A 56344-nucleotide genomic window follows, 5' to 3' on the forward strand; every position below is an offset into this window, starting at 1 on the left:
CCAGCCGGCGCCGCAACCAGATCGATCCGCTCGAGCTGCGCCCCGGCGACTACGTGGTGCACGAGCAGCACGGCATCGGGCGGTACGTGGAGATGGTGCAGCGCACCGTCAACGGCGCCCAGCGCGAGTACCTGGTCATCGAGTACGCGCCGAGCAAGCGCAACCAGCCCGGCGACCGGCTGTTCGCCCCGACCGACCAGCTCGACCAGCTCTCCCGGTACGTCGGCGGGGAGACGCCCACGCTGCACAAGATGGGCGGCGCCGACTGGCAGAAGTCCAAGGCGCGCGCCCGCAAGGCGGTGCGCGAGATCGCCGCGCAGCTCATCCAGCTGTACGCGGCCCGGCAGAGCGCCAAGGGGCACGCGTTCGCACCCGACACGCCGTGGCAGCGTGAGCTGGAGGACGCCTTCCCGTACACCGAGACCGCCGATCAGCTCGCGGCGATCGAGGAGGTCAAGGGCGACATGGAGAAGTCGGTCCCGATGGACCGGCTGATCTGCGGCGACGTGGGGTACGGCAAGACCGAGATCGCCGTCCGCGCGGCGTTCAAGGCGGTACAGGACGGCAGGCAGGTCGCCGTGCTCGTACCGACGACGCTGCTGGCCCAGCAGCACTTCAACACGTTCTCCGAGCGGATGGCCCAGTTCCCGATCGACATCCGGCAGCTGTCGCGCTTCGTCACGCCGAGCCAGGCGCAGGAGACCATCGAGCGGATGGCCGACGGCACCGTCGACATCGTCATCGGTACCCACCGGCTGCTGCAGTCGTCGGCCCGGTTCAAGAACCTCGGCCTGATCATCGTCGACGAGGAGCAGCGCTTCGGCGTCGAGCACAAGGAGCACCTCAAGACGATGCGTGCGTCGGTCGACGTGCTGGCCATGTCCGCCACCCCGATCCCGCGCACCCTGGAGATGGCGATCACCGGCATCCGGGAGATGTCCACGATCGCCACCCCGCCGGAGGAGCGCCACCCGGTCCTGACCTACGTCGGCGCGTACGACGACAAGCAGGTCGCCGCGTCCATCCACCGCGAGCTGCTGCGCGACGGGCAGGTGTTCTACCTGCACAACCGGGTCGAGTCGATCGAGCGCGCGGCGCGGCGGCTGCGCGAGCTGGCACCCGAGGCGCGGGTCGCGGTAGCGCACGGCCAGATGGGCGAGGAGGCCCTGGAGAAGATCATGGTGGGCTTCTGGGAGAAGGAGTACGACGTCCTCGTCTCCACCACGATCGTGGAGAGCGGCATCGACATCCCCAACGCCAACACGCTCATCGTGGAGCGCGCCGACCTGCTCGGCCTGGCCCAGCTGCACCAGATCCGGGGCCGGGTCGGCCGGGGGCGGGAACGGGCGTACGCCTACTTCCTGTACCCGCCGGACAAGCCGCTCACCGAGCACGCCCACGAGCGGTTGGCCACCATCGCCCAGCACACCGAGCTGGGCGCGGGCATGTACGTGGCGATGAAGGACCTCGAGATCCGGGGCGCGGGCAACCTGCTCGGCGGCGAGCAGTCCGGCCACATCGAGGGGGTCGGCTTCGACCTGTACGTGCGGATGGTCGGTGAGGCGGTGCAGGCGTTCAAGGGGGAGGCACCCGCGGAGGAGGCCGAGGTCAAGGTCGACCTGCCGGTCGACGCGCATCTGCCGCACGACTACATCGCGGTGGAGCGGCTGCGCCTGGAGATGTACCGCAAGCTCGCCGGCGTGCGGGACGCGGCCGCGCTCGACGAGGTCGTCGCCGAGATGCGCGACCGGTACGGCGAGCCGCCCGCCCCGGTCGCCAACCTCATCGCGGTGGCCCGGTTCCGGTTGCTGGCGCGCGCGTACGGGCTGACCGACGTGTCGCTGCAGGGCAAGCACGTCCGGTTCGGGCCGTTGAGCCTGCCCGACTCCAAGCAGCTTCGACTCAAGCGGTTCTACCCGGACGCGGTGTACAAGGCGGCGGCCGACACGGTGTCGCTGCCCCGGCCGATGACCAGGCGGGTCGGTGGGGAGCCGCTGCGCGACACCGCGCTGCTGGACTGGGCCGCCGAACTGCTCACGACCCTGCTCGGCGACCCCGTCCCGGCCCAGCCGGCCACCGTCTGATGCCAGCCGGCCACCGTCTGATGATCGCGGAAACTTCCCCGTGCCGGGACACGGGAAAGTTTCCGCGATCATGGACCGGGGGAGGGGTGTCGCGGAGGGGGCGTGCGTCACACTTCCGGGTCGGCGTGAGAGCATGTGGACCATGCAGCGTGCTCGTCGACTGGCACTCATCGCCGTCCCGGCCCTCGTAGGATCCCTCGCGCTCACCGGCTGCCGGTCGCAGCCGGGCACCGCGCTGTACGTCGGTTCGGCGCAGTACAGCGAGAAGTACGTGGATCAGCTCGCCGACCAGCTCGGCAAGGTATCCGCCCTCAACCGCGGTGACGGGCGCCGCACCATCACCCAGTGGCTCGTGGAGCGCGACCTGGGCAAGCGGCTGGTGGCCGACAAGCACTGGCCGAAGCCCACGGTCGACGAGCAGGCGGCGGCGTCCGAGATCGAGAACGCCCTGCCGGCCAGCAACCGGTCCGTCGAGCCGCTCCGGCCGCTGATCAGGCTGTACGCGGAGTACGGGGCGTACCGCAGCGCCGTGCAGGAGCACGTCGCGCCGGCACAGCCGACCGACGCCGACTACACCGAGCTGTACCAGCGGTACAAGGACGCGGGCCTGCTGCCGGCGGGCATGGATGAGGCGACGTTCCGCAGCAGCCTGCCCGATCGCGACCAGCAGCTGATCCGGCCCAACCTGGCGATACGGGAGCTCTACCGGGAGGCGATCCGCAAGACCAACGTCACGGTCAACCCGAAGTACGCGCTGACCGAGCTGCCGCTGCTGGAGACCAACAGCAAGCGCTCGATCGTCGCGGTCCCGCTCAACAGCAAGGCCGGCGAGCCGGCCGTGGTCCCCGCCGCGACCGAGCAGAGCCAGGTTCCGACCAACGGCTGACGGCGCACCATGGCTGGTCGCATCGTTCTACTGGTCACCTCGCCCCGGCTGCCGGCCGGACTGCTGACCGCGGCGGCCTGGGACGCCGTACGGGCCCTGCCGGTCCTGGCCGGCGCCGAGGGTGAACAGGTCGACGCGCTGCGGGCGGCCGGCGTCGACGTGCGGATCGTGGCGCCGAGGGCCGACGAGGTGCTCGCCGCGGCAGCGCCCGACGTGGTCTGGCTGGCCGGGCCGACCGGCGACCAGGACCTGGCCCGGGAGTTGGGTATGCGGCTGGCGCGCGAGCCGGGGCTGGCGGAACTGGAGCTGATGTACGGCTCCTGGGACCCGCCGGGTGCCCGGCTGCTCGACGCCGTCGCCGTGATGGACCGGCTGCTGTCGCCCGGCGGCGACCCGTGGAAGCGCGCGCAGACGCACCGTACGCTCGCCCCGTACCTGCTGGAGGAGGCGTACGAGGCGTACGACGCTATCGTCGCCGACGAGCCCGACCACGTCCGTGAGGAGTTGGGCGACGTCCTGCTGCAGGTCGTCCTGCACGCCCGGCTGGGCGAGGAGGCCGAGGAGCCGTTCGGCATCGACGACGTCGCCGGTGACCTGGTCGACAAGCTGATCCGGCGCAACCCGCACGTGTTCGCCGACACCGCCGTGCACAGCATCGACGAGATAACCGAGAACTGGGAGCGCATCAAGAAGGCCGAGAAGGCGCGCGGCTCGTCGATGGACGGCATCGCGCTGGCCCAGCCGGCGCTGTCGCTGGCGACCAAGGTACTCGGCCGGGCCGAACGGGCCGGCGTCGACGTCCCGCTGCCCGGCGGTGACGGCGGCCCGCCCGGCGGTGACGCCTCTCCGGCGGGCGGTGGCGCTGCCGGATCCGACGCCGACACTGCCGCGCTCGGCGGTGACCTGGGTGCCCGGCTGCTCGCGGTGGTGGCCGCGGCCCGGGCCCGGGGGGTCGACGCCGAGGGTGAGCTGCGCCGGGCCGCGCTGGCGTACGCGGACGCCGTCCGCCGCGCCGAGGCACGGTCTTCTCCCCGTGATCCTGGACAGTCCGCAGGGTAATAGCACCGCGAACTGTCCAGGATCATGGGACTGAGCGCGGGGCAGGGGGTAGGTTGCTCGGCATGCCGCAGGACTTCGTACCGCTTGCCGAACACATCGTCGATGCCGTCCTCGAAACCAGCCCGGGGCTGGCCGCCTTCGCCGGTGATCACCGCTTCGACGATCGGCTGCCCGACTACTCGCCGGACGCGGTCGCGGGCGACGTCGGCATGTTGCGTGACGCCTCGGCGGCACTGTCCCAGGTGGACATCGACGCGCTCGATCCCCAGGAGCAGGTGGACCACGCCTCGCTGCTGGCGCGGGTGGAGCGGTCGCTGTTCGAGTTGACCGAGGTACGCGAGCACGAGTGGAACCCGCTCGCGCACAATCCCGGTTCCCTGCTGTACGGGCTGATCGCCCGCCCGTTCGCGCCGGCCGAGCAGCGTCTGACCTCGATCGCGGCCCGGCTGTCGGCGGTCCCGGACGCGCTGTCGACGGCCCGCTCGGTGCTCACCGGCTGCCCGCGCATCCACCTGGAGACCGCCGTCGGGCAGTTCTCGGGTACGGCCGCACTGATCCGCGACGAGCTGCCGGCCCTGATGGCCGAGGCGCCGGCGCTGACCGACACCATCGAGCCGATCCGGCAGCAGGCGATCGCCTCGCTCGGCGAGTTCGTGAGCTGGCTGTGCGACCGGGCCGAGGAGGCCGGCGACGGCGGCCGGGATCCGCGCCTGGGCCGGCGGCTGTGGGAGGCGCGGCTGTGGCACGCCCTGGACACCGAGCTGCCCGCCGGGGAGATCCTCGACAGGGCCCGGGCCAACGTGGAGCGGGTGACGGCCGAGCTGCGCGAGGTCGCGAAGGAGCTTGCCGGCTCACCGGACATCCGGGCCGCGCTCGACCGGCTCGCCGCCGATCACCCCGACAACGCCACGATCGTCGGTCTGGCCGAGGTGACGCTGGGGGAGGCGACCGAGTTCGTCAAGCAGCACGAGCTGGTCACGCTCATCGACGACCCCTGCGTGATCATGGAGATGCCGGAGTTCGCCCGGGGCATCGCCGTGGCGTACTGCGACCCGCCGGGGCCGCTGGAGACCGGTGACCTGCCGACGTTCTACTGCATCGCGCCGACGCCGGCCGGCTGGCCCGCCGAGCGGGTGGAGTCGTTCTACCGCGAGTACAACAACCACATGATCCGCAACCTCAGCGTGCACGAGGCGATGCCGGGTCACTTCCTCCAGCTGGCCCACTCGCGCCGGTTCCGCGGCTCGACGCGGGCCCGGGCGCTCGGCTTCTCCGGCCCGTTCGTGGAGGGCTGGGCGGTCTACGTCGAGGAGGTAATGGTCGAGCGGGGATTCGGCGGCCCCGCGGTCCGCGCGCAGCAGCTCAAGATGCAGCTGCGGATGAGCATCAACGCGATCCTCGACCAGCTCGTGCACTGCGAGGGGCTGACCGAGTCCGAGGCGATGACGATGATGCGCGACGAGGGCTTCCAGGAGGAGGGTGAGGCGGCCGGCAAGTGGCGCCGGGCGCTGCTGACCTCGGCGCAGCTGTCGACGTACTTCGTCGGGTACACCGAGGTGTCGGCGATCGGGCGGGCCCGGCCGGGGGACGTGTCGGTGCGGGACTGGCACGACCGGATGCTCGCGCACGGCTCGCCCGCGCCGCGGCACGTCCGTACGCTGCTCGGCGTCTGACGCGGATCGTGGACACCGGGGCCGCCCGCAGCCGGCCCCGGTGCCCACGATCCCTAAGAGGCTTTCGGACGGTTGTCGACGATCGTCGCGCCGGCGGGCGGGTCGAACGCGGTCGCGGTGACCGTGGTGGCGTAGCGGATCAGCGACACGTCGGTGGCCTTGCCGTCGACCACGCCCTTGAACGACCCCAGTACGCCGGCGGACGTGATGCAGGCGTCGAACTCGGTGGCGGCCGCGTTCTCCACCCCGGTGACGCTGGTGCAGGTGGCATGCTCGCCGGCGAGCGTCGTGTCCTGCTGCCTGATCACCGCGTCCGGCGACATCGACGCGGCCGTGAGCAGGCCGACCACCATCGTGGGCGGCATCAGGCCGTGGTCGTGCAGGGCGCGCAGCAGCGCGGTCGTCGCCTCCGTACTGGGTGACGGTGGCCCGGTCAGCGTGCAGGTCGTGGCACCGCCATCGGTGCGGCAGTCGATCGTGGCGTTCGGCGTGGTCACGAACGTGCCGCCGGGGTAGCTGTACGCCGTGCGCAGCGGCTGCTGCGCCTGGGTGATCGTGGCGTGCTGGCCGCCGGGGAGCTGGTACTCGGCCGTGTAGGTCAGTTCGGTCGCGTGATCTAGCCGGCTGGCCAGGTCGTTGACCAGGTGTGCCCGGTCGATCACCTGCTGCGCGTCACCGATCGAGTCGCAGCCGGCGAGGCCGCCGCTGACCGTTACGGCGAGGAGCGCCGTGACGGCGCGCAGGCGGACATTCCGGCCGACCGGCCGGGGACTCGCGGAACGCATGGCCTCTAGCGTGGCCCGTCCGCGCAAGTTCTCGCAAACGCGTTTGTGGTTTGGTCACGGGCCGGCGGGAAAGTGTGACCGACCGCACAACCGGTGCGTTCAGCGAGGCACGCCGACGCCGCCGTTCCGGCCGCCGATAGGCTGCTGGTGTACCGTGCCGCATCGCCGCGGCGCTGGCGTTCTCGAACACGAGTAAGGAGCGCAGGCAGTGGCCACCATCGAGGGAATCGTCGCCCGGGAGATTCTCGACTCGCGGGGCAACCCGACCGTCGAGGTCGAGATCGGGCTCGACGACGGCACGATCGCGCGGGCGGCGGTCCCGTCCGGCGCCTCCACGGGCGCCTTTGAGGCGGTGGAGTTGCGCGACGGCGACCCCAAGCGCTACGGCGGCAAGGGCGTCCAGAAGGCGGTCGACAACGTCACCGAGCGCATCGCGCCCGAACTGGTCGGGTACGAGGCGAGCGAGCAGCGCGCGATCGACCAGCGGATGCTGGAGCTGGACGGCACGCCGGACAAGTCCGACCTGGGTGCCAACGCGATCCTCGGCGTCTCGCTGGCCGTGGCGAAGGCGGCCGCCGACTCGGCCGAGCTGAGCCTGTTCCGGTACCTGGGCGGCCCCAACGCCCACCTGCTGCCGGTACCGATGATGAACATCCTCAACGGCGGCGCGCACGCGGACTCCAACGTGGACATCCAGGAGTTCATGATCGCTCCGATCGGGGCGCCCACATTCTCGGAGGCGCTGCGCTACGGCGCGGAGGTCTACCACGCGCTCAAGTCGGTGCTGAAGAAGAAGGGCCTCGGCACCGGCCTCGGCGACGAGGGCGGCTTCGCGCCCAACCTGCCGGCCAACGCGGCCGCGCTCGACCTGATCGCCGAGGCGGTGCAGGCGGCCGGGTACACGCTCGGCGACGACATCGTCCTCGCGCTCGACGTGGCCGCGACCGAGCTGTACCGGGACGGGGCGTACGTGTTCGAGGGCGCGAACAAGTCGGCCGACGACATGGTCAGCTACTACGCCAAGCTCGTCGACGCCTACCCGATCGTGTCCATCGAGGACCCGCTCGCCGAGGAGGACTGGGCCGGCTGGACCGCGATGACCACCGAACTGGGGCGGCGCATCCAGATCGTCGGTGACGACCTGTTCGTGACCAACCCCGAGCGCATCGCCCGCGGTATCGCCGAGGGTGCGGCCAACGCCGTCCTGGTCAAGGTCAACCAGATCGGCTCGCTGACCGAGACGCTCGACGCGGTCGAGCTGGCCCACCGCAGCGGGTTCCGGACGATGATGAGCCACCGCTCCGGCGAGACCGAGGACACCACGATCGCCGACCTGGCGGTCGCGGTCGGCTCCGGCCAGATCAAGACCGGCGCGCCGGCCCGCTCCGAGCGGGTCGCCAAGTACAACCAGCTCCTGCGGATCGAGGACGAGCTCGACGACGCGGCCCGGTACGCCGGTCGGGGAGCCTTCCCCCGGTACCGTCAGGGCTGAGGGTATTTGAGATCTTGGACGCTTGGCGGGCCGCTGGCACCGCCAACCGACCGGTCCGTGCCGGCTGGCGGAGCCCGCGGCCGGACCGGTCGGAGTCCACGATTGCGGAAGGAACGGGGGAGGGCGCACATGCAGCAGCGGCGTACGCCCGGTGGGGCGAGGCCCGGCGCGCGCGGCGGTCGGGACGCCCGCGGCACCGGCCGGCGAACCGGTGCCCGGTCCGTCGCCCGTGACCCGGCCACCGGGACCGAGCCGACCCGCGGCAGCGGCGCCCGGGGTCCGTTCCGGGCCGGCGCCGGCCGGGCCGGTGCGGCGCGCGCCGGTGCGGCCGAGACGCCCCGGTCGGCCAATCGCCCGGCGGCGGCACGGCGGGCCGCGGCGACCGGCGTGGCCAGGCGCACCCGGGCACCCCAGCCGCGCCGGCTCACCGGCCGGGCGGCGGTGCTGTGCATGCTGCTGATCGGCCTGCTGCTGGCGTACGCGTACCCGGTGCGCGTCTACCTGTCCCAGCAGAACGAGATCGACGAGATGGAAACCCGCCAGGCCGCGCAGCGCGCCCGCATCCAGGAACTCAGCGGTCAGCTGGAGAAGTGGAACGACGACGAGTACGTCAAGGCGCAGGCGCGCGGCCGGCTGCTGTTCACGATGCCCGGCGAGAGCCCGCTGCTGGTGATCGACAAGAGTCAGCCCAAGGCCGATGACCCGGCCGGCGCCATCCCGGCGCCCGGTGGCCGCGCCAGCGACCCGTGGTACGGCCAGCTCTGGTCCAGCATCCGCGCCGCCGACCAGGGGACGGAGCGCTAAATGGCCGATTCCGAAGCGGCCGGCCCCCCGGTGCGGGAGCCGGCGACCGACGCCGACCTCGCCGTGGTGGCCGCCCAGCTGGGCCGGGTGCCCAGGGGCACCCGGTACGTGGCGCACCGCTGCCCGTGTGGCCGGCCGGACGTGGTGGAGACGACGCCGCGGCTGCCCGACGGCACCCCGTTCCCGACGCTGTTCTACCTGACCTGCCCGCGTGCCGTCGCCGAGTGCAGCCGGCTGGAGTCGGCCGGGGTGATGAAGGAGATGACCGCACGCCTGGCCGACGACCCGGAGCTGGCGGCCGGCTACCACGCGGCACACGAGGACTACCTGGCCCGGCGCGAGGCGGTCGGCCACGTGCCGGAGATCGCGGGTACGTCCGCCGGCGGCATGCCCGGCCGGGTGAAGTGCCTGCACGTCCACCTCGGGCACCGGCTGGCGGTCGGGCCGGGGGTCAACCCGATCGGCGACGAGACGCTCGCCCTCACCGCGGAGTGGTGGACCGGCGGTCCCTGCGTGGAGAGTTAGTCTCGGCCGCGTGGACGTCATCATCAGGCGGGCGCGTACCCGTGACGTACGGGAGATCCTTCGTCTGATCGAGACGTACGCCGACGACCGGATCCTGCTGTCGAAGGCGCCCGTCGCGCTCTACGAGGACGTGCCCGAGTTCCTGGTCGCCGAGCGGACGACCGACGGGGCGGTCGTCGGCTGCGGCGCCGTGCACGTGCTGTGGGAGGACCTCGCCGAGCTGCGCACGATCGCCGTCGACCCGTCCTGCCGGGGGCAGAAGATCGGCCACCGGATCGTGTCGGAGCTGCTCACGGTCGCGCGGGAGCTGGGCGTGGCGCGGGTGTTCGTGCTGACGTTCCAGACGCGGTTCTTCGGCTCGTTCGGCTTCCAGCCGCTCGACGGCACGCCGGTGTCCCCGGCGGTGTACGAGGAGCTGCTGCGCTCGTACGACGAGGGTGTGGCCGAGTTCCTCGACCTGGAACGGGTCAAGCCGAACACGCTCGGCAACACGAGGATGCTGCTGCACCTGCGCTGAGCACCCACGGCGGCCCTGATCGTCGCGTTCGTGATCGTCACAACGTCCGGGATGGTGTGGCTATCGGAGCGCCGTGGACCACACCTTCCCGGAAGGCGCGTGGACCATGGGTAGGGTTGGCGGCGTGACAAGGGTGGCTGCGATCGACTGTGGGACGAACTCCATCCGGCTGCTGGTCGCCGACCTGGCCGGCGACTCGCTGACCGACGTCGTCCGCCGGATGGAGATCGTCCGGCTGGGGCAGGGCGTCGACCGTACCGGACGACTGGCCCCCGAGGCGATCGAGCGGACCCGGGTGGCGCTGGCCGACTACGCCGCGCAGATCAAGGACCTCGGCGCGGAGCGCGTCCGCATGGTGGCCACCAGCGCCACCCGGGACGCCGCCAACGCCGCGGACTTCCGGTCGATGGTGCTCGACACGCTCGGCGTCGTGCCGGAGGTGGTCAGCGGTGACGAGGAGGCCCGCCTGTCGTTCACCGGTGCGGTCCGCGGCCTGCCGGCCGACCTGCCCACGCCGTACCTCGTGGTGGACATCGGCGGCGGCTCGACGGAGTTCGTGACCGGGGACGGGGCCGTGGCCGCGGCGCTGAGCGTCGACATCGGCTGCGTCCGGATGACCGAGCGGCACCTGCACGCCGAACCGCCCACGCCGGACCAGGTCGCCGCGGCGGAGGCCGACATCGCCGCCGCCGTCGACCGGGCGCTCGACGCGGTACGGGGCCGCGACGCGGGTACGCTCGTCGGCCTGGCCGGGTCGGTCACCACGGTGGCCGCCATCGCGCTGGGGCTGACCGGGTACGACCCGCAAGCCATCCACCACGCCCGCATCGGCTATGCCGACGTGGCGAAGGTGACCGCCGACCTGCTCGCGGCAACCCCCGACCAGCGACTCGCCAACCCGGCGATGCACCCCGGCCGGGCCGACGTGATCGGTGCCGGGGCGCTCATCCTGCGCGTGATCATGCAGCGCGCGGGCGCCGACGCGGTCATCGCCAGCGAGCACGACATCCTCGACGGGATCGCCTACAGCGTCCTGTAGCGCCGCGTCCCGCGTCCCGGCCCGCGCGTCGCGTCCCGGCCCGCGCGTCGCGTCCCGGCCCGCGCGTCGCGGAAGATCCGCGCAATGTCGCAATCTTTGCTGCTATCCCGTCCCGGATAGCAGCAAAGATTGCTGTCTTGCGTGGACGATTCCCGGGTGACGGGCACTGTCGGGCCTTCGACAGGACCGGTCTCCCGGTGTCGAATGGCGTCGATCGGTGGGCAACCGATATGGTGCCTTGCGGTCGATGCGTACGGGGGCGGGAGGATTCGTCGTGGCGGATGAGGTGACGCTGCCGCAGTCGCCGGCCGGGTCGGAGCCGACGCTCGTCGAACTCGATGTCGGGCGGCTGGGGGAGCGGCCCGCCGAGGCGACGGGTGTCGCACCGCCGGCCGAGGCGACGGGCGCCACGCCGCCGGCCGTATCGTCACCGGACGAATCGCCACAGACCGATTCGTCACCGGCAGGGCTGTCACCGAGCCAGCGCCGGGTACGGTGGCGGCGGATATTCACGACGGTGGCCTGGAGTGTCCTGGTCGCCCTGGTGGCCGCGGCGGTCTGGGCCGGCGTCGACCTCGCGACCGGCCGGCACTCCGACCCGTCCCTGCGGGCCAGGGCGGGCGACTGCCTGTCCGGGGAGAGTGATAGTGATCTCAAGCGGGTCCCCTGCGACGCCCCGGACGTCAGGTGGACGGTCGTCGGGGTGGTGGAGGGCAAGACCCGGCAGGAGGCTGGCCAGAACGCATGCGCTGCCTGGTCTAACGCCGAAGCGTCCTACTGGGAGAGTCGAAACGCGAGTACCGGCTTCGTCCTCTGCCTCGCGCCGGCATTGACGGCGTAGCCCGGCCCGGACCCGGGTGACCGGGCGTAATCCACGTCTCCGCCGGCTTTCGCTGGCGCCCGCGCCATGGTTGGCTACCGAGCACAACCCCCCTGGCTGTAACAGCCAACGACGACTGACTGACAGGAGGCCGACCGGTGGGCAAAATGGTCAGCTACCCGAGTAACGGTGGCACGAGCGATGGTTACCTCGCGCTACCCGCTAGTGGTGCCGGTCCGGCGGTGATCGTCATTCAGGAGTGGTGGGGTCTGGTTCCGCACATCAAGGAACTCGCCGACCGGTTCGCCGAGGCCGGCTTCGTCGCCCTGGCTCCCGATCTCTACCACGGCGTACACACGACCGAGCCGGACGAGGCCGGCAAGCTGGCGATGGGGCTGGCGATGGACCGGGCCGCCAAGGACATCGCCGGCGCCGCCGCGTACCTCGCCGGCCGTGACGAGGTGACCGGCCAGGTCGGCGTGGTCGGCTTCTGCATGGGCGGCAGCCTCGCGCTCTGGTCGGCCACGCTGTCCGAGCACGTGGTCGCCACCGCCGGCTTCTACCCGGCGGTGCCCTGGGAGCGGATGAGCCCGCAGTGGGACAACTACGCCGGCAAGGCCGCGGTGATCCACTGCTCGGAGGAGGACGGTACCTCGGCGGCGCCCGGGATCCAGCAGGCCAAGCGGGCGATCGAGACGGCAGGTGGGGAGGTCATCAGCTACGACTACCCTGGCACCCACCATGCGTTCTTCAACGACGACCGGCCAGAGGTCTACAACCGGGAGGCCTCCGCGCTCGCATGGGCGCGAACTCTCGAGTTCCTCCGTTCCCGGCTCGGCTGAGTCCGTTCCCGGCCCGGCTGAGTCCGTTCCCGGCCCGGCCGGGGCGCCCCGCGGAGCGCAGCGACCGGACCGGGCCGCGCCGGATCCACGGGCCGATCCGGATCCACGGGCCGCGCCGGATCCACGGGTCGCGCCGGATCCACGGGTCGCGCCGGACCATCCGGCGCGGCTCGCCCCCACCATCACCGGGCTGACCGAGCTCGACGCCGCGATCTCCGACTGCCGGGCCTGCCCACGCCTGGTGGCCTGGCGCGAGGAGGTGGCCGCCACCAGGCGGGCCGCCTTCCGCGACCAGGAGTACTGGGGTCGGCCGGTACCCGGCTTCGGGCCGGCCGACGCGTCGATCGCCATTCTCGGGCTCGCGCCGGCCGCGCACGGAGGCAACCGCACCGGCCGCATCTTCACCGGTGACCGTTCGGGCGACGTGCTGTTCGCGGCGCTGCACCGCGCCGGCCTCGCCAACCAGCCCACGAGCGTCAGCAGCGACGACGGACTGACGCTCGCACACACCCGGGTGTTCTCGGCGGTGCGCTGCGCGCCGCCGGACAACAAGCCGACGCCGGCCGAGCGCGACACCTGCGCGCCGTGGCTGCACCGGGAGATGGAGCTGGTCCGCCCGACGGTCCGGGTCGTGGTCGCCCTGGGCGCCTTCGCCTGGGCGGCCTTCTGGCCGGCGATGCGCGCCGTGTACGGGGTGCGGCCGCCCGTACCGCGGCCGGCCTTCGGCCACGATAGGCTCTGGACGGGACCCGAGGGCGTGCCCGCGCTCCTCGGTTGTTACCACGTCAGCCAGCAGAACACCTTTACTGGCCGGCTCACGCCCGCGATGCTGGACGACGTGTTCGCCCGCGCGAAGGATCTCGCCGGGCTCTAGCGACTCGGGGATCCGATGAACCGCCGCCCGCTCGGCCGATGGACGCCGCTGCTCGCCGTCACCGCGCTGCTGGTGGGCGGCGTGCTGGCCGCGGCGTGGGCGTCGCCGGAGGTGACCCAGGTGCCGGTCCCGGCCCCGCGGACGGCACCGCCCGCGGCGCCCGGTCCGACCCGCAGCGCCGCCGCCGCGGTGGACGTCCCGGAGTGGCGGTTGCCGCCCTGGCTGTCGCAGGTGGCGGCGGGGCTGTGCCTGGCCGCCGTCGCGGCCGTCGTCGGGCTGCTGGTCTGGTCAGTGTGCAAGGGCCGGCTCCGGGTCCGGTCCGCTCCGCTGCTGACCGCTCCCGACGCCGGCGACGTGGTCGCGGCGCTGGACGCGGGCCTGCACCGGCTCACCGACTCCGACGACGATCCGCGGCGGGCGGTCATCGCCTGCTGGGTACGGCTGGAGGAGGCCGCGGCGGCCGCCGGTACGCCCCGGCACCCCGGTGACACCTCGACCGACCTGGTCACCCGCCTGCTGGGCACGCACCGGGTCAGCCCTCCGGTGCTCGACGAGTTCGCCGCGGTGTACCGCGAGGCGCGGTACGCCACCCACGTGGTCGACGAGCGGATGCGGGCGGCGGCGGTGGCCGCACTGAGCCACCTGCGCGCCGAGCTGACCGCGAGCGCCGAGCTGACCGCGAGCTCCGAGCTGACCGCGAGCGCCGGGCCGGCCGCGGATGCGCACCCGGCCGACGGCGCGGAGGTGCACTGATGGCGCGCGAACAGGTCGTCGGCATCGACGACCTGCTCGGTACGCCGGCCGAGGACGAGTCGCGCCCGGCCCGGCCGGAGCCGGCCCCGACCGTCGCTTCCAGCCTGTTCTGGTCGACCGCGGTCGCGGCGCTGCTGTCCGCGGCGGCATACCTGGTACTGCGGCCGGTGGGCCTCAGGGTCCCGTACATCCTGCTCTGGGCGGGGTTTTTCGCCCTGCTCGCGCTGCGCCGGGCGGTCCGGGTGGTGCGGCCGCCGAGGTGGGTCGTCGGCGCGCGGCCCGAGCCGCCCGGTACCGTGCGGATCGACCCGACCAGGGTCGCCGACGGCATGCAGCTCGCCCTGGCCCGGTGGGAGACCCGGCTGTCGTGGAGTGACCGCGAGCGGCAGCGGTTCCTGGCGGAGGTGCGGCCGCGGCTGGCCGAGATCGCCGAGGAGCGGCTGCGCCAGCGGCACGGCGTCACCCGGGCCGCCGACCCGCGGCGGGCTCGGGAAATCATGGGTGAACGACTATGGGCGTTCCTGTTCGACCCGCCCGGCCGCGCGCCGAACCCCCGGCAGCTCGCGGCCGTAGTGGACGACATGGAGAAGTTGTGAGTACGGCCGCCGGAACCGGCCGACGAGGAGGAGCAGTGAACACTCCAGCGATACCGCCGCAGGAGGTGGGGCGGCTGGGCCGCGCCGTGCTCGACGCGGTCGGCACGGTCGTCGTCGGCAAGCGGCAGTCGCTGGAGCTGGTGCTCGCGGGCATCCTGGCCGGCGGCCACGTCCTGCTCGAGGACCTGCCCGGCCTGGGCAAGACGCTCGCCGCCCGGTCGTTCGCCCAGGTGCTCGGCATGGAGTTCCGGCGGTTGCAGTTCACCCCAGACCTGCTGCCCGCCGACGTGACCGGCTCCTTCCTGTACGACCAGCGGGCCGCCGAGTTCTCGTTCCGGCCCGGCCCGGTCTTCACCAACCTCCTGCTCGCCGACGAGATCAACCGGACGCCCCCGAAGACGCAGGCGGCGCTGCTGGAGGCCATGCAGGAGAAGCAGGTGTCGGTCGAGGGGGCCACCTACCGGCTGGAAGCGCCGTTCCACGTGCTGGCCACGGCCAACCCCATCGAGTACGAGGGCACGTACCCGCTGCCGGAGGCGCAGCTCGACCGGTTCCTGCTGCGGGTGTCGTTCGGCTACCCCGACCGCGAGGAGGAGTGGGACGTGCTGCGCCGGCGCATCGACCGCCGCCGCGAGGAGGTCGCCCTGAACCCGGTCGTCGACGCCCGGACCCTGCTCGCCATGCAGGCCGGCCTGGAGGACGTCGCGGTCGAGGACTCGATCGGCCGGTACGTCGTCGACCTGGCCGCCGCGACGCGCGAGCACCCGCAGGTACTCGTGGGCGCGTCGCCGCGCGGTTCCCTGGCGCTGCTCCTGCTGGCCCGGGCCCGGGCCGCGCTGGCCGGCCGGGACTACGTCATCCCCGAGGACGTGAAGTACGTGGCCGTCCCGGCGCTGGCCCACCGCATCACGCTGCGGCCGGAGATGTGGCTGCGGCGCATCGACCCGGCGGCGATCGTCACCGAGGTCCTGGCCGAGACGCCCGCACCGGCCAGCGGGGCGGTGCCGACCTACGCCGGCGCCGTGCCGGGGGCCGGTCCGGGCGACGGCCACCGGTACGTCGCGCCGAGAGGCTGACGGCGTGCGCGGCGACACACCGGGTGGCGGCGACACACCGGGTGGCGGCGACCCCGGCGACCTGGGCAGCGGCCCGGACCTACCGGCCGGTCTCGACGGCTGGGTACCGACCCGGGCCCTCGGCCGGGCCGTGCTGGTGGCCGGCGTGCTGGTCTTCCTCGCCGCGCTCACCGGCCGGTACGACCTGGTCGTCCTCGCCGCGCCGTTCGCCCTCGGCACCGCCCTGTCGCTGCGCCGGCGCCCGGAGTCGCTGCCGGCGCCGGAGCTGTCCACGATGGACGCGCGGATCGTCGAGGGTGATGACTTCGCGCTCCGGGTGAGCGTGGCCAACGCCGACCCGGTCCCGCTCGACCTGGTCGTGCTGCGGCTGGCGCTGCCCCGCTGGGTACGGGTGGACCGCGGTGACCACCCGTACGCGGCGGCGGTACCGTCGGGCAGCGTCGCCGAGGTCGACCTCGCCGGCACCGCGCTCCGGTGGGGCCGCCACGACCTGGGCCCGCTCGCGGTGCACGGGGTGGCCTGTGACGGGCTGCTGGCGTCGTTGCGGGTGGAGTGCGAGGCGCTGCCGGTCAAGGCGTACCCGTCGACCGACCCGTTCCGCGCCGACGAGGCGCTGCCGCGCGCCGCCGGCCTGGTCGGCCAGCACCGCTCCCGCCGGTCCGGCGAGGGTGGGGAACTGGCCGGGGTTCGGCAGTTCGCCCCCGGCGACCGGCTGCGCCGCATCGACTGGCGGGTGACGCTGCGCACCCGCCGGGTCCACGTCGTGTCGACGCTGTCCGACCGCGACGCGGAGGTCGTCCTGCTGCTCGACGTCCTGCACGAGGCGGGGGAGTCGGGCGGCACCGGCGGCGCGGCGTCCGTGATGGACACGACCGTACGGGCGGCCGCCGGCATCGCCGAGCACTACCTGCACCGCGGCGACCGGGTGGCGATGCTGGAGTACGGCTCCGCCGCCCGCCGGCTGCGTCCGGCCAGCGGCCACCGCCAGTACCTGACGGTGCTGGAGTGGCTGCTCGACGCGCAGCCGTCCGGCGGGGCGTACGAGCCCGACACGGGAGCGTTCGGCGCCCACCTGCTCAGTACGAACGCACTGGTCATCGTGTTGACGCCGCTGCTGGACCAGCGCTCGGCCGCGATGGTCGCCGGGCTGGCCCGCTCCGGCCGCGTCGTCGTGGCCGTCGACACGCTGCCGCCCGACCTGAGGCCGCCGGCCGACGGCCCCTGGATGCCGCTGGCGCACCGGCTGTGGCGGATGAGCCGGGAGAACGTCGTCGGGCTGCTGCGCGAGCACGGGGTACCGGTGGTGGCCTGGGCCGGCGCCGGCAGTCTCGACCAGGTGCTGCGCGACGTCACCCGGATGGCGACCGCGTCGTCGGCGGGGCGGCGATGAGCCGGCGGACGGGTGCGGCGGGCACCGGCCGTACCGGGCTCGGCGGGTGGCTGGACACGCTGCGGGAGCAGGCCGCCCGGATCACGCCGGGCACCCTGCTGGTACGGGGTGGCGCGTTCGCGTTCACGGTCGGCGCCCTGCTGGTGGCCTGTCCCGCCGCGCTGCTGGCCGCGCCGGGCGTCGCGGTGCCGCTGGTCTGCGGCGCGGCCCTACCGGCACTGGCGCCGCGGAGCTGGCTCACCACGCTGGTCGTCGGGGGCGCGGTCGCCGGCTGGCTGGCCGCGACGACGGTGTACGGCGAGCCGGTGGCGCTGCCTCGGCTGGTGACCCTCGCCTGCCTGCTGTACCTGGGCCACACGACCACGGCGCTGGCGGCGGTGCTGCCCTACGACACGATCGTGGCGCCGGCTGTTCTGCTGCGGTGGCTCGTCCGGGCCGCCGTCGTGCTGGCCCTGACCGGTGGATTCGCGCTGGCCGCGACGTTCGGCGTACGGGCGGTCGGCGGCCGCGCCTATCTGGTCGCGGCGGTGGTCGGGGTGCTGCTGGTGGCCGCCCTGGTGGGGCTGCTGGTCCTGCTGCGCCGGCCGCCTGCCCGGTGAGCCGGGCCGCCTGCCCGGTGGGCCGACCGGCTTCACGGTAACAGTCCGGTGTGGGCCGATCATGAAGGCGGTCCTCAGTGGACCGCCGCCGGTCGCTCGTATGCTTCCTGCCGCACCGCCGCACACTACGGAGGGCACCATGCAGGTGATCAAGGGGGCCGGCGCGTTCACCGCACCGGACGCGGGCTCGTCCCGCCGCTACGACGAGCACCTTCGGGTATCCGACCTGAGCGTCGGCACGTACTCGATCCCCGTCGGCGGGGTGGACGGGCAGCAGCCGCACAACGAGGACGAGATCTACGTGGTGACCGCGGGGCGGGCCCGGCTCGTCGCCGACAGCGGCGAGGTCGAGGTGGGACCGGGGACGGTCGTCTACGTACCGGCGGGGGAGGCGCACCGGTTCGTCGACGTCACCGCGGACCTGGCGGTCCTGGTGCTGTTCGCGCCGGCGGAGGGGGTACGGCTGCGACCGCCGATGACCGAGGCCGAGATCCGGCAGGCGACGGTCGGCCCGGTGGAGCGGTTGACCGGCCGGATCGAGATCAGCGACTACGACCCGGAGTGGCCGGCGATGTTCGCCCGCGAGGCCGAGCGGATCCGCGGCGCGCTCGGTGACCGGGTACTGCTGCTGGAGCACGCCGGCTCGACCTCGGTACCCGGCCTGCCCGCCAAGCCGAGGATCGACATCGTGCTCGCGGTGGCCGACTCGGCAGACGAGCCGGGGTACGCGCCCGACCTGGCGGCGGCCGGGTACCGGCTGCAGATCCGCGAGTCGGACTGGTACGAGCACCGGATGTTCAAGGGCCCGGACACCGACGTCAACCTGCACGTGTTCAGCGTCGGCTGCCCGGAGATCGACCGGATGCTGCTGTTCCGGGACTGGCTGCGGACGCGCGCCGACGACCGGGAACGATACGCGGCGGCCAAGCGGAGGCTGGCCGAGCGGGAGTGGACGTACACGCAGCAGTACGCCGACGCCAAGACCGAGGTGGTCGAGGAGATCATCGCCCGGGCCGTGGCGCACCGGGAGGCATTGGCACGTCCGCAGGCCTGAACGGGGCCGCGCGGATGTGCGGTCTTCGGTATGTTGGCCCTGCCTTGCTGCCACACCCCTCGGAGTTGTACAGCCGTGCGCCGTGTCGCCCCCGCTGTTGTCGTGCTCCTCACCGTCCTCCTGACCGCTACCGGCTGTAGCAGAACCGTCGCCGTCCGGCCCGTCAGCGCGCACCCCGCCGCGTCGTCGAGTACGAACCCGCCCGCCTCCGTATCGCCCCCCGCGGCTTCGTCGCCGTCGCCGTCGCCGTCCGCGCCGGCGCCGGCCTCCCCGGTGGCCGGGCCCACGTCGCCCGCGGCGACGCAGCCGGCACCGCGGGCGCAGGGTGCGCCCGCGGCCGCCCCGCCGCGGACCGTCGGGCACGGGCCGGGTGGGGCGGTGACGACCATGGACTCCGACGCGGTGGCGTTGACCTTCGACGACGGGCCGGACCCGAAGAGCACCAACGACCTGCTCGACCTGCTCAAGGAGCAGGGGGTGAAGGCGACCTTCTGCGTGGTCGGCTTCCGGGCCCGTGACCATCCCGAGGTGATCAGGCGGATCGCCGCCGAGGGGCACACGCTGTGCAACCACTCGTGGCAGCACCTGCAGAACCTGGCCCAGCGCGACGACAGCTACCTCATGTGGGACCTGCAGTCGACCAACGACGCGATCCACGCCGCGGCGCCGAACGCCCAAATCGAGTACTTCCGCGCGCCGTACGGCAACTTCACCCCCCGGCTGGTCGACTTCGCCGCGCGGCTGCACATGACATCGGTCTACTGGAGCGTCGACGACCAGTGTTGGATGTCCGACCGGTACGGCACCGGGCCGGCGATGTCGCAGCACATCACCGCGATGGTGCGCGACGGCACCCGGCCGGGTGGGATCATCCTGTCCCACGAGAACGGCAAGCCGCACACGGTCGCCACGTACCGGTCGCTGATCCCGTGGTTGAAGGAGCGGTTCCCGCTCGTGGCGCTCCCGACGAGCGGCCCGTCGACCCGGCACCCGGAACCTCGGGTGGCACGCTGACCCGATCCGGATAGCCCCTGCCCGGCCAGCGCGGGAAGATGGGATCGTGGCCGCCAAACGGATCCTTGTGGTCGGCGCCGGGCACGTCGGGCTCTACGCCGCCTTCCGATTGTCCAAGAAGATCAGGCCAGATGAGGCCGAGGTCGTCGTCGTCGACCCGCAGCCGCACATGACCTATCAGCCGTTCCTGCCGGAGGCGTCGGCGGGCAACATCTCGCCCCGGCACGCCGTGGTGCCGCTGCGGCAGACGCTGCGGAGGTGCCGCATCCTGTCCGGCGAGGTCACCCGGATCGACCACGCCCACCGGGTCGCGACCGTGCAGCCGATCATCGGCCCGGAGCGCGAGATCCTGTACGACCAGATCGTCGTCGCCCCCGGCAGCGTGTCGCGCACGCTGCCCATCCCCGGCCTGCGGGAGCACGCCGTCGGCTTCAAGACCCTCGGCGAGGCGATCTTCCTGCGAAACCACATCCTGGAGCGGTTGGACGTCGCGGCGACCACGCCCGACCCGGCCGTCCGGGCCTGTGCGCTCACCTTCGTGTTCGTCGGTGCCGGGTACGCCGGCATCGAGGCCATCGCCGAGCTGGAGGACATGGCCCGGGACGCGCTGCGCTACTACCCGGAGCTGGCCGTGGCGGAGATGCGCTGGGTGCTGGTCGAGGCGACCCGGCGGGTGCTGCCCGAGGTCGACCCCGACATGGGTGCGTACACCGTCGAGCGGCTGCGCAGGCGCGGGTTCGACATCCGCCTCGACACCCTGTTGGAGTCGTGCGCCGAGGGCGTGGTGGTGCTCAGCGACGGCGCCCGCTTCAAGGCCGACACGATCGTGTGGACGGCCGGGGTCAAGCCGCACCCGATGCTCGACCGCACCGATCTGCCGCGCGACGAGCGACGGCGGGTGACCTGCCTGCCGACGCTGCAGGTCGTCGACGACGGCCGGGTCGTGGAAGGCGCGTGGAGCGCCGGTGACAGCGCCGCGGTGCCCGACCTGACCGCCGACAAGCCCGGCGCCACCTGCTCGCCGAGCGCGCAGCATGCGGTGCGCCAGGCCAACCTGATGGCAGACAACATCGTCGCGGTACTCCGCGGGCACCGGCCCGCGGAGTACCGGCACCGGCACGTCGGCTCGGTGGCGAGTCTCGGCCTGCACAAGGGCGTCGCCCAGGTGTACGGCATCAAGATGACCGGCTGGCCGGCCTGGTTCATGCACCGGGCGTACCACATGAGCCGCATCCCCACCGTCAACCGCAAGGTCCGGGTGGTCGTGGACTGGACCCTTGCCCTGTTCCTCAAGCGCGAACTGGTCGAGCTCGGCGAGCTGCACCAGCCGAGGGAGCCGTTCACCGACGTGACCCCGCCGGTGCTGCCGAAGGAGGCCGTGGCGGTCAAGGGCTGAGCGGGGCGCGCCCCTACCGGGCCGGGAAGCGCCACACGGTCACGTCGTCGACCGACCGGCCCGGACCGTACAGCGCCTCCAGGACGGTGCGCAGCTCGGCCGCGTGCGGTTGGTGGCGGTCGGCCAGGACCAGGCAGGACGCGTTCCAGTACGCGATGTCGTCGCGGGCGCGGTCCCGCTCGGCGTCGGTGATCGTAGGCGCCGTCCCGGTGCGCTGCACCTCGTTGAGCAGCAGGGAGGTCGGGCGCGAGTAGATGCCGATCGAGGCCTGGCCGCCCGCGGCGTACGGACCGATGAAGAAGCCCTCCGGAATGGCGAACGCGGCGCCGGCCGCGGTCGGCCAGCGCATCTTGTCCGGGTTTGCCGGGCTGGGGAGGGGTACCGGGACGAGCACGCCGCCCGGCCGCACGCACTCCCGCCAGTGCCCTTCGGTGAAGAACCGGGGCACCGGCGCCCGCTCGGCGACCGGCAGCGGCTTCGACGCGACCGACAGCAGTGCCAGGCTGACCAGGACCGGTACGCCCACGCGCACCGCCCGGCGGGGGTCATGCAGTGCCCGGTCGACCGCGGTGGCGAGCACGATCGCGAAGACCGGGACAAGGGCGAGCGCGAACCGGGTCGGCAGTGCCCCGTCGATCACCGGTACACCGTGCAACAGCCGGTACGGACCGCTCTGCCCGGTCCGGACGCCGTTCACGGCGACGTACGGGCCCAGCGCGAGACCGGCCATCACCAGGCCAGCCACCATGACGGCGAGTACCGCCGGCCGCCGCCACAGCCACACGGCCGCGGCGGCGACCACGACCAGCAGCGGTACGCCGAAGAACGTGTTGTACTCGGCCGGCCCGCTGACCAGCCGGGCCGCGTCCGGCGAGCCGAACCACGACAGTGGCGAGGGGGTCCAGAAGCCGGCCAGGTCGGCGGCGAAGAAGTCCGGCGCGAACGGCCCGTTGGGTACGTGCTGGCGGCCGCTGAACTGCACCGCCAGCGGGTAGGCCAGCGCGGCCAGCGCGACGACGGCGCACACGGTCAGCCCCGCGACGAGCGGACCGGCCGCGCGGGCCGCCCGCCGCGGGGCGAGGAGCAGGTATGCCAGGCAGAACACCGCGAGTGTGCTCGCGGTGAGGAACAGCACCTCCTCGCCGAGGAAGAGCTGCACCGACACGACCGCGCCGAGCAGCAGGCCGGTGCCGGCGACACGGCGGACCCAGCGGCGGGCGGTCAGGCCGCCGGGCGTGCCGGCCAGCCGCAGCACGCCCCACACCAGTACCGGTACCAGCCACTGCGAGGTCACGTGCAGGTGGGCGTTGGCCTGCGACATCATGCCCGGGGCGTACGCGCAGAACGCCGCGCCGACGGCCGCGCCCGCCCGGTGCAGTCGCAGGGTACGGCTGAGCAGCAGGTACCAGGCGATGCCGGTCGCCGCGAGGTTGCCGGCCACCCCGACGGCGAAGCTGACCGGGGCGCCGAACAGGAACGTCACGGGCGCCAGCAGCGCACCGAGGACGAGCATCGACGCGTTGCTGAGCAGGTTGACCCCGTCGGGCGCGTTGAGCAGGCGGGTGACCAGGTCCAGGTCGCCGGTCCAGAAGCGGGCGCCGAGCGCCAGGAACCACTCCACGAGGGCCTGGTCGTGCGGATTGAGGGCGAGCGCCCGGCCCACCGGGTCCGCCAGGAGCCCGTGGGTGAGCACCACCGCGATCACCGTCAGGCCGGTGCACACCGCCGCGTCAGCCCAGCGGCTCCGGCGACGGGCGGCCGCGGCGGCGTCGGGCTGGGCGGCGTCGGTCAGGCCGGCGACGTGGCCGGCCCGGTCGGAGCCCTCGGAGCCCTCGGATGGCGGCGACAGGGTGGTCACCCGGACGACGGTAACCCGGACCGGTAAGCCAATGTGCACCCACTCCCGCAGCCGCTACCGTGAACGCATTCACCTGCTGGCCCGGGTGGTGGAACGGCAGACACGGCCGCCTTAAAAGCGGCTGCCGCAAGGCGTGCGGGTTCGACCCCCGCCCCGGGCACCATGCGCGACCGTGATCTACCCGGACGCGACCTCGGAAAACGACGCCGGGCGCGGTTGCGCGCAGCCGGTAATCTTGAGGCGTCAACATTCGCGCCTTGGAGGCCGCCAGTGCAAAGTTCGAACCCGGTTCTGACCCGGCTCGGTGAGGCCGCGTCGCATGAGCGGGCCGGCGGTTACGGTCCGCTCACCACCGATCGCATGATGTCCCTCGACGACGTCGTCGTCCGTACCGTCGGGCTGGTCCTGCTCACCGCGGTCAGCGCCGCCCTCAGTTGGAACCTGTTGACCGACGGCCCGGTCGTGGCCCTCGCGGCGATCGGTTCGGTGATCGCCGGCCTGGTCCTCGGCCTGGTCATCTCGTTCGCCCGGATCACCAACCCGCTGGTCATCGGCGCCTACGCGGTGATCGAGGGCGTGCTCCTCGGGATGGTCAGCCGCTACTACGAGCACTTCTACGGTGGCATCGTCATCCAGGCGGTGATCGGCACGCTCGGCGTGTTCGTCGGCATGGCCATGCTCTACAAGGCGCGGGTGCTGCGGGCCACGCCCAAGTTCACCCGGTTCGTCGTCGGTGCCATGATCGGCGTCGCCGTGATGGGCCTGGTCAACTGGATCGTGGCGATGGTCAGTGGTCACTCGCTCCTGGTGCAGTACAGCGCCACGGGGCAGGTCGGGCCGATCCCGATCATCTTCAGCCTGGTCGCCATCGGGGTCGGCGCGCTCACGTTCATCCTCGACTTCGACCAGGTCGAGCAGGGTGTGCGCTACGGGCTGCCGGAGAAGTACTCGTGGTACTGCGCCTTCGGCCTGCTGGTCGGCCTCATCTTCCTGTACTGGCAGATCCTGCGGCTGCTGAGCTACCTGCGCCGGTGACCGGGGATCTCGACCGCGCGGTCGGTCGACTGGTCAACCACGTGTCGCACTGGACGCCGCCCCGGTGGGCGGCGTCCAGCGCGTCCGGCGCCGGTACGCGTGCGGACGCGATGTACGACCTGATCCAGTACCTCGCCGACCTCGCGGCCGACGCCGAGGGGCGGCCCCGCCGGCGGGTACCGCGCCTGGACAACGTGTTGGCCCTGCCCGACCAGTTGCGGGTGATGGCGGCCGATCTGGTTGCGGCGGCTCCCGATGAGGCGACCCTCGTGGCGGCGACCGCGCGCGTCACGGCGCTGAACACGTCGATCTAGCTCATGATCACCACAACGTCCGGGACGTGGTGGTCTTGAAGTGCCCCGGAGACGACAACTTCCGGGACGTTGTGTAGATCAAGAGGGCGGCCCGGGGAACGTTCCCCGGGCCGCCCTCTTCGTGTCCGTTCGCCGGTTCAGGACAGGCGCTCGATCACCATTGCCATGCCCTGGCCACCGCCGACGCACATGGTCTCCAGGCCGATCGTCTTGTCGTGCCAGTTCAGCGCGTTGATCAGGGTGCCGGTGATGCGCGCCCCGGTCATGCCGAACGGGTGGCCGACCGCGATCGCCCCGCCCATGACGTTGAGCTTCTCCAGCGGGATGCCCAGCTGCTGGTACGAGGGGATGACCTGGGCGGCGAACGCCTCGTTGATCTCCACGAGGTCCACGTCGTCGATGGTCATCCCGGCGCGGGCGAGGGCCTGCTTCGACGCCTCGACCGGGCCGATACCCATGATCTCGGGCGACATCGCGGTCACGCCGGTGGAGATGATCCGGGCCAGCGGGGTGATGCCCAGCTCGCGGGCCTTCGTGTCGGACATGATCACCAGCGCGGCGGCGCCATCGTTGAGCGGGCAGCAGTTGCCGGCGGTGACCCGTCCGTCGGGCCGGAACACCGGCTTGAGCCCGGCCACCGCGTCGTACGTGACCCCGGCGCGCGGCCCGTCGTCGGCCGACACCACGTCACCGGAGGGGGTGGTCACCGGCGTGATCTCCCGCGCCCAGAAGCCGTCGGCGATCGCCTTCTCGGCCAGGTTCTGGCTGCGGACGCCGAACCGGTCCATCTCCTCGCGGGTCACGTCGCAGACCTGGGCGAGGTTCTCGGCGGTCTGGCCCATCGAGATGTAGATGTCGGGGAGGTCGCCGGACTCACGCGGGTCGGTCCAGGTCGGGGCGCCACCCTGCGAGCGCTTCTCGGTGCGGGCGCCGGCCTCGGCGAACGCCGGGTTCTCCCAACCACCACCCACGGCGGCCTTGGCCTCCGGCGGCAGCGCGTCGGAGTTGCCCCGCGCGTACCGGGAGACCAGCTCCACGCCGGCGGAGACGAACACGTCACCCTCACCGGCCTTGATCGCGTGGAACGCCATCCGGGTGGTCTGCAGCGACGAGGCGCAGTACCGGGTCACGGTGGCACCGGGCAGGTGGTCGTAGCCGGCCAGCACCGACACCACGCGGGCCATGTTGAAGCCCTGCTCACCGCCGGGCAGGCCGCATCCGAGGTAGAGGTCGTCGATGGCCCGCGGGTCGAGCTGGGGCACCTTGCCAAGGGCGGCGTTGACAATCGTGGCGGCGAGGTCGTCGGGGCGGACGTCGCGCAGGGATCCCTTGAACGCGCGGCCGATCGGGGAGCGGGCGGCGGCGACAATGACGGCTTCGGGCATGCCGGTCACGTTACTCGCGCACCCTTACCCGCCGGTAAGTTGAGTTGGTCACTGTACGCGGGGAGCAGAGCGGACGCCGCCCTCGTCACTGCGGTACGCCGGACGCCTCCGTCACCGCGGGTAGCAGCGCGTGCGCCCACACCCGGTACCCATCGGCCGACGGGTGGTAGCCGTCGTGGCAGTACGTCCCGGCATCCGCCCGGAACACCGCGCCGGTCTGTGCGGCCAGGTCGACCGGAACGCCACCGACCGTGGCCACCGCCGCCGCCTGGGCCCGGGCCAGCCGCCGACCGTGCCAGCCCACCAACTGGCGCAGCGGCGGCGGGAACGCGCGCGCCGAGCCGAGATCGGGGCAGGTGCCGACGACGACCGCGACCCCGGCGGCGCGTAGCCGGCGGACGGCCGAGGCCAGGTCGTCGGCTGCCTCGGCGGGCGCGGTGAAGTGGACCGCGTCGTTGCCACCGACGAGGATCACCGCGACGTCGGGCCGGGTGCCGACGAGGGCCCGCGCCACCTGCGTACCCAGGTCGGCCGAGCGTGACCCGGACACCGCGACGCTGGACAGTTCGACCCGCCGCCCGTCCGCCTCCTCGGCCAGCAGCATGGCGAGCTGCCCGCCCACGGTGTCGGTCACCTGCTCCACGCCCACGCCGAGGGCGGTCGAGTCACCGAGCAACACCAGTCGCAGCGGGGCCGCCGAGGTGTCGCCGATCGAGGCGCGCATGGCCAGGCGCAGGTCGGGCTGGGCGTACCGGCGGCTGCGCGCCAGCATCGCCTGCCCGGCGAGGACGGCCGCGCCACCCACCGTCCCGGCGATCGCCGTGACCGCCGCTGCCTGTCCGAGTCGCCGGAGAAAACTCATGTACCACTCCACGGGGCCGCTTGCTGTTCCTGCTGCAAGCGTACGTGCGAGGGATCGGTCGGATGCTCCGTGCGCCGCCACACCCGGCGCCGCAGCTGGGCCCACGCGCCGGCCGGGCCGTGATCGTGCCCGTCCACCCGGGCGGCGCTGACCTCGGTGCCGGCATGTCCGACCGCCTCGACGGCCGCGTCCGCCAGGCTGCGGACACCCTCACCGCGGCGCAGCCGCGAGCCGGTCTGCCGGTCCCGGTCCTCGTCGGTGAGCGCGGCGACCATCGTCGGGAGGAGCGCGGCGGCGGCCACCCCGTACCCGTCGCCGGAGGGGTGGAACCGGTCCCACGCGAACATCCGGTCCGGTTCGGCGGTGAACGCCGGGCTCAGCAGGTCGGCCAGGGAGACGGTACGCCCCCCGGCCTCGACCACGGCCACCGTCTGGGCGGCGGCCAGCTGCCGGCTCCACCGGCGGGCCAGCCAGCGCAGCGGAGGCTGGATCGGCTGGATCGTTCCCAGGTCCGGGCAGGTGCCGACGACCACGTCGGTGCCGGCCTGCCGTAACGACCGGACCGCGGCGACGAGGTGGTCGATGGCCTCGGAGACCGGGCGGCGGTGGGTCACGTCGTTGCCGCCGACCAGGATGACGGCCAGGTCGGGCCCGATCTCGAGGGCCCGCTCGACCTGCGGGTCCAGGCTGCGGGACTCGGCGCCCACGACGGCGAGGCAGCGCAGCGAGACGGGCCGGCGCAACTGCTCGGCCAGGCCGGCCGCGAGCAGGGCACCCGGGGTGTTACGGGCCGAGTCCGCACCGTACCCGGCGGCGGTCGAGTCGCCCAGGACGACGAGCGTGACGGGGTCGCCGTCGTGCTCGGCGCCGTACCGGCCGTCGCCGCGCGGGGGCGGGGCCTCCGCGATGGGGATGACGCGCCGGGCGAGCATGGCCTGACCGACGATCAGGCCGGTGAGCGCCGCGCCAGCCGCGGTGAGGCTGCCGGCGCCGAAGGCACCCGCCGTGGCGATCCGCCGGATGTGGCTGGTCGGTTGCGTCATCGGGCCTCCACTCGGTGGTGCGTCAATGATCTCTTGGTCCCGCAACGTCTGCCGGGTAAACCAAGAGCGTTTTCGACGCATAACACCCCGAAAGTCGGTTCCTTGTCCGTACGAACAAGTTTCCGACAGTAACCGACCGGGAGACGTCATCCGGATCGGTCGGGTCCGGCCCGGTTTGGCTCGATTCTGATGAGGACCCGCCGATCCCGCTCCATCGCCGCCCGGTAGTCGTCCCAGTCCGGGTGCTCGCCGGAGACCCGCCGGTAGTAGTCCACCAGCGGCTCCATCGCCTCCGGCAGGTCGACGACCGTGGCCCGGCCCTCGATCTGGATCCAGCGCCCGAAGAAGGTGTCGGGCAGGACGCAGACGTACGCCTGCGGGTTGCGGCGCAGGTTGCGGACCTTGTACGCGGTCTGCCGGCTGCTGATGACGATGTGTCCGTCGTCGTCGACGGCCACGGTGACCGGGGACATCTGCGGCGTACCGTCGGCGCGCAGCGTGGCGAGGACGGCGTGGTGCTGTTGCGCGACGACCGCGCGGGCGGCATCGAGATCCATACCTCATTGTCCCGTCCCCGGCCGCGTTCCGCCGCCCTCCGCCGCCCTCCGCCGTCCTCCGGCAGTCGAGGTCGGTGGTCGCGGTGGCGGGCACCGGGCACCATGGATGGGCCGGCCCCATCGGGACCGGCAGATACGCACCGGCGGCGATGAGGTGAATGCCATGGCGGGAACGCTGCGACGGCGGATGGCCTGGACGGCACTTCTGCGGGTCTTCCGGCCCGGTACCCCCGGCCTCGGGCGGCGGCTCGCGGCGGTCCCCAGGATGATCGCCGCCACGGTGCGTGGCGAGTACGACGGCGGCTCGCGGCTGGCCATGATGGCCGTCGCCGGGCTCTACATCGTCTCACCGATCGACGCGGTGCCCGAGCTTCCGCTGATGCTGCTCGGCCTGGTCGACGACGCCGCGGTCGCGGCCTGGTTCGCCGGCGCGCTCCTCGACGAGACCGAGCGGTTCCTGGAATGGGAACGGCGGCGTGCGACGGTGATCCCCGGCCAGACCGTTCCCGGACCGCACCCGGGTGTCCACCCCGGAGCCGGGTACTCCCGTCGGGGTCACCGCCGGCCGGCATAGGGGCGGATGACGACGCTAGGCTGGCGCCCGTGCGCTACTACGACAACGTCGTCGAGTTGATCGGCAACACCCCGCTGGTCCGGCTCCGCAACGTCACCGAAGGCATCTCAGCCACCGTGCTGGCCAAGGTCGAGTACTTCAACCCCGGTGGGAGCGTGAAGGACCGCATCGCGCTGCGCATGGTCGTGGAGGCCGAGAAGTCCGGCCTGCTCAAGCCCGGTGGCACGATCGTCGAGCCGACCAGCGGCAACACCGGTGTGGGGCTCGCGCTCGTCGCCCAACTGCGCGGGTACCGGTGCGTCTTCGTCTGCCCGGACAAGGTCAGCGAGGACAAGCAGAACGTGCTGCGGGCGTACGGTGCCGAGGTGGTCGTGTGCCCCACGGCCGTCGCGCCGGAGGACCCCCGCTCGTACTACAACGTCTCCGACCGGCTGGCCCGGGAGATCCCGGACGCGTGGAAGCCCGACCAGTACTCCAACCCGAACAACCCGCTGTCGCACTACGAGCAGACCGGGCCGGAGATCTGGGAGCAGACCGCCGGGCGGATCACCCACTTCGTGGCCGGCGTCGGCACCGGCGGCACCATCTCGGGCATCGGCCGCTACCTGCGCGAAGCCTCCGAGGGACGCGTCAAGATCATCGGTGCCGACCCGGAGGGCTCCGTCTACTCCGGCGGATCCGGCCGGCCGTACCTGGTCGAGGGCGTCGGTGAGGACTTCTGGCCGAAGACGTACGACCGCGACATCTGCGACGAGATCATCGAGGTTTCCGACAAGGACTCGTTCCACCTGACCCGGCGGCTCGCCCGCGAGGAGGGCCTGCTGGTCGGCGGATCCTGCGGCATGGCCGTGGCCGCCGCGCTCGAGGTGGCCCGCCGCGCCGACCCCGACGACGTCGTCGTGGTGCTGCTGCCCGACGGTGGCCGGGGATACCTCTCGAAGATCTTCAACGACGCGTGGATGACCCGGTACGGCTTCCTGAGCAGCCACGAAGCCGGCGCGACCGTCGCCGACGTCCTCGCCCAGAAGGGCGGCCAGATCCCCGAGATGGTGCACGTGCACCCCAGCGAGACCGTGCGCGAGGCCATCGACATCATGCGCGAGTACGGCGTGTCGCAGCTGCCCGTGCTCAAGGCCGAGCCGCCGGTGGTGACCGGTGAGGTCGCCGGCTCGATCGCCGAACGTGACCTGCTCGACGCCCTCTTCACCGGCCAGGCCCACCTGCACGACATGCTCGACAAGCACATGGGCGAGCCGCTCCCGATGATCGGCGGCGGCCAACCGGTGGCCGAAGCCGTCGCGCTGCTGGAGAAGTCCGACGCGGCGATCGTCCTCGTCGACGGCAAGCCCCGAGGCGTCATCACCCGCCAGGACCTGCTGAGCTTCCTGAGCTGACCGTTCACGGGACAGGGCGGCCGCCGTGCCGGCCCTGTCCCGGCGGGGTCACCCGGCCGCCCTTTTTCCCCGGCGGGTCAGCGCAGCGGCTCCGGGACGGCGACCACGTCGACCAGGGCGCCGCGCCGCAGCACGGTGACCGGCAACCGGGTACCGATCGCCGGTCCCAGCATGAGCCGCTGGACGTCCTGGACGCCACGGACCGGACGGCCACCGGCGGTGATCATCACGTCGCCGAGGAACAGTCCGGCCTGCGCTGCCGGACTGCCGGGTACGACCTCGACCAGGCGCAGCCCGCGGCGCTGACCGAGCCGCTCGACCAGGTGCGGCGGTAGCGGGGTGGGCGCACCGGCGACGCCGAGCCAGGCCCGGCGTACCCGACCGTCGCTCATCAGCTCGGAGATGATGTACCTGGTCGTCGAGTTGATCGGGACGGCCAGGCCCAGGCCGAACCCGGCGACCGCGGTGTTGATGCCCACGACCCGACCGGTGGAATCGGCGAGCGCCCCACCGGAGTTGCCGGGGTTGAGGGCGGCGTCGGTCTGGATCACGTCGTCGATGAGGCGGACGTGCCGGCCGCTGCGTACCGGCAGTGACCGGCCCAGCGCACTCACCACGCCGGCCGTCACCGAGCCGGCGAGCCCCATCGGGTTGCCGACCGCGATGACGAGCTGCCCGATCCGCAACGTGTCCGCGTCGCCGAGGGTGGCCGGCGGGACGGACGCCCCGGGTACCCGCAGAACGGCCAGGTCGGCGAGCGGGTCGGCACCGACCACGTCGAAGCGCGCCTCGTCACCGGATGTGAACTCGGCCTCGCCGCCGGTCGCTTCGGCGACTACGTGTGCGCTGGTCAGCATGAACCCGTCGGGGGTGAACAGCACTCCGGAACCGGCCCCCTGGCCACGCGCCGTCACGACGGCGAGGCTCGCGACGCTGGGCAGTACGGTCGCGGCCACCCCGGACACCGCGCGGCTGTAGGCGTCGAGGGCCTCGGTGTCGGCGGCGGGTACGTTCTGTGGCTTCATATCGCTGGCAACTGCCCGGTACCCGTGATTGATGCCCGTCGCCGTTACGCCGTCGGCGAACCGATCGTGGACACCTGCGCCGCCCACAGCCGGCACAGGTGTCCACGATCGGCGAGAGTCAGGCGCCGAGGCACTCGTCGGGCAGGTCGAACCAGCGCAGCTCCTCGAAGCCGGCCGACACCGCCGCGCCGCCGCGCCCGTCGGTCCACGGCCGCTCCGCCAGCTTGAGGCACAGTTCGCGCGCTTCACGCAGGTAGTCGGCCAACGCCTCCTCGCCGGCGCGTTCGTGCCGGGCCGGCCAGCGCAGGTTCCCGTCCGCGTCGTAGCTGAGCTGGTCGAGCCGGAGCGGGGGCTCCACCAGGCCGTCGGAGTGCCGCCACAGTCCGGTGTACGGGTCGAAGCGGTACTCCGGCAGCAGCGCCCAGCCGTACGTGGCGACCAGGTGTACCGCCTCGACGATGTAGTCGAAGACGGCCGGGGAGATGAAGTAGTTGAAGCTGACGCGTACCCAGCCCGGTTTGATGCCCTCGCAGCCGGCCACGATCTCCTGCTCGAAGCGGTGCGAGCGTTCCACGTCGATGCCCAGCAGGCGGTGGCCGTACGGGCCGGCGCACGAGCAGCCGCCGCGGGACTGGATGCCGAACAGGTCGTTGAGCAGCGATACCACGACGTTGTGGTGCAGGTAGCGCCCGCCCGGCCGGCGGACCACGAAGGACACGATGGACAGCCGTTCGGCGTCGAGGTTGCCGAGGATCTCGATCGCCGGGTTGGCGCGCCACGAGGTGATGGCGTGGCGCAGGAAGTGGTCCTCGCGCGCCCGGATGACGTCGACCCCGACCGCCTGTTTGAGCTGGAACACGAGCCCGGCCCGGATCGCCTCCACGATCGCCGGGGTACCGCCCTCCTCGCGGTGGGCCGGGTCGGAGATGTAGTGGTGCTCGGTCGGGTTGACGTAGTCGACGGTGCCGCCGCCGGGGACCGTCGGCACCCGGTTGCGCAGCAGTTCCCGGCGAACGACCAGCACCCCGGGGGTACCGGGACCGCCGACGAACTTGTGTGGCGAGATGAACACGGCGTCCTTGCCACGCATGTTCATCTCGACGTAGGGCGCGGCGGCGGCGTAGTCCCAGAACGACAGTGCGCCGTGGCGGTGCAGCATGCCGGAGACCGCGTCGGTGTCGGTGACGATGCCGGTCACGTTGGAGGCGGCCGAGAACGATCCGATCTTCAACGGGCGGTCGGCGTACCGGAGCAGTTCGGCCTCGAGGCGGGCGACGTCGATGTGCCCGTCGGTGTCCTCGGGGATGACCACCACGTCGGCGATCGATTCCCGCCAGGGCAGCTCGTTGGAGTGGTGCTCGAACGGGCCGATGAACACCACGGGGCGCAGTCCCGTCGGGATCCGTTCGGTGAACGCGTGCCGGTCGTCGAGTTCGGCCGGGATGCGCAGGCCGAGGATGTGCACCATCTTGTCGATCGCGCCGGTGGAGCCGGAGCCGGTGAAGATGACCACCGTCCCGTCGTCGCCGCCGACGGCCTCGTTGATGATCCGCCGGGCGTCCTCGCGCAGCCGGGTCGTCTGCAGGCCGGTACCCGAGGACTCGGTGTGCGTGTTGGCGTAGCGCGGCAGGACCTCGTCGTGGATGAACCGCTCGATGAACTCCAGGGCCCGGCCGGAGGCGGTGTAGTCGGCGTACGTGACCCGGCGGGGGCCGTACGGTCCCCACATGACCTGGTCGTCGCCGATGACCGACTCGCGGATGCGCGCCAGCAGGGGAGTATCGGGTGCCGGGGTCGGCCCGGCAGACAGGTCATCGGCCGCGCTCGTCGCCTGCGGTGGATCGGCCGCGCTCGTCGCCTGCGGTGGATCGGCTGCGCTCATCGCCTCATTATGCGCAGCCGATCGCCCGATCAGGCCGGATCAGCTGTACCGGCGCCAGACGTCGCGGAGCGGCTCCCAGCTCTCACCGATCCCGTCCGTCCAGAAGGCGATGATGTACGCGGCCACTGGCGAATCCGCGTCGTCCCACCACGTACCGCAGACGACGCGGTTGGTCGAGTCGCCGGGATTGCGGAAGGCATACTCGATGTAGTTTCCTTCGACCTTGCCGGACGTCGTCTTCTTCGTACCCGGCTCCGCCACGCCCGGCGTCAGCTGCTTGGCATCGATGTTCTGGGCCAGCACCTTCGTGCGTGCCTTGTCCCGCGCGTCGATCGACTTGTACTCCACGAAGTAGACGCTCGCGTTGGCGTACCGGCAGAAGACCCGGGTGTCCTCGCCTTCGTTGAGGGAGGGCCCGCCCTTGTCTCCGCTCCTGGAACAGTTGGTGAGGTACGGCAGCCACGGCTCGGCGATCGGTACGAGTTCGCCGCTGAACTTCGGCTTGTTGAGGCCGACCTGCGCGCGTTCGAAAGCCGGCAGCGTCGCGGTGGGGGACGCACTGACCTTCGGTGCCGGCGCGGGTGCTGTCCGGTAACCCACGAGAAAACCGGTAGGCCCGAAGATGATCAGGCCCGCGAGCGCTCCCAGTAGGCCGCTGACGACGATGCGCTTTCGCGGCGGCTTCGGCGTCGGCACGATCCGTGGCTGCCACGACGGCGAACCAGGACCTCCGTCCGGGAACAGCGACCAGGAGTCGGCCGCGGGCGCTGCAGACTGCGGCCGTACCGCCGGCTGTGGCTGTGGCGGCGGCGGTGTCTGCGGGTACGCGCCCGGCTGGGCCTGGGGCGGCTCAACGGTAGGGGTGCCCGACGCCGCGTCGCTCTGGGGGGCCGGAGGAAGTGACGCGGCATCCGCCTGGTACGGGTGTCCCGGTTGGACCGGAGGCTGTGTCGACGCGGCTGTGGTGGGGTCGGTCGCGGGCACCGGCTGCTCGCCGGTCCTGTGCTGGAACGGCCCGTAGCCGCCGTAACCCTCGGGGCCCTCGCCGGTGCCCGGAACCTCGTTCACGAGCAGGCAGGGTACCAGTCAATGAAGCCCGTGATGGTGTGTGATCACCGACGGTACGGCTGGTGACGGGGGGGATCGGAGGTACAACGAGCGATGCCCGCGGCGAGCCGGAGGCTCGCCGCGGGCATCCACGGTGGAACTGTCAGGCCGTGACCCGGCGGCGCCGTCCGGCCAGGAACAGCACGATGCCACCGGCGGTCAGCAGGCCGCCCACGGTGGCGACGCTGGTCACGTCGGATCCGGTCACCGGCAGGTTCCCGCCCGCGGTGACGGTGTACCCGGTCGTGACGCTGGTGCCGGTGTGGTCCGTCGTGGAGCCGCCACCACCGTTGCCACCCGGGGGCGTTCCCGTGCTGGGCGAGGGGTCCACGGGGCCGCCGTTGCCAGGGTCCTCGTTGCCGTTGCCGGGGTCTTCGTTCCCGCCGCCGTTGCCGCCGCCGTTGCCGGGGTCTTCGTTCCCGCCGCCGTTGCCGGGGTCTTCGTTGCCCCCGCCGTTGCCCGGGTCTTCGTTGCCGCCGCCGTTGCCCGGGTCTTCGTTGCCGCCGCCGTTGCCGGGGTCTTCGTTGCCGCCGCCGTTGCCGGGGTCTTCGTTGCCGCCGCCGTTGCCGGGGTCTTCGTTGCCGCCGCCGTTGCCGGGGTCTTCGTTCCCGCCGCCGTTCCCGCCGCCGTTGCCGCCGCCGTTGCCGGGGTCTTCGTTGCCGCCGCCGTTGCCGCCGCCGTTGCCGCCGCCGTTGCCGGGGTCTTCGTTGCCGCCGCCGTTGCCGCCGCCGTTGCCGGGGTCGCCGGTGCCGTCGCCCGGGTTACCGGTGCCGTCGCCCGGGTTGCTGCCGCCGTCGCCCGGATCGGAGCCGCCTTCGCCGGGAAGCTCGGCCGTGACCTTGACGCCAGCAGAGCCCACCTGTACGGAGACGCTCGTCTCGGCCTGCGTCGCCGACTCGGTCGACTCCGCGTAAGCGGCGCTGGAAACTGCGGTCGAAATCGCGATCGCGCCGAGCAGGGCGCCGACGCGAGTCGCTATCCGCAGGCTGCGCCCGCGCGCGGTTCGATTGGTACGCACCATGTGCCTCCCCGTGCTTCATGGTTTGGAAAACCGGACGTCTGTCGCCGATCCGACGAATCCGCCGGCCACGTCTACAGTGGAGTGAGCGGTACAGGCGCCCTCATGGCGCAGTGCCGCCGAGGGCAGACTAATCGGCGATTACAAGCCCCGGGGCCCCCGATGCGAAGTGAGCGACATCACGCTACATCAATGTGTTGTAACGCGCAAAACGTTCAAATAACCGGATTCCGTGCGATGTCCCGCGATCGCCACGACTATCGACTTCGGACAGTCCTGGGACAACCGCGCTTCGTCGTCGTTATGCTTCGCATCGTGGTCCATTGATTGCATTGCGTGGTAAGTGTCGTGATGGGTGGCGACGAGCAGCGGCTATCGGACACTGAAATCGCCCATCGGTCCGGTCGGTCGCGGCGTTCGTGCCATTGCGCTGATGCCGGGAATTCGCTAACGCGATCAGGCGGGGATGCCGGGGATCCTTCCGGCGGCGGTCCCGAGCTCTGGCGCAGTGCCGAGTTCTGGCGCAGTGCCGAGTTCTGGCGCAGTGCCGGCTGGCGGTAGCGATCCACGTACGGGGCGCGGGCCAGGGTGCGGGGCGGTTCACGAAGGCGTCAGAGGGAGGCGAGCGCCTTCGCGATGTTCCGCTTGGCCGGGTCCCGCATCCACCGTCGGTCCGGGAAGTCGGTCTGCGCGATCCGCAGCGGTGCCTCGACCGGGGACAACACCTGCGCGTACCGGTAGGCCCCGGGTAGGCCCCGGGCCGATGGGGGTCGGGCGTCACCGGGCGCAATGCCGAGTACGTGGCGCCGGAGTGCATCCGCGACCACGCGTGGGTCCCATGCGACGTCGAAGTACGCCGGGCCTTCGAGGTCCGCGTCGAGGTGACGGCCGCCACGGTCGAGCGCCAGCAGTCGTGGCACATGCACTCCCACGGCGGCGAGCGCCGCGGTTGGCGACGAACGGTACGTGCGGACTGACCGGAGCCTCTCGAACGGAGGGGCTCCGGTCATCCGGCGCGAGGTATTTCCCTGGGCTCACGCCCCGGGGTTGGTCAGGACTGGCGGATCGCCTCGCCGGCGATCTCGATCCGCACGTTCTTTCCGACGAGGACACCGCCGCTTTCGAGGGCCACGTTCCAGAGCAGGCCATAGCTCTCACGGTTGATCTCGGCCGTCGCGCTGAACCCGAAGATGTCCTGCCCGTAGGGATCGCGGCGGGCGCCGCCGAACTCCACCTGCAGGTCCACCGGTCGGGTGATCCCCTTGACCGTCAGCTCCCCGGTGACCAGGAAACGTGCGGCCACGCGGCCGGACGACTGCTGCGGGATGTTGGGGGATTCGCCGCCCCGGTAGCCCGGTCGACTGCTCTTCAGTCGGGCCCAGAAGAAGATCGGGTCGGTGCCTCCCTGCCACTTGACCCCCGTGCTGCGGTACTCCAGCGTGGGGTACCTCTCCACATCCAGGAAGTCGGGGCCTTTCAGGTGCGCGTCCCGGTCGGGGGTCCCGGTGCTGAGGCTCGCCGCCTGGATGGTCGCGGTGACCGAGGAGGCCAATGGGTCCTCGTCCACGACGATGTGCGCGGTCGCCTCGCCGAATTCGCCGCGTACGGGACTGACCATCATGTGACGGGCCAGGAAGCCGATCCGCTTGTGCGCCTGATCGAGAAGATAGGTGCCGGGGGCCGGGATGGTGATGCCTTGCCAGGACCGTGTGGCGGAACCGGTCATTGTTGTGCCTTTCCCTCCCCGAACTGTTCTCGGGTATTGCCGGTGTGCTGCTGCGGATTCGGATTTCGCGGAAATGATCGGGCGTACGCCGCTGCGGGATAAATGCCGTCCAGCATAGTACGTGACGGAGCCGCCACCCCGGGTCGTCGAGTGAGTACCGCGACCGGCTGCGCATGATCGAAGTGGGCGCGTCGCCGCCGTGAGTTCGTGCCCTATCTTGGTTGATTTCGCCGACCAAAGGCTCATCGCGAGGGTGGGTCGGACAAGGGGTCGATGTATATCGATAGGGAGGCGACATCGGGACGTCTGAGGCGGGCCGGCAAGCGTGATAAGGCTCACGTCAGGCGGAGCGGTGAGCGTCATGACAGTCACTCGAAGGCTGTCCGACAGGTATGCCGCGTGCGGCGTGTCGGTGGATGCGGTCGCCCCCGGGTCCGGATTGGCCGTGGTCGCTTTCGGGTATTCATCGTATGGAGAAGCGATGTCGCTAGTCGCGGTGTCACTTGAAGAAATAGCCGAGGGGGCGGGTCTGGAATCCGGCCGTGTTGTCGCGTCGTTTCTTGGCGGTATACCACGTGGCGCTGAATCGTACCGCCAGTGTCAAGAACGCGAGGAGTGTGAGCGTGAAGGTGGAGGCTTTCACCTCTTCTTCCCCACTGACACGACAATCGCACAGAAAATGGTGAACCCGATGGCGACGGTGATTTCAATTCTCCGCCGCGCCTGGTTTTTCGACCTGACCGGTCGGCACGAGGGTGGTCACTGTCATCACCTCCTCGGCCGGGGCTCCTGGCTCACTGACTGCCGGGCGGCGCCGCGGTGGACGCGCTTCGCGACAGCGCCGCGCGCCCGGTACGGGGAGCACCATGCGTCGCGGTCGCGTGGCGCGAGGTCACGACATCGTCGCGGGGCCAGAACTGCTCCGGCGCGCCCAGCGGTTCGAGGTCGCGATTCGACATGTCCCACCCTCGGTCCGCGCGATCCTCCGGCGCCACCGTAGGTGCCACCATCCGTGCACCGTCAGCCTGGCCGGTGGTGCTTGCCGGCCTGGTCGACGCCCTTGTGCACCCGCACGGTGCGGTCGATGAGTTCGCGCAGCGCGCTCTCGTCAACGTCGTCGAGCCGTTTCAGGTAGAGGCATCCCTTCCCGGTCTTGTGTGGACCGAGCCGGGCGAGCACCGACGCGTGCCGCTCCTCGAACCCGCCAACCAGGTAGACGACGAGTTGTTGCCTGCGCGGTGAGAAGCCCACCAGAGGCCAGTCGCCCGTGCGCCCGCTCGAGTAGGTGTAGCGGTAGCTGCCGAAGCCGACGATGCTCGAACCCCACATGACCGCGGACTCGCCGGTCACCTCGCGCAGGATCGCGCAGAGACGCTCCGCATCGGACCGCCGGCGTTCGTCGGGAACCGCGGCCAGGAAGTCGTCGACGCTGGCGTCGGTCGGGACCGTCGCCGGCTGCTTCGATGTCGTCACGGCGTCATGCTTTCAGCTCGGTACGACACAAAATCCGTGGAGCAACCACGGTGGCTTGCTTCCGCGGAGGCGAGCCGTCGGATGTGGCGCACGTCCGTGATCTACATCGCCGGCGACCATCTCTGCGATCGCCCAGGTGATCGGCCGAATCAACGACTATCGGACCGTCATCTCGTCGGCGGTGGAGGAGCAGACCGCCACGACGACCGGCATGGCCGGCGACCTCAGCCAGGCGGCCAACGGGGCCGGGCGGATCAGCGAGGGCATCCAGGGAGTGGCTGTGGTGGCCGAGAGTAACCGCCAGGGCGCTCAGGCGACCAGGACCGCGGCCACCGAGCTGGCGGCCGTCTCCGAGCAGCTCGAGGCGGCGGTGCGGCAGTTCCGGTACTGAAGCGGCCGGTCGGCCGACCACGTGAGCCCTGCCCGGCGGTGCTCGTCGGGCAGGGCTCGACCGTTGCGACCCCGATCGGGCAACTCAGCCCGTTCGGGGCGATCCCGCAGTACCCGCCGGAGTTCTTGTCGAGGTACTGCTGGTGGGCCTTCCCGCGCTGTCACAAGTCGATCGTGTCGGCTATGTCGCTGACCTACTGCACGAGTCGCAGGGTGCCTGGTATCGGCCGGAAGCCGTGGTGCTCGTAGAAGCGGTGGGCCGGGCCATCGGTCGCATCGACAACGACGAACCGTGCGGCAACGATCTCAGTCGCGGCGACGATTCGCCTCAGGGCGTCTGCGAGGAGAGCCCCGCCAATCCCTGACCGTGCAGCGTCTTGTCCAGGGCGAGCCGGGTGAGGAGGACCGCCGTAATCTGCCCGGGATTTCCCCGTCCCCACGCCCGCGGCAGGTCGTCCCGGACGGGGAGATGTGCTGCGATGGCGCCGCCAGCAGGACCGACGCCGGCGCCGGTGGGCGCGGATGGGGCCGGCCAATCGGGTCAGGGTGCGGCTGCGCCGCGGAATCGCGGCAGCCCGACCACGGGCGTATTCCTCTAACCGGCCCGATGGGCATGGCGTCGGCCCCGGACGATCAGCCAGACGCCGACCAGCAGAGTGGACAGCCCGACCGCGCCGGCGATTAGCAGCAGTACTTCGGTCTGATGCACATCCTTGGCCTGCTGCGCCAGCATCTCGGGGGTGGGGTCCTGGAAGGGCAGCATGGCGCTGGAATAGAAGGAAAAAGCCAGGCACGGCATCACCACTGACAGCGCTATCAAGGCCCAGCCAAGCTCTTGCTGCCAACCGGTCCATCCAGCGCGTATCAACCATCGCGGCGTCACCGCGCCATGGTCGCCAGCCCGTACGTGAGCGTCAAGTGGCCGATGTCGCCGCACTGTGGTCGGCAGCCGGGTCGACAACGGCAGGCACCGAGACAGCACGAGCGATGCCTCCGGCGGGTAGGTCGCCGGCCCTACGGCCTGGATCGGGCCTCCGGCGGCCGGGGCCTTGGCGCTGCCGAGAGGGCAGGTCATCCCGTTCGGGCCGATCCCGCAGTACCCGCCGGGGTTCTTGTCCAGGTACTGCTGGTGGCTTTGATGGGCGTGCAGGAAGCTGCGCCGAACTGAGTCGGGCTTATGCCGATCCGATCAGGGTGAGCCCGTGGTGCTGGCTGAACTCCAGGTAGTCCTTGACGTTCAGGGCCGCCAGTGGGAGGCCCTCGGCGAGGCAGCACGCCGCGATCCAGGTGTCGTTGACCGGCGTAGTCCTGCCGCGCCGCTGACCCGCAGCCGCAAGTCGACCCCAGGTTTGAGCTATGGCGAGGTCATAGCCCAACTGCACCTGACCGGACAACCAAAGTTCCAGCCGTTGCCGGTTACGCGGACCCCAGTCACGAAGCTCAGCCCACTTAGTCATCTCGCCGACCGTCACGAATGTGACGCATGTCAGCTTGCCGGCGAGGAGAGCCGACATTGGCGACGTCAACCGACCGCGAAAGCTCAACGACGCAACGTCGGTGTCGAGCACCACATAGTCCGACACCGGCTACGCCATGTCTGAACGGCGAGCGGCGTAGGTAAACGCCAGGAACTCGTCCAGCTCTTCGTCGGTTTCAAAGATGCCCTCGCACACAAGGTCATCCACTGACTTGATCGGCTTCAGACCGCGTCGGCGAACCTGCTCATCCAGAGACGCGTGGGGGCGGCGTCCGACCGGCGGCTGTTCGATGCGTTCTGCTCCGCTCGTCATGTACACCCTCCTCGCATTCAGTCTGTCGGGTTGCGGTCCAGTTCGGTGCCCCGTCAGGCATCGGTCTTGGCGACCCCGACGGGGCAGGTCATCCCGTTAGGTCCGATTCCGCAGTACCCGCTGGGGTTCTTGTCCAGGTACTGCTGGTGGTAGTCCTCGGCGTAGTAGAACGGGCCGGCCTTCGCGATCTCGGTGGTGATCTCGCCGTACCCGGCCTCCCTCGTCACCGGCGCGAACGCCTCGCGCGACGCGAGTGCCTCGGCGAGCTGGTCGTCGGTGGTGGCGTAGATGGCCGAGCGGTACTGGGTGCCGATGTCGTTGCCCTGCCGCATGCCCTGGGTCGGGTCGTGGTTCTCCCAGAACACCTTGAGCAACTGCCGGTAGGAGATCACCGACGGGTCGAAGGCGACCTGTACCGCCTCGGTGTGGCCGGTGAGCCCGGAGCAGGTCTCCTCGTACGTCGGGTTGGGCGTGCTGCCGCCGGCGTAGCCGACCGAGGTGGAGTACACGCCCGGCAGCTTCCAGAACAGCCGCTCGGCACCCCAGAAGCAGCCCATGCCGAAGACGGCGACCTGGTGGCCGGCGGGCCACGGGCCGGTCAGGGGAGTACCGAGGACCGTGTGGCGACCGGCGACCGGCATGGGAGTGTCCCGGCCGGGCAGCGCCTCCTCGGGCGTGGGCAGGTCGAGCTTCTTGTAGCGCAGAAACACGGTGCACTCCCTTCGCCGGCCCGGGCGAGCGGGCCACCCACCAAGCATGCCGCGCCGGAGGGCGCGCCGCGCGGACCGGCCCGGTGATCGTCGTAACTCCTCGATCAGGTCGGCTTCCGATCGAGGCGGCGACGGCCCCGTCGATGCCGCGACCTTCGAGGCGGCACCGCACTTTCAATCTTGGAAATTTGGGCACCACCAGCGGTGCCTGATCCTCCAAGATCTACGAAGGGGGCGGTCCGGCCAGTCGCATGGGGCACGGCCCCCCGGGGCGATCGTGAAGGCCCCCAGCATGATTATTTGCAATCAAAACATAAGAGAAATTTTCACGAATCCTCAATTCCGGCCTGTCGGCGGAGGGTTACCGGCTGGTAGACACATCGCTCATGGTGGATATTCCAGTGGAGCGCCGCACCCTCCTCAAGACCGCAGGCACCGCCGCCGGCGCCGCCGCGCTGCTGGGCCCGCTCGGCCTGGCCGAGCCCGCGCACGCCGCGACCACGACCGTGTTCCGGCACGGGATCGCGTCCGGGGACCCGTTGCCCGACGGGATTCTGCTCTGGACCCGGGTGACCCCGACCGAGGAGGCCCAACCGGGCTCCGGCAAGGGGCCGGTCGTCACCGTCGGCTGGCAGGTCGCCACGGATGCCGGCTTCCGCGCGATCGTGCGGTCGGGTGAGTTCACGACCGGCCCCGACCGCGACCACACTGTCAAGATCGACGTTACCGGCCTGCGGCCGTCGACGACCTACTACTACCGCTTCCAGCTGGGTGCCACGACCTCCCCGGTCGGGCGTACCCACACCGCGCCCGCCTACGACGCCGACCTCGCGCACCTGCGCCTGGGCGTGGTGTCGTGCTCGAACTGGGAGGCCGGGTACTTCTCGGCCTACCGCCACCTGGCCGCCCGGGGCGACCTCGACGCCGTGGTCCACCTGGGCGACTACATCTACGAGTACGGCAGCACCGAGTTCCCGGGTGACGGCGCGGTCGTCCGGCCGCACCAACCCCTGCACGAGTGCATCACGCTCGCCGACTACCGGCTCCGGCACGCCACCTCCAAGACCGACCCCGACCTGCAGACGCTGCACGCGCTCGTACCGTGGATCATCACCTGGGACGACCACGAGATCGCCAACGACGACTGGTCCGGCGGCGCCCAGAACCACGACCCGGCCACCGAGGGCGCCTGGGCCGACCGGGTCGCGGCGGCGCACCGGGCGTACGCGGAGTGGATGCCGGTACGCCTCGGTCCGGACGCGCAGATCTACCGTCGGCTGCGCTTCGGCAACCTGGCCGATCTGTCCATGTTGGACCTGCGCAGCTACCGCTCGCAGCAGGCAGGCGGGGTCGCGGTGGACGACCCCACCCGCACGATCACCGGCCAGGCCCAGATGGACTGGCTGCTGTCGGGGCTGGCGTCGTCGACGGCGCGGTGGAAGCTCGTCGGCAACCCGGTCATGATCTCGCGGCTGGACCTCGGCACCCTGCCGGCGTGGGCGCTCGGCCCGCTGGCGAAGCTGATCGGCATCCCCAGCAACGGGTACGTGCTCAACCCCGACGCCTGGGACGGGTACAACGCCGACCGGGAGCGCCTCGTCGACTTCCTGCGCGCCAACCAGGTGTCGAACGTCGTGTTCATCACCGGCGACATCCACAGTTCCTGGGCCAGCGAGCTGACGACGAAGTCGACGATCCTGTCACCGACCGCGGTCGAGTTCGTCGTCACGTCGGTGACCAGCGACAACGCCGACGACTTCACCGGCGCCCCGCCCGGCACGCTGTCGGTGGCGATCGCCGGCGTGCTACGGGCGGCCAATCCGCACGTCAAGTGGGCCGAACTGGACCAGCACGGGTACGGCGTGCTCGACGTCACCGCCGACCGGTGCCGGATGGACTGGTACTTCGTCACCGACCGGACGAAGCCCGACGCGGGCGCGTACCTGGCCAAGTCCTTCTCCGTGGGCAGCGGCGTGGCCCGGCTGCGGCAGGAGCCGGCGCCCGGGTCCGCGCCCGCGGCGGTTGACACGGTCGCGGCGGTCTGACGCTCTGTCGTGACGGGAAGGGCACCGTGGCGGTGACGGGAAGGGCACCGTGCGGCACGGTGCCCTTCCCGTCACGCGGGCAGTGCCGCCGCGATCCGGGCCGCGTAGTCGGCGGCCTCGTCGTCCGAGGCGTACTTCGTCCGGGGCCAGAAGAACCCGCGCAGCCCGTCGCCCCTGGTCCGGGGTACGACGTGGGTGTGCAGGTGCGGCACCGACTGGGAGACCTTGTTGTTCATCGCGACGAACGTGCCGCCGGCGCCCAGCCCGGCCTCGACCGCGACCGCCAGCCGCTGGACGAAGGAGAAGTACCCGGGCAGCAGCGACGCGGGCAGGTCGGCCAGTGTCGCGACGTGCTCGCGGGGCGCCACCAGCACGTGCCCCTTGAACACCGGCCTGACGTCGAGGAAGGCGACGGCGGTGTCGACCGCCGCGACCCGGACGGCCGGCGTGGAACCGGTCGCGATGGCGCAGAAAAGGCATCCCGTCACGCCGATCACGGTAACGGCGGATACTGTTCATCCCATGACGCACGGCCACCGACAGTCCGGTTTCGACACGCTCGCGATCCACGCCGGGCAGGAGCCTGACCCGCGTACCGGCGCGGTCGTCCCGCCGATCTACCAGACCAGCACGTACGCGCAGGACGCGGTCGGCGACCCGCGGCTGGGCTACGAGTACAGCCGCAGCGGCAACCCGACCCGCGACGCGCTCCAGGAGTGCCTGGCCGCGCTCGAGGGCGGCCGGCGGGGCCTGACGTTCGCCAGCGGCCTCGCCGCCGAGGACACCCTGCTGCGCACGGTCTGCCGGCCGGGCGACCACGTGGTGATCCCCGGCGACGCGTACGGCGGCACGTACCGCCTGTTCGCCCGGGTCGCGCAGCGCTGGGGGCTGGAGTTCACCCCGGCCGACCTGTCGAACATCGACGCAGCGCGAGCCGCGGTCACCCCGCGTACCAAGGTCATCTGGGCGGAGACGCCGACCAACCCGCTGCTGGGCATCGCCGACATCGCCGCGCTGGCCGGCGTCGCGCGCGACGCCGGCGCCCTGCTCGTCGTCGACAACACGTTCGCGTCGCCGTACCTGCAGCAGCCCCTGGCCCACGGCGCCGACGTCGTCGTGCACTCCACCACCAAGTACGTCGGTGGCCACTCCGACGTCGTCGGCGGTGCCCTCGTCGTCGCCGACGCGGCGCTCGGCGAGGAACTGGCCTACCACCAGAACGCGATGGGCGCGGTCAACGGCCCCTTCGACGCCTGGCTCACCCTCCGGGGCGTCAAGACCCTGGGGGTACGCATGGAGCGGCACTGCGACAACGCCGAGCGGATCGCCGAGTTCCTGCTCGGCCACGAGGCCGTCAGCGAGGTGCTCTACCCGGGCCTGCCGGGGCACCCCGGCCATGACGTCGCCGCCAAGCAGATGCGCCGGTTCGGGGGCATGATTAGTTTCCGGGCGGCCGGTGGTGAAGCCGCCGCGCTTGAGATCTGCAACCGGGCGAAGCTGTTCGTTCTCGGAGAGTCGCTGGGCGGCGTCGAGTCGCTCATCGAGCACCCCGGCCGGATGACCCACGCGAGCGCGGCCGGGTCGCCCCTGGAGGTGCCCGCCGACCTGGTGCGGCTGTCCGTCGGGATCGAGACGGTCGAGGACCTGTTGGCCGACCTGGAACAGGCGCTCGCTCGTTAACACAGACAGGTGTCGATGCAGGGAGGGCGCAATGCTCGGCCAGGCCGGTACGTGGGTGGGCGCCAGTGCGCGGCAGATCGCGCGTGCGGTGCGGCGGGGCGACACCTCGGCGACCGCGGTGATCGCCGATCACCTCGACCACATCCGACAGTACGACCGGATCGTGCACGCGTTCCGGCACGTCCGCTCGGAGGAGGCGATGCTCGAGGCCGAAGCGGTCGACGAGCAGCCGGAGCTGGGTAACCTCCCGCTGGCCGGGGTGCCGATCGCGGTCAAGGAGAACACCCCCGTCGTCGGCGTACCGACGTGGAACGGCTCCGCGGCGGCGTCCGGCCCCGTCGCCGAGACCGACCACGAGGTCGTGCGCCGGCTGCGCGGCGCCGGCGCCATCGTGATCGGCACGACCCGTATGCCGGAGTTGGGCCTGTTCGCCTCCACCGACGACGCCAGTGGCACCACCCGCAACCCGTGGCGCACCGACCGTACGCCCGGCGGCTCCTCCGGCGGCGCCGCCGCCGCGGTGGCCGCGGGCATGGTGCCGATCGCGCACGGCAACGACGGCCTCGGCTCGGTCCGCATCCCCGCGGCGTGCTGCGGCCTGGTCGGGATCAAGCCCGGCCGGGGTGTGGTCCCGTCCGGGATCGGCGCCACCGACTGGTTCGGCCTGGCCGAGCACGGCATCCTCGCCACCACGGTCGCCGACGCGGCCATCGGGTTCGCGGTGCTCGCCGGGCGCGCCCCGGAACGGCTCGTCGAGCCCAACCGGCTGCGGATCGCCGTGTCGCTGCGCTCGCCCGTCGCCGGCGTGTTCCCCGACGCCGACGCCGGCCGGGCCACCGGAGCGGCGGCGCGACTGCTGGTACGCCTGGGGCACGACGCGGTGCGCGCCGATCCGGCGTACCCGGTGAGTCTGGGCCTGCGGGGCATAGCGACCTGGTTCGCGGCCGCCTACCGCGACGCCACCGCGACCGGCATCGACCTGTACGCGCTCCAGCCGCGGACCCGCCGCCACGTCGCCCTCGGCGAGCGGGTGCTGCGCACGCGCCTGGTCCGCGAGGACGACCGCGCCGCCTGGCGGGAACGCTGCCAGGACTGGTTCGCCGACGGACACTTCGACGTCCTGATCACCCCGGCGCTCGCCACCGCGCCGCCGGTCGCCGCCGACTGGCACAAGCGGTCGTGGCAGGCCAACGTCATCTCCTGCCTGCGCTACGCACCGTACTCGGCGCCGTGGAACGTCGCCGGCTTCCCCGGCGTGGTCGTACCGACGGGTGTGCGCACCGACGGGCTGCCCGCCGCCGTCCAGCTCATCGGGCGCCCCGGCAGCGAGCTGACCCTGCTCGCGGTGGCGGGGCAGATCGAGGCCGCCGCGCCGTGGCGGCGGCACGCGCCGGGCTGGCCCAGGGCGCGGGAGCGCAGCCGGGTCGCCTGACCGTCCACCGCGGGGTTGGCACGAGCCTCGACGTGCCCACTTTCCGGCCGGATGGCACGATCTACGGCATGACCATGGCGCCCGAACTGGTGACGCTCGCCGACATCGAAGCAGCCCGGGACCTACTCGACGGGGTTATCCGGGTGACCCCGCTCGAGCCGTGCCGGCCGCTGTCGGCGAAGCTCGGCGGCCCCGCGTGGCTCAAGTGCGAGCATCTGCAACGGGCCGGCTCGTTCAAGATCCGGGGTGCGTACGTGCGGATCGCCCGGCTCTCCGACGCCGAGCGGGCGCGCGGCGTGGTGGCGGCGAGCGCCGGCAACCACGCGCAGGGCGTGGCGCTGGCCGCCGGGCTGATGCACACCGAGTCGACGGTGTTCATGCCGATCGGGGCGCCGCTACCGAAGATCGCCGCGACCAAGGGGTACGGCGCCACGGTCCGGCTGGTCGGCAACACCGTCGACGAGTCGCTGGTGGCCGCGCAGGAGTACGCCGAGGCCACCGGCGCGGTGTTCATCCACCCGTTCGACCACCCGGACATCATCGCCGGCCAGGGCACGATCGCGCTGGAGATCCTCGAGCAGTGCCCGGACGTCCGCACGATCCTGGTCGGGATCGGCGGCGGCGGACTGGTCTCGGGCGTGGCGGCCGCGGTCAAGGCGCTGCGGCCGGACGTGCGCGTCATCGGCGTACAGGCGGCCGGGGCGGCGGCCTTCCCACCCTCGCTGGCGTCCGGACGTCCGGTACGGCTGCCGAAGTTCGGCACGATCGCCGACGGCATCGCGGTGGGCTGCCCGGGAGACGTGACCTTCGCCCACGTCAGCAAGCTGGTCGACCAGATCGTGACGGTCACCGAGGAGGACATCTCACGGGCCCTGCTGATGCTGATGGAGCGCGGCAAGCAGGTGGTCGAGCCGGCCGGTGCGGTACCCGTGGCCGCGCTGCTGGCCGGCGTGGTGCCGGTCGTCACGCCGACGGTCGCGGTACTCAGCGGCGGCAACATCGACCCGCTGCTGATGCTGCGCCTCATCGAGCACGGGCTGGCCGCGGCCGGCCGGTACCTGACGTTCACCGTGCGCTGCGGTGACAGCCCCGGTCACCTGGCTCGGCTGCTGGGTCAGATCGCCGAGCAGGGCGCGAACGTCCTCGATGTCGAACACCGCCGGCACGACCCGCGGCTGCGCCTGGGTGAGGTGGAGGTGGCGCTGTCGGTGGAGACGCGCGGCGCTGAGCACTCCGATCGGCTGGTGACGGCGCTGCGCTCGGCCGGCCACACGGTGACGTTCACCGGCTCGCTCGCCTGAACGACGGAGCCGCCCGGAACTGTCCGGCCGGGCCGGCCAACTCCGGACGGGGCGGGCTCTCCCGCCGCGTCCGGCCGGACACGGCGGGAGAGCGGCACGATCACCCGCCGAACGGCTCGAAAGAGACGACGGTGACCTTGACCTCGGTGCCGCTCGGGGCGGTGTAGGTCACGGTGTCACCGGCCTGTGTGCCGAGGATCGCCTTGCCCAGTGCCGACTCGGGGCTGTAAACGGTCAGATCGGTGGTCGAGGCGATCTCCCGGGAGCCGAGCAGGAACGTCTCGGTGTCGTCCTCGTCATCGTCGAACTGGATGGTGACGACCGTGCCGGCGGCAACCGCGTTGCTCTTGGGGGCCTCGCCCACCTTCGCGTTACGCAGCAACTGCTCCAGGTACCGGATCCGCCCCTCCTGCTTCCCCTGCTCCTCGCGGGCGGCGTGATAGCCGCCGTTCTCCTTGAGGTCGCCCTCCTCGCGCCGGGCGTTGATCTCGGCGGCGATGACGGGGCGGTTCGCGATGAGCTCGTCCAGCTCAGCCTTCAGCCGGTCATATGCATCCTGAGACAGCCAGGTGGCGTTTTCTCCACGGTCGTTGATCGACACTGAAGATCTCCTCCGATTGCTGCGGCTGATGGGTCAGACCTACCAACTTACCAGCGGACGTCATTACTGAACGTGTAACGATCTTGAAATGCCGGCGCGCCGGGCCGGGGGCGTCGCCGGCCGGTCAGCCGGTCAGCCGGCACACCGGTACCTCAGCGCTCACCGGGGTCCCGTTGGTGTGCAGCGTGTAGGTGACGGTCACCGGGTTTCCCGCCGGTACCGGCACGTCGGCCGCGCCGATCTCGGCGCCGAGGCGGTCGCGGGACCGGACGTGGCACACCGCCGGGCGGCCGCTCGGCTTGTGCACCTCGAACCGCACCGTGGCCTGGTTGTCGGCGAGGTCGAAGTGCACCACCTGGGGGCGGGCGTCCGGCGTGCCGTACCGCTGGTACAGCACGACCGCGAGGATCAGGCCGACGAACGCGCCGGCGATCGCGACCAGCGTCGCCAGGCTACGCCGGGGGGCGCGCGGCTCCCGGCGCCGGCCGTACCGGCCGGGTGGGAAGGCCGGCGTGTTGAATGTCGCTTCGGTGTCGGACACGGTCCTCGTCAAATCTGTCGGTTCGGACGAGCACAATAGGTCGAGCCGAATCGACGGCCTGCCCTGGCCGGCGATCGGCGTAAGCGGCCCGTCACAATGGGCCGGCTTATTGTCTCAGCAGCGACGGCGAGGAGAGTTCGTGGGCGAGCAGTTGCGGCTCATGGCGGTGCACGCACACCCGGACGACGAGTCGAGCAAGGGCGCCGCGACGATGGCGAAGTACGTCGCGGAGGACGTCGACGTGCTCGTCGTCACATGTACCGGCGGGGAGCGGGGCAGCGTCCTCAACCCCAAGCTGGACCGCCCCGAGATTTGGGAGAACATGGCCACCCTCCGCCGGGAGGAGATGGAGCGGGCCCGCGAGATCCTCGGCGTACGCCAGGATTGGCTGGGCTTCGTCGACTCCGGCTTCCCCGAGGGCGATCCGCTGCCGCCGCTGCCCGAGGGCTGCTTCGGCCTCGAGCCGGTGGAGAAGGCCGCGGCGCCGCTGGTGAGGCTGATGCGCGAGTTCCGCCCGCACGTCGTCACCACTTACGACGAGGACGGCGGCTACCCCCACCCCGACCACGTGATGTGCCACAAGGTGTCGGTCGCGGCGTTCGACGCGGCCGGCGACCCGGAGCGCTACCCGGACGCCGGCGAGCCGTGGCAGCCGCTGAAGCTCTACTACCACATGAGCTTCTCGCTGCCCCGGGTCAAGGCCCTGCACGAGGCGATGCTCGCGGCGGGGCTGGAGTCGCCCTACGGCGACTGGCTGACCAGGTGGGACCCGGCGCGCGACAAGAGCCACCGGATCACCACCCGGGTGCCCTGTGCCGAGTACTTCGAGGTCCGCGACGACGCGCTGCGGGCGCACGCCACCCAGGTCGACCCGGACGGCTCGTGGTTCCACGTGCCGCTGGCCATCCAGAAGGACGTGTGGCCGACCGAGGACTACGAACTGGCCCGCTGCCTGGTCGAGCGCTCCGGTCCCGAGGATGACCTGTTCGCCGGCGTCCGGGAATCCGTCTGCGCGTAGGCGGCCGGCCGCCCGGGCCGGCGCGCGCATAGGCGTACCGTCTAGGGCATGAACGCGTTCACCCTGCTCGCCGACAGCGTCGCGGCGAACAACTTCGGTGATACCAGGTCCGGTGGGCTCGCCGGGCCGATGGGCCTGTTCGTCATCCTCGTGCTGGTGATCGGCACGGTGCTGCTGATCAGGAACATGAACAGCAGGCTGCGCCGGCTGCCGAACAACTTCTCGTCGACCGATACCGCCGGCTCCGCTCCCGAGGAGGAACCCGGAGCGCAGCCGACCGCGCCCAAGGAGTCCACGAAGCGGTAGCCACGACTCCGCGCCGTGCGGGCCGTCCGTGACCGGTGAGCCATCTCACCCGTCCGGCCGGCCCGCCGGTATGTCGTCGCCGCGACCACCGTCCTTGAGGTTCCGGCCGCCGGACAGGTGGGGCCCGTAGCCGGCACGACCGATGTGCTATCGACGGCCGTACAGCTACTCTCCCCGAGGAGGCCTACGCCTGGGCTCCGGGGCGGGAGAGGTACGGCGGATGACGGCACCGCAGCGACGACAGGGCACGGTGGTGCCGCTGCTCGCGTTCGCGCTGGCCGCCGTCTGCTTCGGAGTCGGCGGCCAGTTCGTGCACACCGGCGTGCCGGCGCTGGACCAGCCCGTACCGCATCCCGGCTGGATCGCCGCGGCGATCGGCCTGGTCGCTGCCGCCCAGCTGCCTGTCCTGCGGGTCCGGGTCGGCGCCGGGAGCGTCGGGCTGGCCTGGGGCGAGTCGGCCGTCGTGATCCTCTGTGTGCTGCTGCCGGCGGCGTGGATTCCGCCGGTGACGCTCGCCGGCGTCGGGCTGGCCCGGGCGCTCCAGGCGTTCGGCCCGGAGCGCCGCAGGTCCGGCACGATGGTGTGGGGCGTCGCGGTGCTCACGCTGGCCAGCGCCGCCGCGGCGACCGCCGCCAACCTGGTCACCGTGACCTACCGGCACCCGCTCACCGTGCGGACCGGTGTGGCGCTGCTGCTGGCGGCCGCCGCGTACGCGGTCACCGGCCTGGTCATGGTCTCCTGGCGGGTGGCCCGCCAACACGGCGAACCGGTCCCGCCGGTGATGTGGCGGGCCAACACCACCAAGCTGCCGATGATCGTCGGCAACGTCGTCGTCGGCCTGCTCGTCGTCGCGCTGTACGGGGTGAACGCGCGCTGGCTGGCGCTGCTGCCACCGGCGCTGTGGCTGCTGCAACAGGCGTACGCGTACCGGGTGCGCACCGACGACGACCGGCGCAACTGGCAGACGTTCGCCGAGGCGACCCGCCGGCTCAACCGGCTCGACGGGCACGGTGCGGTGGCCGCCGGTATCGAGGGCGCGCTCCGGCTGTTCGGCGCCGAGTGGGCCCGGCTGACCCTGACCGCGGACGCCGGCCCGGCGCGGGCGTACGCGGGCTCACCCGACGGCGAGGTCGTCGAGTGGCAGCCGAGCGCGGCCGACGAGCCCGACACCGTCGCCCGGGACCTCTCCGTGGGCGGGGTACGCATCGGCGAGCTGCGGCTACGGCGGCGCACGCCGCAGCCGATGAGCGGCAGGGACCGGCTCATGTTCGCCGCGTACGCCGACGCCCTCGCGGCGGCGCTGCACGACGCCACCACCCACGCGGAACTGCGGATGATGGGCGAGCGCAGCACCCGCGACCTGGCCCATGACCCGCTCACCGGGCTGGCCAACCGCGCCGGCTTCCTGGCGGCCGGTGATCGTCTGCTACGCGAACTGCCCGGCGAGGCGCCGGTCGCACTGCTGCTGCTCGACCTCGACCACTTCAAGGACGTCAACGACACCCTCGGGCACGCCGCCGGTGACCTGCTGTTGCAGATCACCGCGTCCCGGCTGGCCGACGGGCTCGGCCCCGGTGAGCTGGCGGCCCGGCTGGGTGGGGACGAGTTCGCGCTCCTGCTGCCCGCGCTGCCCACGGACGGCGCGGCCCAGCCGCCGTACCTGCCGCCGCCCGCTCAGCTTCAGCCCGGCCAGCTTCAGCCGGTCCCGCCGGAGTCACCGCGGCCGCAGCCGTCGGCGGCGGAGTACACCACCCAGTGGGGGCACGCGTTGATCCGCGCCCGGAACCTGGTCACCAGGATCGCCGTGCCGAGCGAGGTAGCGGGTGTCCAACTGTCGGTGGAGGTGTCAGTGGGGGTCGTCGTGGCCGACGCCGGCACGGTCGACCTGGCGGAGCTGCTACGCCGCGCGGACATCGCGATGTACCAGGCCAAACGAGGCGGGGCGAGCGTCGCCCGGTACGAGCCGGACCGCGATCTCGCCAATACCGACCGGCTGTCCCTGCTGGCCGAGGCGCGCGAGGCGCTCGTCGCGGACGACCAGTTCACCCTTGCCATGCAGCCGGCGGTCCGGCTCGACGACGGTGGCGTCACGGGCGTCGAAGCGCTGGTCCGCTGGGAGCACCCGCGCCGGGGCGTACTGCTGCCCGACGACTTCGTCGCCGTCATCGAGCACAGTGAGCTGCTCGGCGACTTCACCCGGTACGTGCTCGACCGGACGCTCGCCGTGGCGGCGCGCTGGGCCGCCGACGGGCTCGACGTACCCGTCGCGGTCAACCTGTCGCCGCGCAGCCTGCTCGACGCCGGCCTGCCCGGCGACGTCGCCGCGCTGCTGGCCCGGCACGGGGTCCGCCCGGAGCGGCTCGTACTGGAGATCACCGAGACGGTGGTGATGAGCGAGCTGGCCGTCATCGACGACGTCCTGTCGGCCCTGCGTGACATGGGCGTTCAGCTCGCTGTCGACGACTTCGGCACCGGGTACTCGTCGCTGACGTTCCTGACCCGGGTGACCGTCGACGAGGTCAAGATCGACCGTAGCTTCGTGCGGCGCATGGTGGAGTCCCCGGAGGCCGGGGCGATCGTGCGGACCACCGTCGACCTCGCCCACCGGCTCGGCCTGCGGGTCATCGCCGAAGGCGTGGAGACCGCCGAGCAGCGCGCCGAACTCGCGGCCATGGGCTGCACCGGCGCGCAGGGCTACCTGTTCCACCCGCCGATGCCGCCGGACCGGGTCACCGCGGTGCTGCACGAGTTGAGTACGGCCGACGTCCTGCCGCTGCGCCAGGACGACGCGGGCTGATCTGTGGTCGCCGTTGATCGTCACAACTTCCCGGACGTTGTGGTCTCAGGACGGCGCCGAGGCCACGACTTCCGGGAAGTTGTGCCGATCTTGCGCCCGCGTAGGGTGGATGTATGGCCAACCGTCTGGCGGATGCGACCTCGCCCTACCTGCAACAACACGCCGACAACCCGGTCGACTGGTGGGAGTGGGGGCCAGAGGCGTTCGCCGAGGCGCGGCGCCGGGACGTGCCGCTGCTAATCTCCGTCGGGTATGCGGCGTGCCACTGGTGCCACGTCATGGCCCACGAGAGCTTCGCGCACGAGGGCGTGGCGGCCGTGGTCAACGAGGCGTGCGTACCGGTGAAGGTCGACCGGGAGGAACGCCCCGACGTCGACGCGGTGTACATGACCGCCACCCAGGCGATGACGGGTCAGGGTGGCTGGCCCATGACGGTCTTCGCCACGCCCGACGGGGAGCCGTTCTTCTGCGGTACCTACTTCCCCCGCCCCAACTTCGTGCGCCTGGTGCAGTCGGTGGCGGAGGCCTGGCGCGACAACCGCGAGGCCGTCCTGCGCCAGAGCGCCGCCGTCGTCGGGGCGATCAGCCGCGCCGGCGGGCGCGACCTGCCGTCGGGGGCGATGACCGACCGCGTGCTCGACGCCGCCGCCGCGTCACTGTGGCGCGAGTACGACCGCGAGTACGGCGGGTTCGGCGGCGCGCCCAAGTTCCCGCCGCACATGAACCTGCTCTTCCTGCTGCGCCACCACCAGCGCACCGGCTCACCGGAGTCACTGGAGATGGCCCGTCGGACCGGCGAGGCGATGGCCCGCGGCGGCATCTACGACCAGCTCGCCGGCGGCTTCGCCCGGTACAGCGTCGACCGCACCTGGACGGTGCCGCACTTCGAGAAGATGCTCTACGACAACGCGCTCCTGCTGCGCGTGTACACCCACCTCTGGCGGCTGACCGGCGACGAACTGGCGCTGCGGGTGGCCCGGGAGACCGTGGACTTCCTGCTCGGCGAGATGCGGACCGGCGAGGGCGGGTTCGCGTCCGCGCTGGACGCCGACACCGACGGGGTCGAGGGACTCACGTACGTGTGGACGCCGCACGGGCTCGCCGAGGTGCTGGGCGACGACGATGCCAACTGGGCGGCCGCGGTCTTCAACGTCACCGCGGAGGGGACGTTCGAGCACGGCACGAGCGTCCTGCAGTTGCCGGCCGACCCGGAGGACCTCGAACGCCTCGAGCGGATCCGGATGCTGCTGCGCGGTGCGCGCGCCGGCCGGCCGCAGCCGGCCCGTGACGACAAGGTCGTCGCGGCGTGGAACGGGCTGGTGGTGACGGCGCTGGCGGAGTACCTGTCGATCGTGCGTGACCGGGAGAGCAACGCCCTGGCGATCGAGGCGGCCATGGTGCAGGCCGGGAACGTACTGGCCGGGCACATCGTCGACGGCCGGCTGCGGCGCGTGTCGCGGGGCGGCGTGGTCGGCGAGCCGGCCGGGGTGCTGGAAGACCACGGCGCGGTCGCCGAGGCGTTCTGTGCGCTGCACCAGTACTGCGGCGAGGGGCGTTGGCTGGACCTCGCCGGGCAGCTGCTCGACACCGCCGTCGCGCACTTCGCCGACGGTACCGGCGGCTTCTACGACACCGCCGACGACGCCGAGCGGCTGGTCACCAGGCCCGCCGACCCGACCGACAACGCCACCCCGTCGGGCCTGTCGGCGCTGGCTGCCGCGCTGACCGCGTACTCCGCGCTGACCGGCGACAAGCGGTACCGCGATACGGCCGAGCTCGCGCTGGCGAAGGTCTCCGCGCTCGCCGCGCAGCACGCCCGGTTCACGGGGTACTCCTGCGCCACGGCCGAGGCGCTGCTGTCCGGCCCGTACGAGGTGGCGATCGCGGGTATGGCCGCCGACACCGAGCCATTGGCCGCCGCCGCGTGGTGGGCCGCCCCGCCCGGTGCGGTCATCGTCGCCGGGGAACCGGACGCTCCCGGCGTGCCGCTGCTGGTGGGCCGGCCGCTGCGGGACGGCCGGGCGACCGCGTACGTGTGTCGCGGCTTCGTCTGCGATGCGCCGGTGACGACGGTGGACGACCTGGTCGCCAAGCTGGCGCAGGCGCCGCAGACGTAGGCGCCGCGCTGTCCGGCCGGGCTCTGCGGCCGGGCCGTGGTCGCCGGTCGGGCTCTGCGGTCGGGCCGTGGTCTCCGGTCGGCCGGTTCCTCCCGTCGGCCGTCGACGGATCGCGCTGTTCACCGACTGCGGGCGCACCATTCGCCGTCGGGGGATGGTTTTCGCCCTACGGCGGTGCAACGATGTAAGCATGTAATCGCTGCACCGGGGAGGTCGTGATGAGGAAGGAACACTGGGCAGGCGCAGGTTGGAGCCGCGGTGGCGGCCGCGTCGAGCCACCGCCCACCGACGACGCCGCCGCCTGGATCAGCGGTGCGGTCCCGGACGGCTGGTTCACCGAGGTGCCGGAGATCACGATCGACCGGGACGAGATCGTCATCGTCGGCCGGCTCCCGGAGCCGACGCTGGCCGAAGGCGCGACCGATGCCGACCGTGCCACGGCAGAGCAGGGCAGGATCGCCTCGTTCCGGGAGTCGACCCGCGACCGGCGGATCGCTATCGCGCGGCAGCTGGAGCACCGGTACCGGCGCAAGGTCGGCTGGGGCGCGGTCGCCGGCGGCACCCGGGAGATGTTCACGACGCTGTCCGCGCCGGTGATGACCCGGCTACGCCAGCCTGACCGGCAGGTGCTGGACACGCTCGTCGCCGCCGGCGTGGCCCGCTCCCGATCGGACGCCCTCGCCTGGTGCGTGAACCTGGTCGGCCAACATGCCGACGCCTGGTTGGGTGAGTTGCGCGACGCGATGGGGGCGGTCGACGAGCTGCGCAGGCGAGGCCCGGCGTTGTAGGCCGGCTTCCGGTGTAGGCCGGCTTCCATACGAGCGGGGCGCCCTGTCGGGAACGCCACGGGCGGGACGCGTCGGGACGTCGCTGGCGGGCCGCCCCGTCGGGTCAGTACTCTTTGCGCCGATGGATTCCCACACCGGACTGCCCGTCGTCGGCATGGTGGGCGGCGGCCAGTTGGCCCGGATGACCCACCAGGCCGCGATCGCGCTCGGCCAGTCGCTCCGGATACTCGCCGCCGCACCCGACGACGGTGCCGCACTGGTGGCCCGCGACGTCGTCATCGGCCACCACACCGACCT

58 protein-coding genes, 1 tRNA gene and 2 pseudogenes (2 of these 61 running past the window's edge) are annotated in these 56344 nt (G+C 71.9%); 37 read left to right on the plus strand and 24 right to left on the minus strand.

The genetic code is table 11. The annotated features are described in order from the left end of the window. The 4 genes from mfd to ACNTMW_RS09285 all read left to right on the plus strand — a co-directional run. On the plus strand, positions 1–2084 hold the 3' portion of the coding sequence (mfd, locus tag ACNTMW_RS09270; protein WP_426633012.1) for a transcription-repair coupling factor. The gene continues 1546 nt to the left of window position 1, outside the view; 2084 of the gene's 3630 nt are visible here — the last part of the coding sequence; the start codon falls outside the window, past its left edge; it ends in the stop codon at positions 2082–2084. Between the two features lie 142 nt (positions 2085–2226). Then, positions 2227–2970, plus strand: a complete 744-nt coding sequence (locus ACNTMW_RS09275) for a hypothetical protein (protein ID WP_426633013.1) — start codon at positions 2227–2229, stop codon at positions 2968–2970. A gap of 9 nt (positions 2971–2979) precedes the next feature. After that, the gene (locus ACNTMW_RS09280; RefSeq protein ID WP_426633014.1) at positions 2980–4029 is read left to right on the plus strand and encodes a nucleoside triphosphate pyrophosphohydrolase; all 1050 of its coding nucleotides are present in this window, start codon (positions 2980–2982) and stop codon (positions 4027–4029) included. A gap of 62 nt (positions 4030–4091) precedes the next feature. Continuing rightward, positions 4092–5702 (plus strand): DUF885 domain-containing protein, encoded by a 1611-nt coding sequence (locus tag ACNTMW_RS09285; protein WP_426633015.1) that lies wholly within the window; start codon positions 4092–4094, stop codon positions 5700–5702. A gap of 53 nt (positions 5703–5755) precedes the next feature. On the opposite strand, the gene ACNTMW_RS09290 is transcribed toward ACNTMW_RS09285, so the two are convergent. Further along, positions 5756–6487, minus strand: coding sequence for a hypothetical protein (locus tag ACNTMW_RS09290; RefSeq protein ID WP_426633016.1), 732 nt, complete (start codon positions 6485–6487; stop codon positions 5756–5758). A 208-nt stretch (positions 6488–6695) separates the two neighbouring features. On the opposite strand from ACNTMW_RS09290, the gene eno reads away from it, so the two are divergent. From eno to ACNTMW_RS09370, 16 genes are all read left to right on the plus strand, one after another. Then, positions 6696–7979 (plus strand): phosphopyruvate hydratase, encoded by a 1284-nt coding sequence (gene eno, locus ACNTMW_RS09295; RefSeq protein WP_426633017.1) that lies wholly within the window; start codon positions 6696–6698, stop codon positions 7977–7979. A 129-nt stretch (positions 7980–8108) separates the two neighbouring features. Further along, positions 8109–8783, plus strand: coding sequence for an FtsB family cell division protein (locus ACNTMW_RS09300; protein ID WP_426633018.1), 675 nt, complete (start codon positions 8109–8111; stop codon positions 8781–8783). Next, positions 8784–9308 carry a DUF501 domain-containing protein gene (locus tag ACNTMW_RS09305; RefSeq protein WP_426633019.1) on the plus strand — a complete coding sequence of 175 codons (525 nt, stop codon included), beginning with the start codon at positions 8784–8786 and terminating at the stop codon, positions 9306–9308. Between the two features lie 10 nt (positions 9309–9318). Next, complete coding sequence (locus ACNTMW_RS09310) at positions 9319–9825, plus strand: amino-acid N-acetyltransferase (protein ID WP_426633020.1); 507 nt, start codon at positions 9319–9321, stop codon at positions 9823–9825. Positions 9826–9958: 133 nt separating this feature from the next. Beyond that, complete coding sequence (locus tag ACNTMW_RS09315; protein ID WP_426633159.1) at positions 9959–10864, plus strand: Ppx/GppA phosphatase family protein; 906 nt, start codon at positions 9959–9961, stop codon at positions 10862–10864. Between the two features lie 274 nt (positions 10865–11138). Then, positions 11139–11705: an LppU/SCO3897 family protein gene (locus ACNTMW_RS09320; RefSeq protein WP_426633021.1), complete on the plus strand. Its 567-nt coding sequence runs from the start codon at positions 11139–11141 to the stop codon at positions 11703–11705. Positions 11706–11842: 137 nt separating this feature from the next. Next, entirely contained in the window at positions 11843–12526 is a 684-nt protein-coding gene (locus tag ACNTMW_RS09325; protein ID WP_426633022.1) for a dienelactone hydrolase family protein, read from the plus strand. A 181-nt stretch (positions 12527–12707) separates the two neighbouring features. Beyond that, positions 12708–13400 carry a uracil-DNA glycosylase gene (locus tag ACNTMW_RS09330; protein ID WP_426633160.1) on the plus strand — a complete coding sequence of 231 codons (693 nt, stop codon included), beginning with the start codon at positions 12708–12710 and terminating at the stop codon, positions 13398–13400. Positions 13401–13415: 15 nt separating this feature from the next. Next, positions 13416–14153, plus strand: coding sequence for a DUF4129 domain-containing protein (locus tag ACNTMW_RS09335; protein WP_426633023.1), 738 nt, complete (start codon positions 13416–13418; stop codon positions 14151–14153). Then, entirely contained in the window at positions 14153–14749 is a 597-nt protein-coding gene (locus tag ACNTMW_RS09340) for a hypothetical protein (RefSeq protein ID WP_426633024.1), read from the plus strand. The genes ACNTMW_RS09335 and ACNTMW_RS09340 overlap by 1 nt, the downstream gene beginning before the upstream one ends. 35 nt (positions 14750–14784) lie before the next feature. Beyond that, complete coding sequence (locus tag ACNTMW_RS09345) at positions 14785–15825, plus strand: AAA family ATPase (RefSeq protein ID WP_426633025.1); 1041 nt, start codon at positions 14785–14787, stop codon at positions 15823–15825. Between the two features lie 61 nt (positions 15826–15886). Continuing rightward, positions 15887–17215, plus strand: coding sequence for a DUF58 domain-containing protein (locus tag ACNTMW_RS09350; RefSeq protein ID WP_426633161.1), 1329 nt, complete (start codon positions 15887–15889; stop codon positions 17213–17215). Beyond that, complete coding sequence (locus ACNTMW_RS09355; RefSeq protein ID WP_426633026.1) at positions 17212–17814, plus strand: hypothetical protein; 603 nt, start codon at positions 17212–17214, stop codon at positions 17812–17814. Before ACNTMW_RS09350 ends, ACNTMW_RS09355 begins: the two co-directional genes overlap by 4 nt. A 139-nt stretch (positions 17815–17953) precedes the next feature. Then, entirely contained in the window at positions 17954–18868 is a 915-nt protein-coding gene (locus ACNTMW_RS09360) for a GrpB family protein (protein WP_426633027.1), read from the plus strand. 387 nt (positions 18869–19255) lie between these two features. Next, a complete protein-coding gene (locus ACNTMW_RS09365) occupies positions 19256–19882 on the plus strand; it encodes a polysaccharide deacetylase family protein (RefSeq protein ID WP_426633162.1) in 627 nt (208 codons plus the stop codon). A 46-nt stretch (positions 19883–19928) separates the two neighbouring features. Further along, positions 19929–21278: an NAD(P)/FAD-dependent oxidoreductase gene (locus ACNTMW_RS09370; protein WP_426633028.1), complete on the plus strand. Its 1350-nt coding sequence runs from the start codon at positions 19929–19931 to the stop codon at positions 21276–21278. A 13-nt stretch (positions 21279–21291) separates the two neighbouring features. Here ACNTMW_RS09370 and ACNTMW_RS09375 read toward each other — a convergent pair whose 3' ends face one another. Continuing rightward, entirely contained in the window at positions 21292–23136 is a 1845-nt protein-coding gene (locus tag ACNTMW_RS09375) for a hypothetical protein (RefSeq protein ID WP_426633029.1), read from the minus strand. 79 nt (positions 23137–23215) lie between these two features. Between ACNTMW_RS09375 and ACNTMW_RS09380 the strand changes: the two genes are divergently transcribed. From ACNTMW_RS09380 to ACNTMW_RS09390, 3 genes are all read left to right on the plus strand, one after another. Next, positions 23216–23299: transfer RNA gene (locus ACNTMW_RS09380), tRNA-Leu, on the plus strand. A 107-nt stretch (positions 23300–23406) separates the two neighbouring features. After that, positions 23407–24171, plus strand: a complete 765-nt coding sequence (locus ACNTMW_RS09385) for a Bax inhibitor-1/YccA family protein (RefSeq protein WP_426633030.1) — start codon at positions 23407–23409, stop codon at positions 24169–24171. Further along, entirely contained in the window at positions 24168–24485 is a 318-nt protein-coding gene (locus ACNTMW_RS09390; protein ID WP_426633031.1) for a hypothetical protein, read from the plus strand. The genes ACNTMW_RS09385 and ACNTMW_RS09390 overlap by 4 nt, the downstream gene beginning before the upstream one ends. A gap of 137 nt (positions 24486–24622) precedes the next feature. On the opposite strand, the gene ACNTMW_RS09395 is transcribed toward ACNTMW_RS09390, so the two are convergent. From ACNTMW_RS09395 to ACNTMW_RS09410, 4 genes are all read right to left on the minus strand, one after another. Next, positions 24623–25870: an acetyl-CoA C-acetyltransferase gene (locus ACNTMW_RS09395; RefSeq protein WP_426633032.1), complete on the minus strand. Its 1248-nt coding sequence runs from the start codon at positions 25868–25870 to the stop codon at positions 24623–24625. 85 nt (positions 25871–25955) lie between these two features. After that, on the minus strand, positions 25956–26732 hold the full coding sequence (locus tag ACNTMW_RS09400; RefSeq protein ID WP_426633033.1) for an SGNH/GDSL hydrolase family protein: 777 nt from the start codon (positions 26730–26732) through the stop codon (positions 25956–25958). Then, on the minus strand, positions 26729–27775 hold the full coding sequence (locus ACNTMW_RS09405; protein WP_426633034.1) for an SGNH/GDSL hydrolase family protein: 1047 nt from the start codon (positions 27773–27775) through the stop codon (positions 26729–26731). Before ACNTMW_RS09405 ends, ACNTMW_RS09400 begins: the two co-directional genes overlap by 4 nt. 146 nt (positions 27776–27921) lie before the next feature. Beyond that, positions 27922–28332 (minus strand): PPOX class F420-dependent oxidoreductase, encoded by a 411-nt coding sequence (locus ACNTMW_RS09410; RefSeq protein ID WP_426633035.1) that lies wholly within the window; start codon positions 28330–28332, stop codon positions 27922–27924. A gap of 163 nt (positions 28333–28495) precedes the next feature. Between ACNTMW_RS09410 and ACNTMW_RS09415 the strand changes: the two genes are divergently transcribed. Together ACNTMW_RS09415 and ACNTMW_RS09420 are read left to right on the plus strand one after the other, a co-directional pair. Then, on the plus strand, positions 28496–28906 hold the full coding sequence (locus ACNTMW_RS09415) for a YkvA family protein (protein ID WP_426633036.1): 411 nt from the start codon (positions 28496–28498) through the stop codon (positions 28904–28906). A gap of 29 nt (positions 28907–28935) precedes the next feature. Then, positions 28936–30300, plus strand: a complete 1365-nt coding sequence (locus ACNTMW_RS09420) for a cystathionine beta-synthase (protein WP_426633037.1) — start codon at positions 28936–28938, stop codon at positions 30298–30300. Between the two features lie 77 nt (positions 30301–30377). Here ACNTMW_RS09420 and ACNTMW_RS09425 read toward each other — a convergent pair whose 3' ends face one another. From ACNTMW_RS09425 to ACNTMW_RS09465, 9 genes are all read right to left on the minus strand, one after another. Next, the gene (locus tag ACNTMW_RS09425; protein ID WP_426633038.1) at positions 30378–31325 is read right to left on the minus strand and encodes a S1C family serine protease; all 948 of its coding nucleotides are present in this window, start codon (positions 31323–31325) and stop codon (positions 30378–30380) included. A 118-nt stretch (positions 31326–31443) separates the two neighbouring features. Next, on the minus strand, positions 31444–33207 hold the full coding sequence (locus ACNTMW_RS09430) for an aminotransferase class V-fold PLP-dependent enzyme (RefSeq protein ID WP_426633039.1): 1764 nt from the start codon (positions 33205–33207) through the stop codon (positions 31444–31446). 39 nt (positions 33208–33246) lie between these two features. Beyond that, positions 33247–33903 carry a hypothetical protein gene (locus tag ACNTMW_RS09435; protein ID WP_426633040.1) on the minus strand — a complete coding sequence of 219 codons (657 nt, stop codon included), beginning with the start codon at positions 33901–33903 and terminating at the stop codon, positions 33247–33249. 514 nt (positions 33904–34417) lie between these two features. Then, a complete protein-coding gene (locus tag ACNTMW_RS09440) occupies positions 34418–35332 on the minus strand; it encodes an LPXTG cell wall anchor domain-containing protein (protein WP_426633041.1) in 915 nt (304 codons plus the stop codon). Positions 35333–35943: 611 nt separating this feature from the next. Next, positions 35944–36252 carry a hypothetical protein gene (locus tag ACNTMW_RS09445; RefSeq protein WP_426633042.1) on the minus strand — a complete coding sequence of 103 codons (309 nt, stop codon included), beginning with the start codon at positions 36250–36252 and terminating at the stop codon, positions 35944–35946. A gap of 131 nt (positions 36253–36383) precedes the next feature. Then, entirely contained in the window at positions 36384–37058 is a 675-nt protein-coding gene (locus ACNTMW_RS09450) for a YceI family protein (protein ID WP_426633043.1), read from the minus strand. Between the two features lie 499 nt (positions 37059–37557). Further along, positions 37558–37701, minus strand: coding sequence for a hypothetical protein (locus ACNTMW_RS09455; protein WP_426633044.1), 144 nt, complete (start codon positions 37699–37701; stop codon positions 37558–37560). Between the two features lie 151 nt (positions 37702–37852). Further along, on the minus strand, positions 37853–38017 hold the full coding sequence (locus ACNTMW_RS09460; RefSeq protein WP_426633045.1) for a hypothetical protein: 165 nt from the start codon (positions 38015–38017) through the stop codon (positions 37853–37855). Between the two features lie 61 nt (positions 38018–38078). After that, entirely contained in the window at positions 38079–38531 is a 453-nt protein-coding gene (locus ACNTMW_RS09465; protein ID WP_426633046.1) for a DUF1801 domain-containing protein, read from the minus strand. A 136-nt stretch (positions 38532–38667) separates the two neighbouring features. Between ACNTMW_RS09465 and ACNTMW_RS09470 the strand changes: the two genes are divergently transcribed. Continuing rightward, the gene (locus tag ACNTMW_RS09470) at positions 38668–38922 is read left to right on the plus strand and encodes a hypothetical protein (RefSeq protein WP_426633047.1); all 255 of its coding nucleotides are present in this window, start codon (positions 38668–38670) and stop codon (positions 38920–38922) included. 64 nt (positions 38923–38986) lie between these two features. Here the strand turns inward: ACNTMW_RS09470 and ACNTMW_RS09475 are convergent. After that, positions 38987–39067, minus strand: a pseudogene (locus ACNTMW_RS09475) (peptide-methionine (S)-S-oxide reductase MsrA); the annotation flags it as partial. Between ACNTMW_RS09475 and ACNTMW_RS09480 the strand changes: the two are divergent. Beyond that, positions 39065–39286 (plus strand): hypothetical protein, encoded by a 222-nt coding sequence (locus ACNTMW_RS09480; protein ID WP_426633048.1) that lies wholly within the window; start codon positions 39065–39067, stop codon positions 39284–39286. The pseudogene ACNTMW_RS09475 and the gene ACNTMW_RS09480 sit on opposite strands and share 3 nt — an antisense overlap. 230 nt (positions 39287–39516) lie before the next feature. Here the strand turns inward: ACNTMW_RS09480 and ACNTMW_RS09485 are convergent, their stop codons facing one another. The 5 genes and pseudogenes from ACNTMW_RS09485 to msrA all read right to left on the minus strand — a co-directional run bounded on the left by ACNTMW_RS09485 (position 39517) and on the right by msrA (position 41421). Next, entirely contained in the window at positions 39517–39804 is a 288-nt protein-coding gene (locus tag ACNTMW_RS09485) for a hypothetical protein (protein ID WP_426633049.1), read from the minus strand. A gap of 165 nt (positions 39805–39969) precedes the next feature. Then, a pseudogene (locus tag ACNTMW_RS09490) lies at positions 39970–40053 on the minus strand (peptide-methionine (S)-S-oxide reductase MsrA); the annotation flags it as partial. A gap of 43 nt (positions 40054–40096) precedes the next feature. Then, on the minus strand, positions 40097–40504 hold the full coding sequence (locus tag ACNTMW_RS09495; RefSeq protein ID WP_426633050.1) for a type II toxin-antitoxin system VapC family toxin: 408 nt from the start codon (positions 40502–40504) through the stop codon (positions 40097–40099). 3 nt (positions 40505–40507) lie between these two features. Next, a complete protein-coding gene (locus tag ACNTMW_RS09500) occupies positions 40508–40711 on the minus strand; it encodes a hypothetical protein (protein ID WP_426633051.1) in 204 nt (67 codons plus the stop codon). A 53-nt stretch (positions 40712–40764) separates the two neighbouring features. Continuing rightward, the gene (gene msrA, locus ACNTMW_RS09505; RefSeq protein WP_426633052.1) at positions 40765–41421 is read right to left on the minus strand and encodes a peptide-methionine (S)-S-oxide reductase MsrA; all 657 of its coding nucleotides are present in this window, start codon (positions 41419–41421) and stop codon (positions 40765–40767) included. Positions 41422–41807: 386 nt separating this feature from the next. On the opposite strand from msrA, the gene ACNTMW_RS09510 reads away from it, so the two are divergent. Continuing rightward, entirely contained in the window at positions 41808–43466 is a 1659-nt protein-coding gene (locus ACNTMW_RS09510) for an alkaline phosphatase D family protein (RefSeq protein WP_426633053.1), read from the plus strand. 71 nt (positions 43467–43537) lie between these two features. On the opposite strand, the gene ACNTMW_RS09515 is transcribed toward ACNTMW_RS09510, so the two are convergent. Beyond that, a complete protein-coding gene (locus tag ACNTMW_RS09515) occupies positions 43538–43954 on the minus strand; it encodes an HIT family protein (RefSeq protein ID WP_426633054.1) in 417 nt (138 codons plus the stop codon). Positions 43955–43988: 34 nt separating this feature from the next. Here ACNTMW_RS09515 and ACNTMW_RS09520 point away from each other — a divergent pair, with 34 nt between their 5' ends. The 3 genes from ACNTMW_RS09520 to ilvA all read left to right on the plus strand — a co-directional run bounded on the left by ACNTMW_RS09520 (position 43989) and on the right by ilvA (position 47879). Continuing rightward, the gene (locus tag ACNTMW_RS09520) at positions 43989–45146 is read left to right on the plus strand and encodes a cystathionine gamma-synthase (protein ID WP_426633055.1); all 1158 of its coding nucleotides are present in this window, start codon (positions 43989–43991) and stop codon (positions 45144–45146) included. A 31-nt stretch (positions 45147–45177) separates the two neighbouring features. Continuing rightward, complete coding sequence (locus ACNTMW_RS09525) at positions 45178–46578, plus strand: amidase (protein WP_426633056.1); 1401 nt, start codon at positions 45178–45180, stop codon at positions 46576–46578. Positions 46579–46652: 74 nt separating this feature from the next. After that, complete coding sequence (gene ilvA / locus ACNTMW_RS09530) at positions 46653–47879, plus strand: threonine ammonia-lyase (RefSeq protein ID WP_426633163.1); 1227 nt, start codon at positions 46653–46655, stop codon at positions 47877–47879. Positions 47880–47979: 100 nt separating this feature from the next. On the opposite strand, the gene greA is transcribed toward ilvA, so the two are convergent. Next, on the minus strand, positions 47980–48474 hold the full coding sequence (gene greA / locus ACNTMW_RS09535; RefSeq protein WP_426633164.1) for a transcription elongation factor GreA: 495 nt from the start codon (positions 48472–48474) through the stop codon (positions 47980–47982). 130 nt (positions 48475–48604) lie between these two features. After that, the gene (locus tag ACNTMW_RS09540; protein WP_426633057.1) at positions 48605–49021 is read right to left on the minus strand and encodes a DUF4307 domain-containing protein; all 417 of its coding nucleotides are present in this window, start codon (positions 49019–49021) and stop codon (positions 48605–48607) included. 139 nt (positions 49022–49160) lie between these two features. On the opposite strand from ACNTMW_RS09540, the gene mca reads away from it, so the two are divergent. From mca to ACNTMW_RS09570, 6 genes are all read left to right on the plus strand, one after another. Beyond that, positions 49161–50039, plus strand: a complete 879-nt coding sequence (gene mca, locus ACNTMW_RS09545) for a mycothiol conjugate amidase Mca (protein WP_426633058.1) — start codon at positions 49161–49163, stop codon at positions 50037–50039. Between the two features lie 48 nt (positions 50040–50087). Beyond that, complete coding sequence (locus ACNTMW_RS09550) at positions 50088–50345, plus strand: hypothetical protein (protein ID WP_426633059.1); 258 nt, start codon at positions 50088–50090, stop codon at positions 50343–50345. 220 nt (positions 50346–50565) lie between these two features. Next, positions 50566–53142 carry a putative bifunctional diguanylate cyclase/phosphodiesterase gene (locus ACNTMW_RS09555; protein WP_426633060.1) on the plus strand — a complete coding sequence of 859 codons (2577 nt, stop codon included), beginning with the start codon at positions 50566–50568 and terminating at the stop codon, positions 53140–53142. Positions 53143–53255: 113 nt separating this feature from the next. Further along, positions 53256–55259, plus strand: coding sequence for a thioredoxin domain-containing protein (locus tag ACNTMW_RS09560; RefSeq protein WP_426633061.1), 2004 nt, complete (start codon positions 53256–53258; stop codon positions 55257–55259). A 218-nt stretch (positions 55260–55477) separates the two neighbouring features. Beyond that, a complete protein-coding gene (locus tag ACNTMW_RS09565) occupies positions 55478–56047 on the plus strand; it encodes a hypothetical protein (protein ID WP_426633062.1) in 570 nt (189 codons plus the stop codon). Positions 56048–56168: 121 nt separating this feature from the next. Continuing rightward, positions 56169–56344: the start of a 5-(carboxyamino)imidazole ribonucleotide synthase gene (locus ACNTMW_RS09570; RefSeq protein WP_426633063.1), read on the plus strand. 967 nt of this gene lie beyond the right edge of the window; only the first 176 of its 1143 coding nucleotides appear in the window; its start codon is at positions 56169–56171; its stop codon lies off the right edge, out of view.

The organism is Planosporangium spinosum, assembly GCF_049999945.1.
Lineage (GTDB): Bacteria > Actinomycetota > Actinomycetes > Mycobacteriales > Micromonosporaceae > Planosporangium > Planosporangium spinosum.

Bases quoted from the DNA above. Each gene is read 5' to 3' on its own strand.
- ACNTMW_RS09275 (WP_426633013.1), top strand. From the start codon at position 2,227: ATGCAGCGTGCTCGTCGACTGGCACTCATCGCCGTCCCGGCCCTCGTA.
- ACNTMW_RS09280 (WP_426633014.1), top strand. From the start codon at position 2,980: ATGGCTGGTCGCATCGTTCTACTGGTCACCTCGCCCCGGCTGCCGGCC.
- ACNTMW_RS09285 (WP_426633015.1), top strand. From the start codon at position 4,092: ATGCCGCAGGACTTCGTACCGCTTGCCGAACACATCGTCGATGCCGTC.
- ACNTMW_RS09290 (WP_426633016.1), bottom strand. From the start codon at position 6,487: ATGCGTTCCGCGAGTCCCCGGCCGGTCGGCCGGAATGTCCGCCTGCGC.
- ACNTMW_RS09300 (WP_426633018.1), top strand. From the start codon at position 8,109: ATGCAGCAGCGGCGTACGCCCGGTGGGGCGAGGCCCGGCGCGCGCGGC.
- ACNTMW_RS09305 (WP_426633019.1), top strand. From the start codon at position 8,784: ATGGCCGATTCCGAAGCGGCCGGCCCCCCGGTGCGGGAGCCGGCGACC.
- ACNTMW_RS09335 (WP_426633023.1), top strand. From the start codon at position 13,416: ATGAACCGCCGCCCGCTCGGCCGATGGACGCCGCTGCTCGCCGTCACC.
- ACNTMW_RS09340 (WP_426633024.1), top strand. From the start codon at position 14,153: ATGGCGCGCGAACAGGTCGTCGGCATCGACGACCTGCTCGGTACGCCG.
- ACNTMW_RS09355 (WP_426633026.1), top strand. From the start codon at position 17,212: ATGAGCCGGCGGACGGGTGCGGCGGGCACCGGCCGTACCGGGCTCGGC.
- ACNTMW_RS09360 (WP_426633027.1), top strand. From the start codon at position 17,954: ATGCAGGTGATCAAGGGGGCCGGCGCGTTCACCGCACCGGACGCGGGC.
- ACNTMW_RS09365 (WP_426633162.1), top strand. From the start codon at position 19,256: ATGGACTCCGACGCGGTGGCGTTGACCTTCGACGACGGGCCGGACCCG.
- ACNTMW_RS09395 (WP_426633032.1), bottom strand. From the start codon at position 25,870: ATGCCCGAAGCCGTCATTGTCGCCGCCGCCCGCTCCCCGATCGGCCGC.
- ACNTMW_RS09400 (WP_426633033.1), bottom strand. From the start codon at position 26,732: ATGAGTTTTCTCCGGCGACTCGGACAGGCAGCGGCGGTCACGGCGATC.
- ACNTMW_RS09405 (WP_426633034.1), bottom strand. From the start codon at position 27,775: ATGACGCAACCGACCAGCCACATCCGGCGGATCGCCACGGCGGGTGCC.
- ACNTMW_RS09410 (WP_426633035.1), bottom strand. From the start codon at position 28,332: ATGGATCTCGATGCCGCCCGCGCGGTCGTCGCGCAACAGCACCACGCC.
- ACNTMW_RS09415 (WP_426633036.1), top strand. From the start codon at position 28,496: ATGGCGGGAACGCTGCGACGGCGGATGGCCTGGACGGCACTTCTGCGG.
- ACNTMW_RS09425 (WP_426633038.1), bottom strand. From the start codon at position 31,325: ATGAAGCCACAGAACGTACCCGCCGCCGACACCGAGGCCCTCGACGCC.
- ACNTMW_RS09430 (WP_426633039.1), bottom strand. From the start codon at position 33,207: ATGAGCGCAGCCGATCCACCGCAGGCGACGAGCGCGGCCGATCCACCG.
- ACNTMW_RS09450 (WP_426633043.1), bottom strand. From the start codon at position 37,058: ATGACCGGTTCCGCCACACGGTCCTGGCAAGGCATCACCATCCCGGCC.
- ACNTMW_RS09460 (WP_426633045.1), bottom strand. From the start codon at position 38,017: ATGTCGAATCGCGACCTCGAACCGCTGGGCGCGCCGGAGCAGTTCTGG.
- ACNTMW_RS09500 (WP_426633051.1), bottom strand. From the start codon at position 40,711: ATGACGAGCGGAGCAGAACGCATCGAACAGCCGCCGGTCGGACGCCGC.
- ACNTMW_RS09510 (WP_426633053.1), top strand. From the start codon at position 41,808: ATGGTGGATATTCCAGTGGAGCGCCGCACCCTCCTCAAGACCGCAGGC.
- ACNTMW_RS09520 (WP_426633055.1), top strand. From the start codon at position 43,989: ATGACGCACGGCCACCGACAGTCCGGTTTCGACACGCTCGCGATCCAC.
- ACNTMW_RS09525 (WP_426633056.1), top strand. From the start codon at position 45,178: ATGCTCGGCCAGGCCGGTACGTGGGTGGGCGCCAGTGCGCGGCAGATC.
- ilvA (WP_426633163.1), top strand. From the start codon at position 46,653: ATGGCGCCCGAACTGGTGACGCTCGCCGACATCGAAGCAGCCCGGGAC.
- ACNTMW_RS09550 (WP_426633059.1), top strand. From the start codon at position 50,088: ATGAACGCGTTCACCCTGCTCGCCGACAGCGTCGCGGCGAACAACTTC.
- ACNTMW_RS09555 (WP_426633060.1), top strand. From the start codon at position 50,566: ATGACGGCACCGCAGCGACGACAGGGCACGGTGGTGCCGCTGCTCGCG.
- ACNTMW_RS09560 (WP_426633061.1), top strand. From the start codon at position 53,256: ATGGCCAACCGTCTGGCGGATGCGACCTCGCCCTACCTGCAACAACAC.
- ACNTMW_RS09565 (WP_426633062.1), top strand. From the start codon at position 55,478: ATGAGGAAGGAACACTGGGCAGGCGCAGGTTGGAGCCGCGGTGGCGGC.